This window comes from Plantactinospora sp. CNZ321 (genome assembly GCF_004217235.1).
In genome coordinates this window covers 5,412,592-5,470,262 of sequence record NZ_SHKQ01000001.1, presented here as the reverse complement: position 1 = coordinate 5,470,262, position 57,671 = coordinate 5,412,592, and the positions used below count along the sequence as shown (strand labels likewise).

At 70.4% G+C, this 57,671-nt stretch carries 44 protein-coding genes (2 of these 44 only partly in view); 30 read left to right on the top strand and 14 right to left on the bottom strand.

Annotated elements, in window-relative coordinates:
- Both EV371_RS33925 and EV371_RS23635 read left to right on the top strand, forming a co-directional pair.
- Window positions 1-1,067, top strand: partial view of a hypothetical protein gene (locus EV371_RS33925; protein ID WP_207230587.1) — the 3' portion only. Its footprint begins 169 nt before the window's first position; only the last 1,067 of its 1,236 coding nucleotides appear in the window; its start codon lies off the left edge, out of view; it ends in the stop codon at window positions 1,065-1,067.
- Complete coding sequence (locus tag EV371_RS23635) at window positions 1,064-2,455, top strand: multicopper oxidase domain-containing protein (RefSeq protein WP_207230586.1); 1,392 nt, start codon at window positions 1,064-1,066, stop codon at window positions 2,453-2,455. Before EV371_RS33925 ends, EV371_RS23635 begins: the two co-directional genes overlap by 4 nt.
- A gap of 89 nt (window positions 2,456-2,544) precedes the next feature.
- Here EV371_RS23635 and EV371_RS23630 read toward each other — a convergent pair whose 3' ends face one another.
- Complete coding sequence (locus EV371_RS23630; RefSeq protein ID WP_130463987.1) at window positions 2,545-3,690, bottom strand: helix-turn-helix domain-containing protein; 1,146 nt, start codon at window positions 3,688-3,690, stop codon at window positions 2,545-2,547.
- Between the two features lie 305 nt (window positions 3,691-3,995).
- Here EV371_RS23630 and EV371_RS23625 point away from each other — a divergent pair, with 305 nt between their 5' ends.
- Window positions 3,996-7,133: an FAD-binding and (Fe-S)-binding domain-containing protein gene (locus tag EV371_RS23625; protein WP_130466169.1), complete on the top strand. Its 3,138-nt coding sequence runs from the start codon at window positions 3,996-3,998 to the stop codon at window positions 7,131-7,133.
- A 136-nt stretch (window positions 7,134-7,269) separates the two neighbouring features.
- Here the strand turns inward: EV371_RS23625 and EV371_RS23620 are convergent, their stop codons facing one another.
- Complete coding sequence (locus EV371_RS23620) at window positions 7,270-8,733, bottom strand: glycoside hydrolase family 62 protein (protein WP_486484764.1); 1,464 nt, start codon at window positions 8,731-8,733, stop codon at window positions 7,270-7,272.
- A 726-nt stretch (window positions 8,734-9,459) separates the two neighbouring features.
- Here EV371_RS23620 and EV371_RS23615 point away from each other — a divergent pair.
- The 6 genes from EV371_RS23615 (at window position 9,460) to EV371_RS23590 (ending at window position 18,125) form a co-directional block, all read left to right on the top strand.
- Complete coding sequence (locus tag EV371_RS23615) at window positions 9,460-11,082, top strand: sigma-70 family RNA polymerase sigma factor (protein WP_130463986.1); 1,623 nt, start codon at window positions 9,460-9,462, stop codon at window positions 11,080-11,082.
- A gap of 520 nt (window positions 11,083-11,602) precedes the next feature.
- Window positions 11,603-13,729 carry a family 43 glycosylhydrolase gene (locus tag EV371_RS23610; protein WP_165436820.1) on the top strand — a complete coding sequence of 709 codons (2,127 nt, stop codon included), beginning with the start codon at window positions 11,603-11,605 and terminating at the stop codon, window positions 13,727-13,729.
- A gap of 225 nt (window positions 13,730-13,954) precedes the next feature.
- The gene (locus tag EV371_RS23605; RefSeq protein ID WP_130463985.1) at window positions 13,955-15,061 is read left to right on the top strand and encodes a cellulose binding domain-containing protein; all 1,107 of its coding nucleotides are present in this window, start codon (window positions 13,955-13,957) and stop codon (window positions 15,059-15,061) included.
- 169 nt (window positions 15,062-15,230) lie between these two features.
- On the top strand, window positions 15,231-16,163 hold the full coding sequence (locus tag EV371_RS23600; RefSeq protein WP_130463984.1) for an ABC transporter ATP-binding protein: 933 nt from the start codon (window positions 15,231-15,233) through the stop codon (window positions 16,161-16,163).
- Between the two features lie 8 nt (window positions 16,164-16,171).
- Window positions 16,172-16,996 carry an ABC transporter permease gene (locus tag EV371_RS23595; RefSeq protein WP_130463983.1) on the top strand — a complete coding sequence of 275 codons (825 nt, stop codon included), beginning with the start codon at window positions 16,172-16,174 and terminating at the stop codon, window positions 16,994-16,996.
- 472 nt (window positions 16,997-17,468) lie between these two features.
- Window positions 17,469-18,125 (top strand): hypothetical protein, encoded by a 657-nt coding sequence (locus tag EV371_RS23590; RefSeq protein ID WP_130463982.1) that lies wholly within the window; start codon window positions 17,469-17,471, stop codon window positions 18,123-18,125.
- A gap of 114 nt (window positions 18,126-18,239) precedes the next feature.
- Here EV371_RS23590 and EV371_RS23585 read toward each other — a convergent pair whose 3' ends face one another.
- The 3 genes from EV371_RS23585 to EV371_RS23575 all read right to left on the bottom strand — a co-directional run bounded on the left by EV371_RS23585 (window position 18,240) and on the right by EV371_RS23575 (window position 21,046).
- Complete coding sequence (locus EV371_RS23585; RefSeq protein ID WP_130463981.1) at window positions 18,240-19,019, bottom strand: ATP-binding cassette domain-containing protein; 780 nt, start codon at window positions 19,017-19,019, stop codon at window positions 18,240-18,242.
- Between the two features lie 26 nt (window positions 19,020-19,045).
- Entirely contained in the window at window positions 19,046-19,834 is a 789-nt protein-coding gene (locus tag EV371_RS23580; protein WP_130463980.1) for an ABC transporter permease subunit, read from the bottom strand.
- Between the two features lie 198 nt (window positions 19,835-20,032).
- Window positions 20,033-21,046 (bottom strand): ABC transporter substrate-binding protein, encoded by a 1,014-nt coding sequence (locus tag EV371_RS23575; protein ID WP_130463979.1) that lies wholly within the window; start codon window positions 21,044-21,046, stop codon window positions 20,033-20,035.
- Window positions 21,047-21,413: 367 nt separating this feature from the next.
- On the opposite strand from EV371_RS23575, the gene EV371_RS23570 reads away from it, so the two are divergent.
- From EV371_RS23570 to EV371_RS23555, 5 genes are all read left to right on the top strand, one after another.
- A complete protein-coding gene (locus tag EV371_RS23570) occupies window positions 21,414-22,265 on the top strand; it encodes a GntR family transcriptional regulator (RefSeq protein ID WP_486484763.1) in 852 nt (283 codons plus the stop codon).
- Window positions 22,266-22,301: 36 nt separating this feature from the next.
- On the top strand, window positions 22,302-23,234 hold the full coding sequence (locus EV371_RS23565) for a DUF6282 family protein (protein ID WP_130463978.1): 933 nt from the start codon (window positions 22,302-22,304) through the stop codon (window positions 23,232-23,234).
- A 222-nt stretch (window positions 23,235-23,456) separates the two neighbouring features.
- Window positions 23,457-23,687 (top strand): LLM class flavin-dependent oxidoreductase, encoded by a 231-nt coding sequence (locus EV371_RS33920; protein WP_207230584.1) that lies wholly within the window; start codon window positions 23,457-23,459, stop codon window positions 23,685-23,687.
- Window positions 23,675-25,141 (top strand): FAD-binding oxidoreductase, encoded by a 1,467-nt coding sequence (locus EV371_RS23560; RefSeq protein ID WP_207230583.1) that lies wholly within the window; start codon window positions 23,675-23,677, stop codon window positions 25,139-25,141. The genes EV371_RS33920 and EV371_RS23560 overlap by 13 nt, the downstream gene beginning before the upstream one ends.
- Window positions 25,138-26,037 carry an LLM class flavin-dependent oxidoreductase gene (locus tag EV371_RS23555; RefSeq protein ID WP_130463976.1) on the top strand — a complete coding sequence of 300 codons (900 nt, stop codon included), beginning with the start codon at window positions 25,138-25,140 and terminating at the stop codon, window positions 26,035-26,037. Before EV371_RS23560 ends, EV371_RS23555 begins: the two co-directional genes overlap by 4 nt.
- 270 nt (window positions 26,038-26,307) lie before the next feature.
- Here the strand turns inward: EV371_RS23555 and EV371_RS23550 are convergent, their stop codons facing one another.
- A complete protein-coding gene (locus EV371_RS23550; protein ID WP_349340999.1) occupies window positions 26,308-29,190 on the bottom strand; it encodes an AfsR/SARP family transcriptional regulator in 2,883 nt (960 codons plus the stop codon).
- A gap of 361 nt (window positions 29,191-29,551) precedes the next feature.
- Between EV371_RS23550 and EV371_RS23545 the strand changes: the two genes are divergently transcribed.
- From EV371_RS23545 to EV371_RS23525, 5 genes are all read left to right on the top strand, one after another.
- Window positions 29,552-30,919, top strand: coding sequence for a hypothetical protein (locus EV371_RS23545; RefSeq protein ID WP_130463974.1), 1,368 nt, complete (start codon window positions 29,552-29,554; stop codon window positions 30,917-30,919).
- 1 nt (window position 30,920) lies between these two features.
- Complete coding sequence (locus EV371_RS23540; RefSeq protein WP_130463973.1) at window positions 30,921-31,586, top strand: hypothetical protein; 666 nt, start codon at window positions 30,921-30,923, stop codon at window positions 31,584-31,586.
- The gene (locus EV371_RS23535) at window positions 31,586-32,440 is read left to right on the top strand and encodes a hypothetical protein (RefSeq protein ID WP_130463972.1); all 855 of its coding nucleotides are present in this window, start codon (window positions 31,586-31,588) and stop codon (window positions 32,438-32,440) included. The genes EV371_RS23540 and EV371_RS23535 overlap by 1 nt, the downstream gene beginning before the upstream one ends.
- A 143-nt stretch (window positions 32,441-32,583) precedes the next feature.
- Entirely contained in the window at window positions 32,584-33,162 is a 579-nt protein-coding gene (locus tag EV371_RS23530) for a hypothetical protein (protein WP_130463971.1), read from the top strand.
- A complete protein-coding gene (locus tag EV371_RS23525; RefSeq protein WP_130463970.1) occupies window positions 33,156-33,746 on the top strand; it encodes a hypothetical protein in 591 nt (196 codons plus the stop codon). The genes EV371_RS23530 and EV371_RS23525 overlap by 7 nt, the downstream gene beginning before the upstream one ends.
- A 273-nt stretch (window positions 33,747-34,019) precedes the next feature.
- Here EV371_RS23525 and EV371_RS23520 read toward each other — a convergent pair whose 3' ends face one another.
- Window positions 34,020-34,706, bottom strand: coding sequence for an alpha/beta fold hydrolase (locus EV371_RS23520; RefSeq protein WP_130463969.1), 687 nt, complete (start codon window positions 34,704-34,706; stop codon window positions 34,020-34,022).
- Between the two features lie 132 nt (window positions 34,707-34,838).
- Between EV371_RS23520 and EV371_RS23515 the strand changes: the two genes are divergently transcribed.
- Both EV371_RS23515 and EV371_RS23510 read left to right on the top strand, forming a co-directional pair.
- The gene (locus EV371_RS23515) at window positions 34,839-35,795 is read left to right on the top strand and encodes a WYL domain-containing protein (protein ID WP_130463968.1); all 957 of its coding nucleotides are present in this window, start codon (window positions 34,839-34,841) and stop codon (window positions 35,793-35,795) included.
- Between the two features lie 270 nt (window positions 35,796-36,065).
- The gene (locus EV371_RS23510) at window positions 36,066-36,467 is read left to right on the top strand and encodes a DUF805 domain-containing protein (RefSeq protein WP_130463967.1); all 402 of its coding nucleotides are present in this window, start codon (window positions 36,066-36,068) and stop codon (window positions 36,465-36,467) included.
- Window positions 36,468-36,590: 123 nt separating this feature from the next.
- On the opposite strand, the gene EV371_RS23505 is transcribed toward EV371_RS23510, so the two are convergent.
- The gene (locus tag EV371_RS23505; protein ID WP_130463966.1) at window positions 36,591-37,118 is read right to left on the bottom strand and encodes a GNAT family N-acetyltransferase; all 528 of its coding nucleotides are present in this window, start codon (window positions 37,116-37,118) and stop codon (window positions 36,591-36,593) included.
- A 205-nt stretch (window positions 37,119-37,323) separates the two neighbouring features.
- The gene (locus EV371_RS23500) at window positions 37,324-37,908 is read right to left on the bottom strand and encodes a hypothetical protein (protein ID WP_130463965.1); all 585 of its coding nucleotides are present in this window, start codon (window positions 37,906-37,908) and stop codon (window positions 37,324-37,326) included.
- Between the two features lie 414 nt (window positions 37,909-38,322).
- Between EV371_RS23500 and EV371_RS23495 the strand changes: the two genes are divergently transcribed.
- The 5 genes from EV371_RS23495 (at window position 38,323) to EV371_RS23470 (ending at window position 43,514) form a co-directional block, all read left to right on the top strand.
- Window positions 38,323-39,183: an alpha/beta fold hydrolase gene (locus tag EV371_RS23495; RefSeq protein ID WP_130463964.1), complete on the top strand. Its 861-nt coding sequence runs from the start codon at window positions 38,323-38,325 to the stop codon at window positions 39,181-39,183.
- A gap of 592 nt (window positions 39,184-39,775) precedes the next feature.
- On the top strand, window positions 39,776-42,154 hold the full coding sequence (locus tag EV371_RS23485) for a sensor histidine kinase (RefSeq protein ID WP_349339619.1): 2,379 nt from the start codon (window positions 39,776-39,778) through the stop codon (window positions 42,152-42,154).
- Window positions 42,151-42,588 carry a roadblock/LC7 domain-containing protein gene (locus EV371_RS23480; RefSeq protein WP_349339620.1) on the top strand — a complete coding sequence of 146 codons (438 nt, stop codon included), beginning with the start codon at window positions 42,151-42,153 and terminating at the stop codon, window positions 42,586-42,588. Before EV371_RS23485 ends, EV371_RS23480 begins: the two co-directional genes overlap by 4 nt.
- Complete coding sequence (locus tag EV371_RS23475) at window positions 42,578-42,943, top strand: DUF742 domain-containing protein (RefSeq protein ID WP_130463963.1); 366 nt, start codon at window positions 42,578-42,580, stop codon at window positions 42,941-42,943. The genes EV371_RS23480 and EV371_RS23475 overlap by 11 nt, the downstream gene beginning before the upstream one ends.
- 16 nt (window positions 42,944-42,959) lie before the next feature.
- Window positions 42,960-43,514, top strand: coding sequence for an ATP/GTP-binding protein (locus EV371_RS23470; protein ID WP_130463962.1), 555 nt, complete (start codon window positions 42,960-42,962; stop codon window positions 43,512-43,514).
- 181 nt (window positions 43,515-43,695) lie between these two features.
- On the opposite strand, the gene EV371_RS23465 is transcribed toward EV371_RS23470, so the two are convergent.
- The 3 genes from EV371_RS23465 to EV371_RS23450 form a co-directional block, all read right to left on the bottom strand.
- On the bottom strand, window positions 43,696-44,478 hold the full coding sequence (locus tag EV371_RS23465; RefSeq protein WP_207230582.1) for a hypothetical protein: 783 nt from the start codon (window positions 44,476-44,478) through the stop codon (window positions 43,696-43,698).
- A gap of 47 nt (window positions 44,479-44,525) precedes the next feature.
- Window positions 44,526-46,247: a hypothetical protein gene (locus EV371_RS33915; protein WP_207230581.1), complete on the bottom strand. Its 1,722-nt coding sequence runs from the start codon at window positions 46,245-46,247 to the stop codon at window positions 44,526-44,528.
- 687 nt (window positions 46,248-46,934) lie between these two features.
- A complete protein-coding gene (locus EV371_RS23450) occupies window positions 46,935-48,500 on the bottom strand; it encodes a pectate lyase family protein (protein WP_130463960.1) in 1,566 nt (521 codons plus the stop codon).
- 1,074 nt (window positions 48,501-49,574) lie between these two features.
- Between EV371_RS23450 and EV371_RS23445 the strand changes: the two genes are divergently transcribed.
- From EV371_RS23445 to EV371_RS23430, 4 genes are all read left to right on the top strand, one after another.
- On the top strand, window positions 49,575-50,876 hold the full coding sequence (locus EV371_RS23445) for an extracellular solute-binding protein (RefSeq protein WP_130463959.1): 1,302 nt from the start codon (window positions 49,575-49,577) through the stop codon (window positions 50,874-50,876).
- Between the two features lie 120 nt (window positions 50,877-50,996).
- Window positions 50,997-51,944, top strand: a complete 948-nt coding sequence (locus EV371_RS23440; RefSeq protein ID WP_130463958.1) for a carbohydrate ABC transporter permease — start codon at window positions 50,997-50,999, stop codon at window positions 51,942-51,944.
- Between the two features lie 3 nt (window positions 51,945-51,947).
- Window positions 51,948-52,862, top strand: a complete 915-nt coding sequence (locus tag EV371_RS23435; RefSeq protein WP_486484762.1) for a carbohydrate ABC transporter permease — start codon at window positions 51,948-51,950, stop codon at window positions 52,860-52,862.
- Complete coding sequence (locus EV371_RS23430) at window positions 52,859-54,856, top strand: beta-L-arabinofuranosidase domain-containing protein (RefSeq protein ID WP_165436819.1); 1,998 nt, start codon at window positions 52,859-52,861, stop codon at window positions 54,854-54,856. The genes EV371_RS23435 and EV371_RS23430 overlap by 4 nt, the downstream gene beginning before the upstream one ends.
- Here EV371_RS23430 and EV371_RS23425 read toward each other — a convergent pair.
- A complete protein-coding gene (locus tag EV371_RS23425) occupies window positions 54,811-56,910 on the bottom strand; it encodes a cellulase family glycosylhydrolase (protein ID WP_349339625.1) in 2,100 nt (699 codons plus the stop codon). The genes EV371_RS23430 and EV371_RS23425 overlap by 46 nt on opposite strands.
- Window positions 56,911-57,200: 290 nt before the next feature.
- Window positions 57,201-57,671, bottom strand: the 3' portion of a protein-coding gene (locus EV371_RS23420; RefSeq protein ID WP_130463957.1) for a fibronectin type III domain-containing protein. The gene runs 225 nt beyond the window's last position; the window shows 471 of its 696 coding nt (coding positions 226-696); its start codon lies beyond the right edge, outside the window; it ends in the stop codon at window positions 57,201-57,203.

The following is a 57,671-nucleotide window of genomic DNA, read 5'->3' as shown; positions in this document are numbered from 1 at the left end:
TGCTCCTCGGTGCGGTCACCAACGCGATCATGGTCTGGAGCGCCCACTTCACCACCGCCGTGCTGCGCTGCCCCGTGCCGGGGCGCCGATCCGGGGCGGCCGTCCGGCTCGCCGTGCTCAACCTCGGTGTCCTCGGTGTGCTGGTCGCCGGGACCACCGACCGGCCGTGGCCGGGCGTCACCGGTGCCGTACTCGTCTTCGGCGCCGCCGTCGCGCACCTGGGCTGGCTGGCCGCACGGCTACGCGCCGCACTGCCGGCCCGCTTCGACATCACCGTGCACTACTACCTCGCCGCCACGGCCGCCCTGCTGACCGGGGTTCCGGTCGGTGCGTGGATGCTCGTCGCCGACGACGACTTCCGGCCGCGACTGCTGTTGTTCCACGCCCACGTCAACCTGCTCGGCTGGGTGGCGCTTACCGTACTCGGCACGCTGCTCACCCTCTGGCCGACGGTCCTGCGTACCCGGATGGCCGACGGCGCCACCATCGCCGCCCGCCGGGCACTGCCGGTCGCGGTGGCCGGACTCGCGCTGCTCGGCCTCGCCGTGCTCGCCTGGTGGCCGCCGCTGGCGGCGGGCGGGCTGGCCCTGGTGGCCACCGCGGCCCTGATCACCGCGCGCCCCGCGGTGGTCGCCGCCCGGCGCCGGTCACCGGCCTCGTTTCCCGCCTGGTCCATCGCGGCCGCCGGCGGCTGGCTGCTCGTCGCCCTCGCCGTCGACGCGTGGAGCATGCTGACCGCCGCCGACCCGGCAGCGGCGGCCGACCGGTTCGGCGCCGTCCTGACCCCACTGCTGGTCGGCTTCGTCGCCCAGACCCTGCTCGGCGCGCTGGCGTACCTGCTGCCGATGGCCCTCGGCGGCGGTCCCGGACCGGTACGGCAGCGCACCGAGCGCCTGGACCGGCGATGGGCGCAGCGGGTGACCATGGCGAACGCCGCGCTGGTCGTATTCATCCTGCCCGCACCGCCGTACGTGCGGATCACCACCTCACTGCTGGTCCTCGCCGCGCTGCTGCAGTTCCTCGTCCCCGCCGTCCGTATCCTGCTCACCGCTCGGAGACGACCGTGACGCCACCCGCCGATGCCGCACCGTCGACCGCGCCCGTCCGCCCGCTGGGTGGGGTCGCCGCCGGTCTCGCGCTCGTCCTGATCGCCGTGCTGGTCGGGGTCGCCGCCCAGCGGGTCACCGCACCGGATGGCACTCTCGCCGTCGGGACGACCGGTGTGGTACCGACCGGGCGGACCAGCACCGTGGCCGTGACCGCCGACGGGATGCGCTTCCACCCGGACCGGATCACCGTGCCGGCGGGCGATCGGCTGATCATCGAGCTGACCAACCGGGACCGCCGCCGGCACGACCTCGTGCTGGCCACCGGTGCCAGGTCCCCGATCCTGGCGAGCGACGACGTCGTCCGGCTGGATGCCGGTGTCGTCGGCGGCACCGTCGAGGGCTGGTGCTCGCTGCCGGGCCACCGCCAGGCCGGGATGACACTGACCGTCACCACCACCGGGCCGGGCGGAGGCACCGCTCACGAGCACGCCGGTCCGGCCGGCACCGATCCGCCGGCCGGGGCAGCCCCGCGAATCGACGCGATGGCCGAGCCCGACGCCGGCTTCACCGCCCGCGACGCCACCGCACCGGTGCGGCCCACCGGCCGGTTGCACCGGCGGGAACTGCGGGTGCAGGAGGTGCAGCGCGAGGTCGCTCCCGGCGTACGGCAGAAACTGTGGACCTTCAACGGCACCGCGCCCGGCCCCGTGCTCCGGGGAAGCGTCGGCGACACCTTCGAGATCACCCTGATCAACGACGGCAGCGTCGACCATGGCATCGACTTCCACGCCAGCGCACTCGCCCCGGACCGGCCGATGCGTCCGATCGATCCCGGGCAGCGGCTGACCTACCGGTTCACCGCCACCAAGGCCGGGATCTGGATGTACCACTGCTCGACCATGCCGATGCTGCACCACATCGGCAACGGCATGTACGGCGCGGTGATCATCGATCCGCCGGACCTGCCGGCGGTGGATCGCGAGTACGTCCTGGTCCAGTCCGAGCTGTATCTCGGTCCGGACGCCGAACCCGGCGACCTGGCGAAGATGCAGGCGGAGCGACCCGACGCCGTGGTCTTCAACGGCTACGTCGCGCAGTACGCCCACCGGCCGCTGGTCGCCCGGCCGGGCGACCGTGTCCGGATCTGGCTGCTCAACGCCGGACCCAACCGTCCCAGTGCGTTCCACGTCGTCGGCGCCCAGTTCGACACCGTCTACCGGGAAGGACGATGGCAGTTGCGGGCCACCGACCCCGGCGGCGCGCAGCAGCTCGACCTGCTCCCGGCAGCCGGAGGGTTCGTCGAGACCGTCCTGCGCGAACCCGGCCACTATCCGTTCGTCAGCCACATCATGGTCGACGCCGAACGCGGCGCCCGCGGCGTCATCCAGGTCGAGGGGAGCCCGTGATGACGGCCATCCGGCGCACCAGCGCGGAGGCGTCCCCGTCGTGGCGTACCGGCACGTCCGAGCGGTGCGCATGACCGCAGTGACGTCTGTCAGTCCGCGTAGTGGTCCACGACCAGCGTCCGCGCTACCGTCGCGCTCAGCAGCCGGACACCGACCGTCGAGCCGGGGTCGACGCCGGTGACCTCGCGCACGCGGCGCAGTCGGTAGTCCAGCGTGCGCGGGTGGATGTGCAGCGCGGCGGCGGCGTTCGCGCGGTTCATGTCGTTGGCGTAGTAGGCGCGCAGCGTCGCCACCAGGTCCGGGCCGGTGGCCAGCGCCTTGGCGTAGCCGCGTAGCCATCCGTCGACCGCCGCCGTGCGGGCCAGCGCCATCTCCACGAACAGGTCCGCGATCTCCGGCAGCCGGTCCGGGCGGTCCTGCGGCGGCGCCACCCGGCTCACCTCGCGGGCCCACGCCAGCGTCTCGGCCAGCCCGCCCACCGCGCCCTGTGCCGCACCGATGCCGCAGGGCTGCCCGATCAGCGCGGTCAGGTGGCGTATCCGCGCAAGGATCGTGGCCTTCGGGGCACCGCCGGGGGTGAGCACGGCGACCTCGTCGGCGCCGAGCCAGGTCGCCGGGATCCGTTCCGGCGCGAGCGACGCGACCACCTCGGCCCGGGTCTCCGGAGCCACCGGCCGCGCCATTTTCAAGATCGAGATATGGTACTGCCCGCCGAGGCGCAGATCGGCGACGAAGGGCTCCACCGGTTCGTCGGCGAGCAGGGCGCGGGCCAGGATCTCCAGCCGAGTGGAGAGCAATCGTGCGGTACCCACACCCCGGGTGTAACCGCTCAGGTAGGCGCTGCGCGCCCGGACGCCCTGGCCGCCGAGCCAGCCGACGATGCGGAGCAGGTCGGTGACGTCCTCGGGGCGGGCCAGGTCGTGCACCTCGCGGACCATCATCGCGGTGTGCAGACCGAGCACCTGCTGCTGCGAGGGAACGGAGAGGCCGACCTCGGCCCGCTGCCGGCCCACCGCGGCGATGCCGGCCAGGTCGTTCTCGCCCAGCGGCAGCTCGGCCGCGGCCAGGTCGAGCGACCGGCGCCGGATGAGAACCGCGAAGTCGTACATCCCGATGCGGTCGTCGACCCCGGGCGCCATCGCCTGGTACTCGCTGACCTCGTTGGTGTACGTCTCGACCGCGTGCCGCGCGTTGACCTCGACCCGCTCGCGCAGGGCGTTGAACAGTGCAGTCATCGGTGCGGTTCCTCCCCGTCGCAGACGCTCCGGAGCAGTGGCGGTTGTGGATGGGCCGCTACGCCGTCGACGGTAACAGACCAGGCCGGCCCGGGGCGTGGGCGGCGATCGCGACCGGGTGCGGTCACAGCTGTCCCACCCGCGCGTCGGACTGTTTCCGGTATGTCCATTATTCCGATAAAAACTCGTTATCGTCGGTTGGGCGGCGTTCGGAAGGCGGACGAAGGCCGGAGGAGGGCGAACGATGGCGCGTGGACGAGCCGATCGACGAGCGCGGTCATGATCGCGCGAAGCGGGGTGCCGAGATGAGCCAGGTGCGGTTGCCCGAGCCGCTGACCCGGGCTCCCGGACCGGCCGAGGGAATCGACCTGTCCGAGCTCGCCGCCGAGCTGCGCGCCGTCGTCGACGGCGAGGTCCGGTTCGATGCCGGCTCGCGGGCGGCTTACTCCACCGATGCGTCCAACTACCGGCAGGTGCCGCTCGGGGTGGTGCTGCCGCGCACCGTAGCGGCGGCCGTGGCGACGGTGGACGTCTGCCGGCGGTACGGCGCCCCGGTCCTGTCCCGCGGCGGCGGCACCAGCCTGATCGGCGAATGCACCAACGTGGCCGTGGTGCTGGACTGGTCGAAGTACTGCCACCGGGTGCTGGAGGTCGACCGGGAACGGCGGACCTGCCTGGTCGAGCCGGGCATCGTCCGGGACACCCTCAACGAGCGGCTCGCGCCGTACGGGTTGGAGTTCGGCCCCATGCCGGCGACGCACGACCACTGCACCATCGGCGGCATGCTCGGCAACAACTCCTGCGGCGCGAGCGCCCAGCGCACCGGCAAGGTCGTCGACAACGTCGTCGAGCTGGAGGTGCTGCTCTACGACGGCACCCGGATGTGGGTGGGGGAGACCAGCGACGAGCAGTACGCCGAGATCCAGCGCGGCGGCGGTCGGCGGGCCGAGATCTACGCGCAGCTCCGGGCGCTGCGCGACGAGTACGCCGAGGACATCCGGGGCCGCTTTCCGAAGATTCCCCGTAGGGTCTCGGGCTACAACCTGGACAGCCTGCTGCCGGAGAACGGCTTCCACGTCGGTCAGGCGCTGGTCGGTGCGGAGGGGACGCTGGTCACGATCCTGCGCGCCCGGTTGCGCCTGCTGCCCACGGTCAGGGCCCGGTCCCTGGTCGTGCTCGGTTATCGGGATCTCGCCACCGCCGCCGACGACGTGCCGAGGGTGCTGACGTACGACCCGATCGCCCTGGAGGGGATCGACGACAAGCTCATCGACTTCGAGAAGCGCAAGCACCTGCATCCGGCCGCCCTGCACATGCTTCCGCCGGGCGGCGGCTGGCTGCTGGTGCAGTTCGGCGCGGACACCGTGCGGGAGGCCGAGGAGGTCGCGCAGCGGTTCGGCGCGGCGATGGCTGGCCCGGACGGGCCGAGCGTGTTCCGCTTCGAGAAGGAGGCCGACGAGGTCCAGCTCTGGGCGGTCCGGGAGGCCGGCCTCGGCGCCACCGCCTGGGTGCCCGGCATGGCCGACACCTATCCGGGCTGGGAGGACTCGGCGGTCCCGCCCGAGCGGCTCGGCGGTTACCTGCGCGACCTGGAGCGGCTCTACCAGGAGTTCGGGTTCGAGCAGGCGTCCCGGTACGGGCACTTCGGGCAGGGGTGTGTACACAGCCGGATCCCCTTCGAACCACGTACCGCCGACGGCGTACGGCAGTTCCGAGCCTTCGTGGAACGGGCCGCCGACCTGGTCGTCTCGTACGGCGGCTCGTTCTCCGGCGAGCACGGGGACGGGCAGGCCACCGGCGAACTGCTGCCCCGGATGTTCGGTGACCGGGTCGTCCGCGCATTCGGGCAGTTCAAGGCGATCTTCGACCCGACCGACCGGATGAATCCCGGCAATGTGACGCCCGCGTACCCGATGGACAGCCAGCTGCGGCTCGGGGTGGACTACAACCACGGTCCCGTCGACACGGTGTTCCGCTATCCGGAGGACGCCGGCAGCTTTCCCCGGGCGGTGCTGCGCTGCGTCGGGGTGGGCAAGTGTCGCCGCGAGCACGGCGGGGTGATGTGCCCGTCGTACATGGTGACCCGGGAGGAGGAGCACTCGACCCGGGGGAGGGCCCGGCTGCTCTTCGAGATGCTCGACGGGACCGCCCGGGGCGGCACCATCGGCGACGGCTGGCGCTCGACGGCGGTCCGGGACGCGCTCGACCTCTGTCTGGCCTGCAAGGGCTGCAAGTCCGACTGTCCGGTCAACGTGGACATGGCCACCTACAAGGCCGAGTTCCTGTCCCACCACTACGCCGGGCGGCTGCGCCCCCGGTCGCACTACTCGATGGGCTGGCTGCCGGCCCTGGCCGCGCTCGCGTCGCGGGCGCCCGGTCTGGTCAACAGCCTTGCCCACACGCCCGGCCTGGCCCGGCTGGCCAAGTCGGCGGCGGGGGTGGACCAGCGCCGGGAGCTTCCCCTCTTCGCCGAGCAGACCCTGCATCGCTGGTTCGCCGACCGGACTCCGGGCGGGGACGGGTCGCGGGGCGACGTGCTGCTCTGGCCGGACACCTTCACCAACCGGTTCCACCCGTCGGTGGGCCGGGCCGCCGTCGAGGTGCTGGAAGCCGCCGGCTGGCGGGTACACCTGCCGGCCGGGACGGTCTGCTGCGGCCTCACCTGGATCTCCACCGGCCAGTTGCGCACGGCCGGTCGGGTGTTGCGTCGTACGGTGTCCGCGCTGCGGCCGTACCTGCGGGCCGGCATGCTCGTGGTGGGCCTGGAACCCTCCTGCACGGCGGTGTTCCGCGCCGACGCCTTCGACCTGTTCCCCGACGACGAGGACGTGCGCCGGCTCAAGCGGCAGACCGTCACGTTGGCCGAGCTGCTGCACCAGCACACTCCCGGCTGGCGGCCACCCCGGCTCTCCCGGACCGCGCTGGTCCAGACCCACTGCCACCAGCACGCCGTCCTCGGCATGGCCGCCGAACAGGAGCTGCTGCGCCAGGCCGGGGTGGACGCGCAGTTCCTCGACTCCGGCTGCTGCGGGCTGGCCGGCAACTTCGGCTTCGAGCGGGGGCACTACGAGGTCTCCGAGGCCTGCGCCGAACGGGTGCTGCTGCCGGCGGTACGCGCCGCCGAGCCCGGTGACATCGTCCTCGCCGACGGATTCAGCTGCCGTACCCAGATCGCGCAGGGCGCGGCGAACGGGCGCGTCGCGATGCACCTGGCCGAGCTGCTCCGCGCCGGACTCCGCGGTGACCACGGCGATGCGTTGCCGGAACGCCGGTGGGCGCAGCGTCCGGAGCAACCCGCCTCGCCACTGCCGGCGCTGGCCGGCGCGGCGACCGGGATCGCGGCGACCGGCATGCTCATCGGCGCGCTGGCCGCCCTGGCCGGTGCCCGTGCCCAGGGGGGCGGGTCCTGGACGTCCAGGGCCGGGAGCGTACGTCGGCGGTGAGCGGGATACCTCGCGGTGCCGGTGCGGACCGACCGGCGGCCCCGCCCCACGGTGGCGGGACCGCCGGTGTCGCCCGCTGCCGGCCGTTCGCCCAACGGCTGGGACGGCCGGGCCCGACCACCGCGGGGGACGGGCGTCAGCAGGTGGAGTTGGTCTGGGTGAGTAGGCCGAGGCGCCACGGGAGGCTGTTGTAGTCGCCTCCGGCGTTGGGGTCCATGCCCTGGTAGGCGTAGCGCATGTCGCAGGGGCTGATGGTGAGGGTCTGGTCGACCTGGTCGCGGATCATCTCGCCGTGGCTGATGTCGCGGGTCCAGGCACCGGCGGGGAAGGTGACGTTGTTCGCGCGGGCGAAGGGGTTGCTCTCGGTGTCGGCCAGCGCCTGCCAGGGGCCGGCGATGGCGGACGCGGTCCAGGAGCGGAACCAGCGGCGGCCGTCGCTGCCGATCGCCTCGTGGATCATCAGGTACTGGTTCTGTCCGGCCACCTTGTAGACGTTCGCCGCCTCGAAGAGCCGGTTGCGGTCGGCGTCCTGCATGGCGATGACCGGCTGACTCATGCCCTCCGGGAAGTTCGCCACCGAGGTCTGCGACCGGTAGAGGTGGCCGTTGTCGTCCGAGGAGAACAGGTGACAGTTGGCGCTGTCGCAGATGACCCACATGTCGACCCAGTAACCGTTACCGATGTTGTCCCGGATGATCTGTGGCATTCCGCTGTAGAAGTGTTTCGGCGCGGTCCAGCCGTTCGGGTTGCTGATGTCCGGGTTGGTGGAGTACGACGCGTTGCCGGTCTGGTAGACCAGGTACCACAGCCGGTGCGGGGCGAAGTAGAACACCTGCGGCGCGGCCCGGTATCCGGTGCCGAGCGGCGCCTGGTCGAGGTAGTGGAACGTGGCGTTGTTCGCCTGGGACCAGTCGGTGAAGTTGAGGTAGACCAGGTTGTAGCCGGCCGACTGCGCGGTGCTCGCGAAGACGTGGTAACGGCCGTTGTGGTAGACGACCGAGGGGTCCTTGATGCCGGCGATGTTGCGGCCGTCGTTCTTTGGCCCGATCAGCGCGCCGCTGGAGTTCCACCGGAAGCTGGTCGGCAGGCTGCCGGTGGGCGGAGTCGTCGGTGGGATGGTCGGCGGAGTCGTGGGTGGGGTGGTCGGCGGAGTCGTGGGTGGGGTGGTCGGCGGATTGGTGACGCCGCCCGTGCAGGTGGTGCCGTTGAGGGCGAAGGACGAGGGGACCGGGTTGCTGCCGGTCCACGACCCGTTGAAGCCGAACGACACGCTCGCGTTGGTGCCGATGGAGCCGTTGTAACCGACGTTTCTCGCGGTGACCTGGGCACCGCTCTGGGAGACCGAGGCGTTCCACGCCTGGGTGATCCGCTGGCCCGCACCGTACGTCCAGGTGAGGGTCCAGCCGTTGATCGGGTCACCCAGGTTGGTCACCGCGACGTTGGCCCCGAATCCGCCCGGCCACTGGGACGATATCGAGTAGTTCACCGAGCAGCCGGCCGTGGCGGCGTACGCGGGGAGGACCGCCGCCGCCCCGCCGGCCGCGACCATCCCGATGATCGGTACGAGCAGCCCTACTCGTCGTTTCGCTGTTTCACGCACTGATGACTCCTTACAGTCGCGCCGCCGAACCGGCCGCGTGGCGGCGGGATGTGGCGGCTGACGTGCCCACGTCGGCTCCGCCGGTCGGCCCGTACCGTGCAACCGAGGGTGGCCACCGGTGCGACCACCGGCGGTGGGTGCGGAGCGACAGGGTGTTGGTGGGTCGGCGATCGCGCTGGCCGCCACAGGGCCGGTCGGCAGGGGATGGTGCCCCGGCTCGACGGGGGCTCCGCGCGTTGCGCTGGCGCCCACCCCGGGTGCGGTTCGCACCCGTGCCCGTGGGTGGACGCCAGAGTGAACGCTAACATATCTCCCTGTCGATCGCTTCGCAAGAGTGGGCTTTTCGGTGATCGTGCAATGGGCCGGGTCAGCCACGGCGGTTCATTGAACCTTTTTCAACCTCCCCGTGCGGTCCGACGGACCGCACGGTCGGACGCGGTGCATGAGCGCCGCGCGGTCCAGGTTGAAAAAGGTTCATTACGTCGCTCCGTCACGTTCTCCACCAGCGTGGTGCGACGCGCGGTCGAAACGGCGGTAGGCCGCGGCAATCGGGATCGCCGGTGTGACCATTCCCGGGTGCCTGACCGCAACGCCGGTCGGACGAGGCCGCCGGAGAATTCACGGCTCCTTCTTGACGCGGCCCCCGGCGTCCAGCACAGTCAACGACCACACCATGGGCGCCACAGCTCCGCACCCACCACCCGGTACCCGTGACAGCGATGGGACATGCCAGCTACCCGTACGAACGAGACGAACCTGGTCGTCGCCGCGCAGGCCGGTGACCGGCAGGCGCTTGACGAACTCACCGCGGCGTACCTGCCGGTCGTCTACACGGTGGTGCGCAGGGCGCTGAGCGGTCACCCGGACGTCGACGACATCGTGCAGGAGACGATGCTCCGTGCCCTGCGCGAGCTCGGGACGTTGCGGACACCGGACAGCTTCCGGCACTGGCTGGTGGCGATCGCGCTGCGCCAGGTCAGTACGCACACGCAGCGGTGGCAGGTCGCCGCCGACCGTGCCGTGGCCCTGGACGAGGTGGTCGGGGAGCCGGACGCCGGGGCCGAGGTCGAGGATCTGACGCTGTTGCGGCTGGGCCTGTCCGAGCAGCGCCGGCAGCTGGTGCGGGCCGGTCGTTGGCTCGACCCGGACGACCGGGCGCTGCTCTCGCTCTGGTGGTTGGAGACCGCAGGCCAGCTGAGCAGGACGGACCTGGCAGCGTCACTCGGCGTCGGGGTGGCGCACGCGGGCGTACGGGTCCAGCGGATGCGCAACCAGCTGGAGCTCAGCCGGACCTTGGTGGCCGCGCTGGACGCGAGACCCGGGTGTGTCCGCCTGGCGCCGGTGCTGGCCGGCTGGGACGGGCGGCCGAGTCCCCTGTGGCGCAAACGCATCACCCGGCACGTCCGCTCCTGCCCGGTCTGCCTCCGGCACGGCGAGGGACTGGTGGCGCCGGAGCGCCTGCTCGTCGGTCTCGCGCTGCTCCCCGTGCCCGCGGCGCTGGTCGCGGCGCTGATCGGCAAGGGCGCGGCGGCGGGCGGCGCCCTCGGAACCGTCTCCGCGGTGGCCGCCTCCGGCGCCGGTGGGCTCGGCGGTTCCGGGGCCGTCGGCGCGGGCGTCAAGGCCGGGCTGCTCGGGCAGCTCGGCCAGCTGATCGGGGCGCATCCGATCGTGACCGCGGTCGCCGCCGGCACGGTCGTCGCCGGCGCCACGGTCACCACGGCGACCTGGCCGACGCCGGAACCGCCGCCACCGGTGGGCATCGCCGTGCCGACGCCGACACCTACCGCGAGGCTGTCGTCGGCGTCGGCCGCGGCCGTCGTCCCGTCGAGATCGACACCCCGGGCGACCGCACCCGCTCCGAGCCGGCCGGCCCCGACCGGCGCCACCCCGTCGCGCGCCGGGACGGTTACCCCGCGCGGGAGCGTGTCGATGGAGTCGGTCAACCAGGTGGGGCTGTTCGTCACCACCACGACCGACGACCTCGGAGTACTGGCCCGGGCCGGCGGGGAAGGCGACGCGGCCGGTCGGCGGCGGGCGACCTTCGAGGCCGTCCCCGGTCTGGCGGACGCGACCTGTGTCTCCTTCCGGGCGGAGGACGGACGTTACCTGCGCCATCTGTCCTGGCGGGTGCGGTTGAGCGCGGACACGGGTACCGAGCTGTTCCGCGGGGACGCGACGTTCTGTGCACGCGGGGGTGTGGCGCCGGGGTCGGTGTCGCTGGAGTCGTCCAACTATCCCGGCTGGTTCCTGCGGCACCGGAACTTCGAGTTGTGGGTGGACCAGTCGACCGACGATCCGGTGTTCCGGGCCGACATGTCGTTCCGGGTCCGGCCTCCGCTGGCCGGGTAGCGTTTCGCCGTACATCGGCGCGTCGCCGGAACAGGCGGTGGCGCCAGGTGCGAGGTCCCGCTGCCGCGTTGCCCCGGGTCGCCCCGTCCCCTGTGGTCGGTGGCGGCCGACCGTGGGCGGCCCCGGCCGGCCGCGCGACCCTCCGGCGCCTGCGTCGATAACAGAAAAACCTGTGAGACTTCTTCCGGTGGCCGGTTCCGGCCCGTTCGGCGGAAAGGTGTTATCCGTCGTCCTCGTCGAAAGTCGGACCGGAGCGGTTTCATTGTTCGGTCCGAAGGTGGTTCCGCTACGCATTGACAACCCTCTTGAAGAGCCGGAAACCGTCTGGCAATATGCCGTACATCTGGCGCGGCGGTTTAATCCATGTCTCCGTTTGGTGCGTCAGGTCTTGTAGCCAGTCATGTTAACGCTAACATCACTGCCCGTGTCGCGAGCCGTGCTGCGAGCCGCAGCCGGGCCACCACCCGCCAACCCGCGCCCCGCCCCCGGGCTCGGGTGGTCCGACCGAAGGAGAGACACCATGGATGTCCTGGCGCAGGCGCCACCACTGGCGCCGGTACCGCCGCCGGCTCGGCGCGGTGCGGCGCGCGACCGGTGGCGACGCTGGCGGTCCGGATTCGCCGCGGCCGTGGCGATGGCGCTCGTCGGCACGGCCGCCGTCGCGTTCGGCACGGCCCCGGCGTCGGCCGCGACGGTGGACACGAGTGCCTGGTACGTGCTGGTGAACCGGAACAGTGGCAAGGCGCTGGACGTGTACAACCTGGCGACGAACGACGGTGCCCGGATCACCCAGTGGACGCGCGGGGACGGTGCGTGGCAGCAGTGGCAGTTCGTCGACTCGGGCGGCGGGTACTACCGGGTGAAGTCGCGGCACTCGGGCAAGGTCCTGGACGTCTACAACTGGTCGACGTCCAACGGGGCGGGGATCGTGCAGTGGAGCGACCACAACGGGGCCAACCAGCAGTTCCGGTTGCTCGACTCGTCCGGTGGCTACGTCCGGCTGATCAACCGCCACAGCGGGAAGGCGGTGGAGGTGCAGGACGCATCGACGGCGGACGGGGCGAACGTGGTGCAGTACGACGACTGGGGTGGGAACAACCAGCAGTGGCAACTCGTCCGCGTCGACGGCGGCGGTACCCCGCCCACCACCCCGCCGGGCGGCACGTTCAGCAATCCCGTGGTGTGGCAGGACTTCGCCGACGTCGACATCATCCGGGTCGGCGAAACCTACTACCTGTCCGCCTCGACCATGCACTACTCGCCGGGTGCGCCGATCCTGCGCTCGTACGACCTGGTGAACTGGGAGTTCGCCGGGCACTCGGTTCCCCGACTGGACTTCGGGTCCAAGTACGACCTGTCCGGCGGTCGGGCCTACGTGGACGGAATCTGGGCGTCCACCCTCAACTACCGGCAGAGCAACCAGACGTACTACTGGGCCGGTTGCATCGACTTCGCCCAGACCCACATCTACACCGCGTCCGCCGTCGACGGCACCTGGACCCGGCACGCCACCATTCCCAACTGCTACTACGACGCCGGCCTGCTGATCGACGACAACGACACCATGTACGTGGCGTACGGCAACGGAACCATCAGCGTCGCCCAGCTCTCCGCCGACGGGCGCAGCCAGGTCCGCAACCAGCAGGTGTTCAGTACGCCATCGAACATCGGCACCCTGGAGGGCGCCCGCTTCTACAAGCGCAACGGCAGCTACTACATCTGGCTCACCCGCCCGGCCAACGGCCAGTACGTCCTCAAGGCGAGCAACCCGTTCGGCCCGTACGAGATCCGTCAGGTCCTGCTCGACCTGCCGGGGCCGATCGCCGGTGGCGGCGTGCCGCACCAGGGCGGGCTCGTGCAGACCCCGAACGGCCAGTGGTACTACATGGCGTTCACCGACGCGTACCCCGGCGGCCGGATGCCGACGCTGGCCCCGATCACCTGGACCGGTGACGGCTGGCCGGTCCTGCAGACGGTCAACGGCGCCTGGGGGACGACGTACCCCAACCCGTTGCCGCTGCGGCCGGGCAAGCCGCTCACCGGCGCGGACACCTTCGCCGGCACCACCCTCGGGCCGCAGTGGGAGTGGAACCACAATCCCGACAACAGCAGGTGGTCGGTGAACAACGGCCTGCGGCTGCAGACCGCCACGGTGACCGGTGATCTCTACAGCGCCCGGAACACCCTCACCCACCGGATCCAGGGGCCGACCTCGACCGCGACGGTGGAACTCGACTACTCCACGATGCGCGACGGTGACCGTACCGGCCTGGCCATGCTCCGCCAGTCGTCCGCCTGGATCGGGGTGCGCCGGGACAACGGCGCGACCCGGGTGGTGATGACCAACAACCTGACGATGGACGGCAACTGGAACACCACCGGTACCGGTACCGAGGTCGCCAGCGCGGCCGTCTCCGGCGGCCGGATCTGGCTGCGGGCCAACGCGGACATCCGACCCGGCAGCGGCCGACAGGCCCGCTTCTCCTACAGCACGGACGGGGTCACCTTCACCAGCCTCGGTCCGGCCTTCACCCTGAACAACGCCTGGCAGTTCTTCATGGGGTACCGGTTCGGGATATTCAACTACGCCACCCAGGCACTCGGCGGCGCGGTGACGGTCCGCAGGTTCGACCTCTCCACGCCCTGACGCACCTCGGACGAGCGGCGCGCCGGGGAGCCTCGCCCCGGCGCTGACCGCGGTCGCCCGGTCCGGGCTCGGCGGGAGGGGTTCCGCGGCCCGCGTCGCATCGGCAGACATCGACGGCTGTCGTAATCGGCGCGCGGGTGGCAGGATGGGGATTAGTTGGGCTATCCAACTAAGTCTCGCAGCTCCGTCGCCGGTCCGGGCGACCCGAGACGACCAGGAGGCGACATGAGATCCATCCACCTGCGCGGGCAGGCGCGACGACTGCGCGCCTGCCTCGCGGCGGCCGCCACCCTGCTGTTGGGCGTCGGCCTGACAGCGGTGTTGACCGCTCCCGCCAGCGCCGCCGCCGGCTGCCGCGTGACCTACACCGTCAACCAGTGGCCGGGTGGCTTCAGCGCCAACGTGGCGCTGACCAACCTCGGCGACCCGCTCGACGGGTGGACGCTGGCCTGGAACTTCTCGAACGGCCAGACCGTCACCCAGGGCTGGGGTGGCCAGTTCAGCCAGAGCGGCACCCGGGTGACGGTGACCAACGCGACATGGAACGCCGGGCTGGCTACCAACGCCACCGTCACTCCCGGCTTCAACGGCACCTGGAACGGGACGAACTCCCCGCCCACCTCGTTCACCCTGAACGGGGTGGCCTGCACCGGAGCGCCGGCCACCGGGCAACCACCCACCAGCGCCGCCCCCACCTCCACCCCCTCGCAGCCCGGGGGTGCCGCCTGGACCTCCTCCGACCAGTGGGGGACCTGGACCAACGGTGGATACACGCTCTACAACAACATCTGGGGTAGTGGCGCCGGAACCCAGACGATCTGGGCCAACTCATACAGCAACTGGGGCGTCAACGCCAACCACCCGAACACCGGTGGGGTGAAGTCCTACCCGAACGCCACCCGGAACGTCAACCGGAACCTCAGCGCGATCGGCAGCCTCACCAGCAGCTTCAACGTCACGGTGCCGGGCGGCGGGGCGTACGCGAGCACGTACGACATCTGGGCCAACAACCACGCGTACGAGATCATGCTGTGGATGAACAAGACCGGCCCGGTCGGCCCGCTGGGTTCGCTCCAGACCACCGCGTCGGTCGGCGGGCACACCTGGCAGATCTACCGCGGCTCCAACGGCGCCAACGAGGTCTTCTCGTTCATCCGCACCAGCAACACCAGCTCGGGGACCGTCGACATCCGCGCCGTGCTCAACTGGATCCGCACCGCCGGCTGGTACGGCGACGTCCTGATCGGCGACGTCCAGTTCGGGTACGAGATCACCTCGTCGGCGGGTGGCCTGAACTTCACCACGAACAACTTCTCGGTGTCGTACAGCTGATTCCGCCGGCCGGCCGGGCCGCCGTTCCCGGGAGGGGCGACGGCCCGGCCGGCCGTGACGCGGCATGCCCCTCCGGTGGGAACACACGGGTCGGGCATGCGAACGGCACGGTCAGGACATGACGCGACGGGGGTGGGAACTGTCGCCCGCCGGCGACAGCCTGGTCCGCATGGATGATGTTGTGATCGAAGTGGACGGGCTGCGTCGCGGCTACGGGGAGTTCGAGGCGGTGCGCGGCATCGGTCTGCGGATCCGCCGGGGCGAGCTGTTCGCGCTGCTGGGCACCAACGGTGCCGGGAAGACCACCACCATCGAGGTCCTGGAGGGGCTGCAACCGGCCACCGCCGGCCGGGTCCGGGTGCTCGGGATGGACCCCCTCCTGGACCGGAGCTCGGTGCGTCCCCGGACGGGGGTGATGCTCCAGCACGGCGGATTCACGGGTGCGCTCACCGTCCGGGAGACGGTGGAGGTCTGGCGGTCCCTCACCGTCCGGCCGCAGACCACCGCGGAGGTGCTGGACCTGGTCGACCTCGGCGGCCAGCGCAACGTCGCGGTCGAGCAGCTCTCCGGCGGCGAGAGCCGGCGGCTGGAGCTGGCGTTGGCCGTGCTCGGCCGCCCAGAGGTGCTCTTCCTCGACGAACCCACCACCGGCATGGACCCGGCCTCCCGCCGCCGCACCTGGGACGTCGTCCGCCAGCTCCAGAAGGGCGGCACGACCGTGCTGCTCACCACGCACTACCTGGAGGAGGCGGAGCTCCTCGCCGACCGGGTGGCGATCATGCGGGGTGGCAGCATCGTCGCCACCGGGACGCCGGAGGACGTCGTGCGAACCCTGCCCGCGCGGATCAGCTTCCGGCCGCCGGCCACGGACGCGCTGCCCGACCTGCCGCACGCCGCCTGCCTGGTCGACGGCGACCGGGTCACCTACGAGTCGCGCCAGCTCCAGACCGACCTCACCCGGCTGCTCGCATGGGCAGACGCGGGCGGCATCCGGATCGCCTCCCTGTCGGCCCGACCCGCCACCCTGGAGGATGTCTTCCTGGACATCGCCGCCGACCACGACCCGACCGACCGGCACGCGGATCCGGAGGCCGCCCGATGAGCGGGACGATGACGACGCCGAGCTCCCACACCACCGCCACCTCGGGCGACCGCGCGACCAGGCCGTTCTGGCAGATGGCCGCGATGCTCAGGATGGAGCTGCTTGCGCTACGCCGTAGCTGGACGTCCACCGCGATGTCCGTGGTGACCCCGATGATGATCGCCCTGCTGCTGGTCAGCGAGTACCGCGACCAGACGGTGCCCGGCGTGCGCCGGGTCGTCAGCGTCACCACCCTGATCATGGTCTTCCTGGTGCACCACCACCTGACCACCGTGTACGCCGCACGCCGCCAGGAACTGGTGCTCAAACGGCTGCGCACCGGGCTCGCCTCGGACCGCACGATCCTGTTCGGCACGGCCGGCAGCACCGTGGCGATCTTCCTCGCCCAGTTCGTCGCGCTGGCCGTCTACGCGGTTCTGGTCCTCGACCTGCCGATGCCCAGGAACCCCCTGGTCATGGGGGTGGCGCTGCTTTTCGGCTGCTCGATAATGGCGGCGTTCTCGGCCGCGCTCTCCGCGATCACCCGCAGCTCCGAGGCGGCCATGCTCACCACCCTGCCAACCGTGGTGATCTTCCTGGCCACGCCGGGCGCGCTGCTGCCGCTCGGCGCGTTGCCGGAGTCGCTGGAGCGGGTGCTCTGGTTCCTGCCCAACGGCCCGTTCACCGAGGTCATGCGCGTCGGTTGGCTCGGCCGTACCGACGAGGGCCAGCCCCTGAACTTCGCCGGCGTCTTCGTCGAGACGCTGCCCTCCTTCGGGGTGCTGCTGGTCTGGCTTCTGGTGTCGCTGCTCATGGCGAACCGGTACTTCCGGTGGGAACCCCGGCACGGCTGATCGGGGCAGCGAGCGCGTCACCCGGCCTCGGGGACGTGAACATGGACCGGGCGCAGGTCGGGTGGGATCCCGGCCTGCGCCGCGGCCGCGGACGCCGGTACCGCGCCGGACTGCCGGCTCACGCCGCGCGACGGTACGCCGGGCGCGGCCTCCGTCGACCGGGCAGCTACCCCTCCATCGATGCCCTGACCGGCGTCGAGCGCCGCTGTGCCGGCCTGGGTGGACGGTCTCGCGGGCACCGCCGCCGTACCTCCGGCGGTGGTGTGACCGGCCGTCGGCCTCGTGTGTGACACTCACTCGCGTGACGTCGCCTCCACCGCCGGGTCCGCCCGGCTATCCGGGTGTGCCCTCACCACAACCCGGCATGCCCGGACCCCCGGCTGGCTTGCCCGGACCCCCGGCTGGCATGCCCGGAATCCCCGGGATGCCCGGGCCACCGCCGTCCGGGATGCCCGGGCCACCGCCGTCTGGGATGCCCGGACCACCGGGGCCGCCCGCGCCGCCGCCCGGAATCGCCGCGCCGCCGGTGCGCGCGAAGAGCAACGGGCCGCTCATCATCGGACTGATCGGTGGGCTCCTGGCCCTGTGTCTGCTCGGGGTCTGTGGGGTCGCGGTGGCGGCCGTGGTGATCAACAAGGGGGAGGACAGCCCGCAGGCCACCGCCGGAGGTGTAACTCCGCCGCCCGAGGAGGTCCGCACGACCGCTCCGGCTCCGCCTCCGTCCCCGACACCGCCTCCGCCACCGGTCGCCATCGGGCAGTGCGTCGCCGTCGACGCGGCCGGTAACCTCCTCGGAATCGGCAACTGCAACGGCAGCAGCGGCACCTACCGGGTGGTATCCGTCGATTATGGCCGGAATCCCTGTGCCGACCCCGGCGGTCCGTACATCACCGAGGACGGGTATCGGCTCTGTCTGGAGCACCACCTGGTGCGCTACTTCTGTTACAAGTTCCCGAAGGGTGACGGCTGGGTCGTCCACGCGCCGAAGTGCAAGGCGAAAGGCACCGTCCACGTCATCGACATCGTCCCGGGCGCGTCCAACGGCAACAAATGCACCCGGGACCTCCGGTGGAACCGCTGGTACCGGTTCACCCACCCGACGGTCGTCTACTGCGTCATGCAGTACTGAACCCCACTTGCTCGGCGCGGGGTCGCGTCGGCGGTGCTCCCGCTGTTCGGGTACGCGTGGGTGGTCCGGCTGACCCGGCGACGGCCGGCGTGCCGAGTCCGGCCGTCGCCGAGCTCAGCTGGTGGCCGAGGTTGCCGGCATGTGCTCGTTGAGCAGGAGTTGGTGCAGCTCGGCGGAGGCGGCGGCGACATCCTCCAGGTGCGCGTTGTGCCCGAACGAACGCGGACGCGGGATGGCGACGTTGACCAGTTTGCGCAGCCGGCCGGGACGGGCACTGAGCACCGCCACCCGGTCGGCGAGCAGCACCGCCTCCTGGATGGAGTGGGTCACGAAGACGACCGTGGTGCCGAGTTCCATGTGGATGCGCTGCAGCTCGACGGCCAACTCCTCGCGGGTCAGCGCGTCCAGCGCGGAGAACGGCTCATCCATCAGCAGCACCTTGGGGCGTTGGATGAGGGCCCGGCAGAGCGAGACCCGTTGCTGCATTCCGCCGGAGAGCTCGTGTGGGAGTCGGTCGGCGAAGGCGCTGAGCCCGGTCATCTCCAGCAGCCGGTCGGCGTGCTCGCGGTGCTGGGCCCGCGGCCAGCGGAAGATCTCCACCGGCAGCAGCACGTTGTTCCGGACGCTGCGCCAGGGCAGCAGCGCCGGGCGCTGGAACACCATGGCGACGTCCCGGCGGGGCCGTTCGACCGGGTCACCGGCGACCAGTACCTCGCCCCGGCTCGGCCGGATCAGCCCGGCGATGATCCGCAGCAGGGTGGACTTGCCGCAACCGGAGCGCCCGATCACCGCCAGGAACTCGCCGTTGCCGACGTCGAGGTTGATGTCGCGCAGTGCCTCCACCGTCCCGGATTTTCCCTGGAAGGTCCGGGAGAGCCCGGTCATCTTGATCATTGTGTCCTCCTTGCGAGGTGTCACGGTCACGACGAGATCGCCCGGGCCCACGGCACGAGGACCCGCTCCAGTCCCGTCACCAGGTAGAACAGCGAAGCGCCCATGATGGCGAGCAGGGTCAGCGCGGCGAAGGCGAGCGGCGTGTCCGCGGACTGGCTGGAGCTGACGACCACCGAGCCGAGCCCACGGTCGGGATTGGTGAGCTCGCCGATGACCGCCCCGATGATGGCCAGCGAGGACGCCACCTTCAGACCGACGAAGACCTGTGGCAGCGCCCAGGTCAGCCGGACCTTCAGGAAGGTCTGCCACCACGAGGAGGAGAGCGAGTTGGCCAGTTCGCGCAGGTCGTTGGGGACGGACGTCAGCCCGGCCATGGTGGAGACCAGGACCGGGAAGAAGCAGAGCAGCACGACCATGACGATCTTGGCGTGGATGTTCAGCCCGATCCAGACGATGAGCAGGGGAGCGAGCGCCGCCTTCGGCACCGCGTTGACCGCGGCGATCAGCGGCATGGTCATCCGCTCGATCGTGCGCGAAGCGGCGAACAGGACCGCGACGGCCGCACCGGCGGTCGAGCCGATGGCGAAGCCGGCGACCGTCTCGATCAGGGTGACTCCGGCCTGTTCGGCCAGGTGACCGGAGAGCCGCTGGAACGCCTCCACCACGTCCGGCGGTGCGGGTAGCCAGAACGGTTCGATGCTGAAGGCGATGGTGATCAGCCACCAGATCGCGAGCGCCAACAGCGTACCCAGTGCGGGGAGCCCGGCGTTGACCCACACACGTCGCAGCCCGGCGTCGGTCGTCTTGTCAGTCATGGTGAATCCCGTAGGGTCCTTTCGGGCGGCGAGGAACGCGGTGATCGCGGTGATCGAGATGCCGGACGGTGTCCCGGCGGTGCGACGAAGAAGGGACGGCAGCCGGTCCGACCACCGTCCCCGTTCGTCAGGAACGCCCGACCGCCGGCGAGGGCTACTCGGCAGCGGTCGGGTCTTGCCGGTCGTCGAGCCGCCTCGTCAGGCCTTCGGCACGATGTCGAGGTCGACGACACTCGCCGGGCTGAGGCCGGAGGGCATCAGGCCGGAGCTCTGCAGGATGGCGATGGTGCGGGCCACCCGACCCTCGTCCATCGCACCGATCGGGGCACCACCGGCCGGTACGACGTACGGGGTCATCGCCTTGATCTCACCGACCCCGGAGGCGACCGGGTACGTCGGCTCCGCCTTGTTCAGGATCGTCGCCGCCTCCTCCGGGTTGTCGATGGTGTACTGCAGGCCCTTGAGCAGAGCACCGGTGAACCGGCGGACCAGGTCCGAGTCCTTTTCGATCAGGCCGGGAGTGGTGATGATGGCGTTGCCGAACAGGTCCCGCAGGTAGTCGCTGTACGGCAGGATGACGACCTCCTTCTTGGAGGCCGCCGCCAGCGCGTCCCGACTGAGCAGGAAGGTGCCGAGCGCGTCCACCCTCCGGCTCGCCATCAGACCGTTGAGTGCGGTGGCCTGCACGCCCTCGATCTTGACGGTGGCCGGGTCGAGACCGGCCAGTTTGGCGTACGCCGGGAAGAGCAGCTCGGTGACCGAGCCCTTGCCGGTGGCCATGGTCTTGCCGGCCAGGTCCTTCGGGCCGGTGATGTCGGTGTCCTTGGTGGTCATCACCGAGATCAGCGTCTGCTGGTGCACCGCGGCGACCGCCCGCCAGTCGGTGAACTCGCCCTTGCCGGCCTGGATCACCGCACCGGTGAAGTCGAGCGAGGCGAACTGGACCTCTCCCGACTTGAGCGCCGTGAGGTTCGGCGCGTTACCCGCGCCCTTCTTGATATCGACCTCGATGCCGGCCTCGGCGAAGTAGCCCTTCTCCTTCGCCACCCAGACGAAGGAGTCCCGTCCCACGGCGCCGAACGCCGTGATGTAGGCGACCTTGTCGGTCCCCTCGGCGGACGCGTCGTCGTCCCCGTCGCCGCCGCTGCAACCGCTCACGACCAGCGCCGTGGCGAGCAGCGCTGCCGCCAGGACCCGAGAGCGTCTGAACATGTGTGCCTCCAGCTTTCGCTTGTGGATGGGCGGTCCGCAACGCACCTGCGCGGAGGATGCGGCCCTTCGCCTGAACGACACCAACCGCGCCGACCCTCGCCCGGTCGAGAATCGTAGATGACCTAGGTTCGACTTGTCACCGACGAAATCGGGCCAGTTTCTGAGGCTCAGAAGGCTCCACACCCGCTGTCGAAGCAGCCTTCTCCCAGGTCAGAGCCTTGTTGACAAGGGAAGTTCTGGCAGCAATCCTGTCAACAAGATTGTTGATAATCTAGGAGACAATGTTGCGGGCTGGCGGGCTGGAGCGGGGGACGGCGGGCGCCGGTGAGGGTTCTTACCCGGACACCTCGGGGCATACCGTCCCGAGGTGTCCGGAGTCGGTGTGGGGCCGCACGGCTACCGTCCGATGTGGATGGCTGCCGGTCGGGCACCGGCGGCTGCTCGGGAGGTGTCGCTCGACCTCGGTGACCGTGTCGTGAGTGGCGCCGTACGACCCCCGGCAACGGCGGGCCGCCGAGCGGCGGGCACGCCGCGCCCATCATCGGCCCGCTCGGCGGACGAGGCGTACCAGGAACTGCGCGGGGCCATCCACCGGGGCGAGTTGATGCCCAACGAGCGGCTGATCGAGGTCGAGTTGGCGAACCGGCTACAGGTCAGCCGGGCGACCGTCCGGACGATACTGGTCCGGCTGGCCCAGGACGGGCTGGTCGTGCTCACCCCGAACCGGGGCGCGCACGTGCGACTGGTCACCGAGGAGGAGGCGGTCGAGATCCTCCAGGTCCGGGCTGTGCTGGAGGCGCTCACGGCGCGTCAGGCCGCGCTGAACGCCACCGCCCGGGAGATCAGTACGATCCGCCGAGTGCTCGCCAGGATGGCCCGGAAGCTGGAGCAGGACGACCTGCTCGGCTACTCCGAGGGGAACGCCAAGCTGCACGCCGCGATCATCGCGGCGTCCCGGCACGAGACCGCGGCCCGGCTCATCACCGGGCTCCGGGCCCAGCTCGTCCGCTTCCAGTACCGCACCATCCTGGTGCCCAGCCGACCGGCACAGTCACTGGGCGAGCACGTCGCGGTCGTCGAGGCGATCGCCGCCCGGGACCCGGACGCCGCCGAGGCCGCGATGCGGCGACACCTCGGGCACGTCGAGTCCACTCTGGCCAACACCGCCACGGCGGTCCGGCGGCGCTCCGGCCCGTCCGACGGCACCCGTACGGCCTGAATCGGCCATGCCCATCCCTCTGCCACAAGGAGTGACATGTCAGAGCATCCCGTACCGTCCGCCCGCGCCCGCGCCCTCGTACAGGGCGCCTACGACACCCACGTACACGTCGCACCCGACGTCATGCCGCGCCGCATCGACGACCTCGACCTCGCCCACCGATTCGCCGAGGTCGGCCTCGCCGGCCTCGTCCTCAAATCCCACTACGTCCCCACCGCCGAACGCGCCGCCGTCGTCCGCAAAGCCGCACCCGGCACCGACGTCCTCGGCGCCATCACCCTCAACGGCTCCATCGGCGGCATGAACCCCACCGCCGTCGAAATCGCCGCCCGCCAAGGCGCCCGCATCGTCTGGATGCCCACCGTCGACGCCGCCAACCAACGCCGCACCACCACCACCGATCTCCCCGGCGCCACCCCCGCGATGTGGGGAGCCCTCCAGGCCGACCTACACACCCACGGGATCATCCCCAACCCCGTCGACATCCTCGACCCCGACGGGAACCTCCTCCCCAACACCCACCACGTCCTCAAAGTCATCGCCCGCCACGACCTCGTCCTCGCCACCGGTCACCTCTCCGGCCCCGAAATCCTCACCCTCATCCACGCCGCCAACCACCACGGCATCCGCCGCACCGTCGTCACCCACCCCGAATTCACCTCCCAACGCCTCACCACCGACCAACAACACGAACTCGCCGAAGCCGGTGCCCTCCTCGAACGCTGCTTCACCACCCCCCACACCGGCAAAGTCTCCTGGCACGACCTCATCACCAACATCCGCACCGTCGGCGTCACCCACTCCGTCCTCTCCAGCGACCTCGGACAACCCTTCAACCCACCCGTCGAAGACGGCCTCGCCCTCTTCGCCGACCACCTCCTCGACGCCGGCTTCACCGAACAAGAAATCCACACCATGGCAGTCGAAAACACCCGCAAACTCGCCGCGGCCGCCGAGATGGCGGCATGACCGGCCGCCGGGCGCCGCTGCGCTAGGCGGCGCGGCGATCCGTGGACCGGGGGAGCCCGGTCTGCGGATCGCCCCGCGCCGGTCACCCACCGGGCGCGGTCGGCGGTCATCGTCGCCCCCGCGCCGGCCCAGGGAACCTGGGAATATCTCGCCGGCATCCAAGGTTCGGCCAAATATCTGCTATGGAGATTATCTTGAATCAAGACGTTTAGTGGAGATCGGATGGCCATCGAGCTGGGTATCGCGCTGGACCTGCACCGGGCGAGGAGCGACCCCGAAGCATTCGTCGCGCTCGTCCGCCGAGCCGAGGCGGGCAGTCTGGACCTCGTCGTCCTGAACGACGGTGGCACCCCGGAGGGGCCTCCCGGGCTGGACCCGTGGACGACCGCGGTCTGGCTCGCCGGCCGGACCAAACACATCCAGATCGGCGTGGTCTGCCCGTGGATCGCCTGACCGCCCTGTCCGGACCGGATCGCAGCCGCCGGCGCCGCCGTTCGGCGGCCGCCCAGGCGCGGCGCCGGGCCGGAATCGACTACGACGGGGTACCGGAGTCACTGGCGGACGCGGCGATCGAGCCGGGCGACCCGACGTACCGGAGCAGCGCCTCGACCTACCTGCGGGGTGGGTCCCCCGGGCTGGTGCTCCGGCCCCGCACGCCGACGGAGGTCTCCGACGCGCTCGCCTTCGCCCGCCGCCACCGGCATCTTCCGTTCGGGGTACGCAGCGGCGGGCACGGCATCAGCGGCCGCTCGACCAACGACGGCGGTCTGGTCGTCGACGTCGGCGGGCTGAACCGGATCGAGGTGCTCGATCGGGAGCGACGCCTGGTCCGGATCGGCCCGGGAGCTACCTGGAAGCAGGTCGCGGCCGCGCTGGACCCGTACAGTTGGGCACTGGGATCCGGCGACTACGGCGGTGTCGGGGTCGGCGGGCTGGCCACCGCGGGCGGGATCGGACTCCTCTCCCGCCGGTACGGCCTCACCATCGACCACCTGCGTGCGGTCGACCTCGTGCTCGCCGACGGCACGCAGGTGCGGGCGGGCAAGGAGGAGAACCCTGACCTGTTCTGGGCGGTACGCGGAGCGGGCGCGAACTTCGGCGTGGCCACGGCCTTCGAGTTCGAGGTCGACGAGTTGCGCGAGATCGGCTGGGCGCACCTCGTCCTGGTCAGTTCCGACATGGCGCAGACCCTGCGCCGCTTCGGCGAGCTGGCGAGCACGGCGCCCCGGGACACCACGGTCTTCTTCGTCACCGGGCGACCGCGCCAGGGCCAGTCGGCCGTCCAGCTCTTCTCGGTGGTCGACGCGCAGGACCCGGAGGTCATCGTCGACCGGCTCACCCCGTTCACCGAGCTGGGTCTGCTCGCACGGGAGCGGGTCGTGCTCACCCGATACTCCGACGTCATGGCCCAGGCCGCCGACGTCGGCCCGCACGGGCACCGCGGAATGGGCGAACCGGCCTCCCGATCGGCCTTCCTGCCGGTACTCGGCGACGAGTTCGCCGACGACGCCGCACGGCTGCTCCGCAGCGGCCTGGTCCACTTCTTCGAACTGCGCAGCATGGGCGGTGCCATCGCCGACACACCAGCGGACGAGACGGCCTTCGCGCACCGCACGCCGGCCTTCCAGGTCACGGCGATGGGTGCGGACCAGGCTGCTCTCGACGTGGCCTGGGACCGCCTCGCCCACCACTTCGACGGCCTCTATCTCAGCTTCGACACCGACCTGCGCCCCGAACGGCTGCACGACGCCTTCCCACCGCGGGTACTGGACCGGCTGCGGGACCTGAAACGACGCTACGACCCGGACAACCTGTTCCGCGACAACTTCAATATCGACCCGAGTCTCGACACCCAGGCCGGGACGCCCTGCACCGCCGGGCCGACGGACGAGGAGGCAATGCCATGACCGACTACGGACACGACCTACTGTTCGGCACCTTCGTGACCCCCAGTGCGCAGAACGCCCAGCACGTGATCGACCTGGCGGTTACCGCGGACCGGTCCGGGCTGGACCTGGTCACGTTCCAGGACCATCCCTACCAGCCGGCATTCCTGGACACCTGGACACTGCTCTCCTACGTCGCCGCGCGCACCGAACGGGTACGGCTGAGCGGCAACGTGCTCAGCCTCCCGCTGCGCCCACCGGCCGTACTCGCCCGGGCCGCGGCCTCGCTCGACATCCTCAGCGGCGGACGCTTCGCGCTCGGCCTCGGCGCGGGAGCCTTCTGGGAAGGGATAGCCGCGATGGGCGCGCGTCGGCTCAGCCCGGGGCAGGCGGTCGTCGCGCTCGGCGAGGCGATCGCGATCATCCGCGACCTGTGGGACACCGACGCCCGCGGCGGGGTGCGGCACGACGGCCGCTTCTACACCACCACCGGTGCGAAGCGCGGACCACGGCCGGCGCAGGACATCGAAATCTGGATCGGCGCCTACAAGCCCCGGATGCTGGCCCTCACCGGCGCCCTGGGCGACGGCTGGCTGCCCACGATCGAGTACCTGCCCCGAGGCGTCGACTCGTTGCCCGAGCTCAACGCCCGGATCGACGAGGCCGCGGCCGGAGCCGGCCGCTCCCCGGCCGAGGTACGGCGGTTGATGAACTTCATGAACGTGGAGTTCTCCTCGACCGGCCGTGGCCTGCTGGACGGCCCGCCCGCCCGCTGGGCGGAGCAACTCGCCGAGCTCACCCTCACGCACGGGGTCAGCGCCTTCATCATCGGCCGCGACGACCACACCATCACCGAGCGGTTCGCCGCGGAGGTGGCACCGGCGGTGCGTGAACTCGTCGGGCGGGAACGCGGCTGACCCGCGGCATCCCCGCCTCGTCGACGAACCCGGGCACCGCTGACGTGGCGGTGGCCGGGGCCCTGCCCGCTCCCGCGTCGGCCCGACGGCGGCAGTGGCGGTCCGAGCCGGCCGCAGTGGCGGTCCGAGTCGGCCGCAGTGGCGGTTCCGAGCCGGTGGCCGTGGCGGTGAGCCGACGGCAGCGGCGGTGAGCCGACGGCAGCGGCGATCGGCCGACGGCAGCGGCGATCAGCCGGAGGCCGGGCCGTGGCCCGCCTCGGCGAACGGCGGCTACGCGGCGGACAGCGTGTCGCCGGTCACCGGCTCGCCACCGGAATCGCCACCACCGACCCCTCCGGATCGGTCCCCGACCTCCCCGGAGCGGAGCTGGGCGCGGATCTGCTCGGCGTCCGGGTGACCGATCTCAACGAGGATCTCCAGCGCCTGCCGCCTGGCCTCGCCGGCCGCCTCGCGGTCGCCGCCGGCATCGTGGGCGTCACCGAGACAGCGCAGTGTGTCCGCGACGTTGTACCGGTCGCCGAGCGCGGCGAAGAGGTCGCGAGCCACCTGGTAACAGGCGACGGCGTGCCGTTGCAGGCCGAGGCGCTGATGGGCGTACCCCAGGCTGTGCAGGGTGTTCGCCTCACCGCGCCGGTCGGCGATGGTCCGCTGGAGAAGCAGTGCCTCCCGGCAGTGTGACAGCGCCTCCCGGTAGTTCCCGAGCTGCGCCTCGTACCACCCGACGCCGTTGAGCGCCCGGGCCTGCCCGGGCCGGTTGAGCGCGACCCGGTTCAGTTCCAGCGCCTGCTCGGCGTGGTCCCGCGCCTCGGCGTACCGGGTCTGCCGGGCGAGCACCCTGGCGAGCCCGAGATGGACGAACGCCTGCCCGACCCGGTCGTCCAGCTCGCCGAAGAGGTCGAGCGCCAGCCGGTAGTGGGCCTCGGCCCGGGTGAGCGGACCCAGTTGGGCGTACGCGCCGCCGAGCCCGCGCTGCGCATAGGCCTGTGCCCGCTGGTCGCCGAGTCGTCGGGCGGCCTCCAGCGCGGTGAGCTGGGTGACCGCCATGTCGTGGTAGCGGCCGCCGTAGTCGAGGTGGTCCACGAGAATCCACGCCAGCTGCCACGCGTGCGCGTCGAACCCGCCACCGGCCGCACTCGTGATCGTGGCGAGCAGTACGGAGTGTTCCGCGGCGAGCCAGTGCCGGGCACCGGCGGGGTCGGCGAGGGCCTCTGGTTCCACTCCGGCCTCGGCCGGCTCGACGGTGAGCACATCCCGGTGCGGATCCAGCAGCCGGCAGGCCTCCCAGGCGGTGTGCAGATAGTGGTCGAGCACCCGGCGTACGGCGGCCCGCCGGTCCGGCTCGGCGTCCAGCTCGGCCGCCAGCTCCACGGCGTACGCCCGGAGCAGGTCGTGGCAGGCGTACCTGCCGGGCGTCTGCTCGACGACCAGGTGGGCGCGGGCCAGCTCGGCCAGCAGGAGACGTACCCGGTGCGGCGGCAGCCCGGCGAGGCTCGCCGCAGCCGGTGCGGTGGTCTCCGGACCGGGGTGCAGCCCCAGCAGCCGGAAGAGCCTGGCCGCGGCGGGACTCAGGGTGAGATACGACCAGGAGAGCACCGCCCGCACGTCGGTGGCGGCGTCGCCGATGGCGAAGACGTCCAGCCCGGCCCGGACGTCCCGCAGTTCACGGGCGAGCGCGCCGAGCGGGAACGCGGGATGGGTGTCGGCGCGGGCACCCGCGACGGCGAGGGCGAGGGGTAGCCGCGCGCACGACGCGATGATCTCGTCCACGGCCTGGGGCTCGCCGTCCAGCCGGGCGGCACCGAGGCGACGGGCCAGCATCTCGCGCGCGTCGTCGACGGTCAGCAGGTCCAGGGTCACCGGGTGCGCACCCTCGGCCGCGACCAGCCCGGTCAGGCGGTTCCGGCTGGTCACCAGGACGAGGCTGCCGGGGGTGCCCGGTAGCAGTGGACGGACCTGCTCGATGTCCCGGGCGTTGTCCAGCATGACCAGCATCCGCCGGCCCGCCAGCAGGCTGCGGTAGAGACCGATCTGTGCCTCCAGGCCGGCGGGGACCCGATCGGGAGGCACGGCCAGGGCGTCGAGGAATCCGCGTACCGCCTCGGCGAGGCTGGTCAACGCCCCGGTCGGGTCGAAGCCTCGCAGGTTCACGTACAGCTGCCCGTCCGGGAACCGCTCGGCGACCCGGTGCGCCCAGTGCACCGCCAGGGCGGTCTTGCCGACTCCGGCGGTGCCGGACACCACACAGACCGGCACCGCGGTGGCGTCTCCACCGGTGCCGGAGAGGATGGCGTCGAGCCGGGCCAGCTCGGTCGCCCGGGCGGCGAACCCCCGTACGTCCGACGGCAGTTGCCTGGGCACGGTGGCCGGTCCGGCGGGCGGCCCGGCACGTGACGCGGGCGGTGCCGTCGCCACCGCCTCCCGGCGCAGGATCCGCTGGTGGAGGTTCTGTAGTTCACGGCCCGGCTCGGTGCCGAGTTCGTCGCGGAGCACCCGGCGGGCATCCTGGAAGGCCTTCAGCGCTTCCGCCGGGCGTCCCGCGCCGCACAGCGCGAGCATCAGCCGGATCCACAGGTTCTCCCGGAGCGGATGCTGGAGGACCAGGCGACGCAGCTCGCCGATCAGGCCGTCGTGTTCACCCAGCGCCAACCGGGCGGTGGCGTGTTGCTCGACGGCGCTGAGGTGCCGCTCCTCCAGTTGGGCAACCTCTGCCCAGAGGCGCGAGCCGACCGGCAGCCCGTCCAGCGGAGTGCCGCGCCACAGCGCCAGCGCCTCCTGGTAGCACTCCGCGGCCCGCCCGAACTCGCCGTCGTCCTGGGCCTGCCGGGCCCGGGTGACCAGATGGGAGAAGGTCTCGATGTCCAACTCGCCGGGAAGCACCCGGAAGAGGTAGCCGCCGGCGTCGGTGACGAGCCGGGAGGCGTCCGCGCCGGCCTGCTGCAACCGCTGCCGTAACCCGGCGACGTACGTCCGAATGTTGGACTCCGGGCTGACGGGTGGGGTTTCCCACACCACCTCGGTCAGGTACTGACCGGTCACCACCTCGTTCGCTCGCAGTAACAGGGCCGCGAGTACGGCGCGTTGACGCGGCCCGCCCAGCGGGACGCTCACTCCTGCGTGCCGCACGTCCAGCGGCCCCAGCACTCGAAGTTCCACCCCGCTCCTCACTCACGTCGACCGGTCCGACGTCCGGAGAGACGAGCCCGTACGGCGTCAGACAGCCACACTCTCGGAACAGAACAACATGCAGCGCCAATATAGGGGACGAATCGGCGGGTGCGCCATGACGCCTGGGCGGGATCTGGGCGCAACCTGGGCGCTTCGTTTCGGATGGTTCTACCCGCGCTCGGCTCGGCACGTGCGGCGCGCCCGGTCCCGTCATGACCGGAGCGCACGCTCCGACGCCCCGGGCCAGGAGCGGCCGGGGCAGAGACCCGGCGGCGACCAGGAAGCTCGGGTGCGCTCACAGCCGGGCTGGCCGATAAGTGCTGTTCCGGAACTTGGGGGGTACGGCAACGTGCCGGAGGTGTTACCGAACGACGTGACCAGCGGGATCCAGTGGTCCAGGCGGTCGGTCCTGTTGGCCGGTGGACTGCTGCTGGCCGGATGCGGTGGCCCGGAGAAGCCGGTCATCCAGAGCGGGGACTACGAGGGCTCGGCCTCGAAGTTGAGCAAGATAAGGCCGATCCTCGAACGCCGGGCGAAGGCCCTGACCGAGCGGAACGAGAAGGCGTACCTCGCCGACATCGACCCGGCCAACAAGGACCTGATCGGGCAGGAGCGGCTGGTCTTCGCCAACCTGCGCCAGTTCGAGTTCGCCGAGATCAGGTATGTGCTGGAAGGCATGCACGAGCGACCGGCCGAGGAAGGCTCGTGGTTCCGGCCGGTGACCCGGATCACCAAGCTCACCGCCGACGCCGGCCCCGGCGACATCGCCCCGGCCGAGTCGTTCCACTACCGGCTGATCAAGAAGGGCGACAAGTACCTGATCGGCGACATCGTGCGGGTCACCACGGAGAACCGGGAGGAACTGGGGGAGCCGGGTCCGCGTGCCGACGCACCGTGGCACACCGACAAGCTCAACGTACTGAAGGTCGGCGACGCGGTCTGGCTGGTCGGTGACGAGAGCGTCACCGACCTGAAGGAGTACGCCGCCGTCACCAACCGGGAACTGGCCACGGTCAAGAAGCTCTGGGGTGACCGGGATGCCTTCCCCGGCAACGTCCTCTTCTTCACCCGGGACCCGAAGAACGTCGACCAGTGGTTCGGCCTGGGTAGCACCGGCCCGACCAGCGAGCAGGCGCTGGGGTACCAGATCCCGCAGCTCGGGGTCGGAAAGAACGGCCGGATCTACGCCGACCAGTTCGCCGCCTCCCGGATCGTGGTCAACCTCGGGTCGATCGAGGCCGGCAGGAACCCGACCTGGACCACCGTGCGACACGAGTTGACCCACGCGGTCACCGCCCGGGTGTCCCTGGCCGGCTACAACGAGCTCCTGCAACCGGCCAGGTGGGTAGTCGAGGGGTTCGCCCGGTACAGCGAGACCATCGACCAGCCGGCCCGGACGGCCGCGATCCGCGGCGATGTCGCCCGAGGGGTACGGGCCGGCAAGTTCCGCGGCACCACGCCGCGGAGCGAGGCCTTCTACAACAAGGATGTCATCTTCAACTACGCCCTGGGCTCGACGGTTTTCAGCCTCGCGGAGCGGTTGAAGGGACGGGACGCGGCGGCGGAGTTGTACGCGCGCCTCGTACAGCGCATCGACTCGGCCGACCATTCGATCCTGGAACTGCCGATCTTTGAGAGCATCTCCGAAGAGGTACTCGACATGTCCGCCGGATCGTTCCTGAGCCGGTGGAAGAACTCTGTCCGGAACGGAGGCTGAGATGTCCGTGCCCCCTTCGGAGCCGCGTACTCCGCCCCCGGCCCGGCCCGGACCGCTGCCCGCCGGCCCGGCGATGCCGCCCGGGTCGCCGGGTAGCCCGCCGGTGCCGCCGGGCGGTGCCCCGGCGCCGGGGACGAGCGTGAGCAACCGCCGTCGCTGGCTTCTGGTTCCGGTGGCCGGCGTGGTCATGCTGCTGCTCGCCGGTGTCGGAGCGTTCTTCGGCGCCCGGAGCTACCAGGGCAGCCAGGCGTCCCAGTCCTGCGACATCTACCGCTGCATCCCCCGGCTTGAGGCCGCGACCGTGGTCAAGGCACTCCAGGACCAGGGGCACACCTGCTCGAAGGACTACAACCACCAGACCTGCGAGCTGATGGTCGGCTTCGTACGTTTCAGGGTCACGCTCCAGGTCGCCGACGAGCTCATCCACGCGATAAGGGTCGACATCCACCGGGGCACCCCGGTCGCCGAGACCGGTCTGGCGTACCTGAACTGGTTCGCCACGCTGCCCTACGCCCGGGACGCGGAGACGTCCGCCCGGATCGAGGAGTGGCTGGCCGAGCAGGTTAACGGCCAGAAGGACACCCAGGCCATCATCGGTGACTACGAGTACCGGTTGACCAATCCCGAGACGTACTCCGTCGAGCTCAACATCAAGGGCAACTTCTGATGACGGTTCAACCTCCCGGACAGCGTTACTCGCCGGACGGCCGGTTCTGGTGGGACGGCACCGCCTGGCGACCGGTGGAAGCCGCGCCACCCACCGGGCCGGCGGGGCAGCCCGGCCACGGCCCCTTCCAACCACCGTCCGGCGTTCCCGATCGGCCCGGCGTTCCCGATCGGTCCGGCGTTCCCGGTTCGTCCGGCGCGCCCGGCCCCTCCGGTTTCCCCGCTTCCGGTTCTCCGGGCACGGCCTTCCCACCACCCCGGGGCGCGGTCCCCGGTCGCCCGTCCAAGGCCGGCTTCCTGCTGGCGCTGGTCGGCACGCTGGTGGCGGCGGCGGTGCTGGGCGGACTGATCGGCGGTGTCACCGGAATGGTGACCACCGAGCCTCCGGGCAACGACTCCGCGCCCCCGTTCGCCGCCGAGTTCCCGACGGGGGAACGGCGGTACATGACCGGGGTGACCCTCGCGCTGGTCGTCGAGGACTGGTTGAAGAAGGCCAACTCGTGGGTCTGTACCGACAAGCCGGATGCGGAGCCCTTCAGCCGCGCCACGAAAGCGCTGGAGTGCACCCCGCCGGACGACGAGGGGGACATGCGCGTCACCGTCGAGTACGACGCCGACGACAAGGTCAGGGTGGTGACCAGCACGTGCCGTCTGGGCCTGAAGACCAAGGCGTGTACGACGCTCGCCGCCACCCTGGCCGACACGGTGCTCACGCCACAGGGCGACCAACTGCGGAAGCAGGCATCGGAGTGGGCGACGAAGAATGCCGACAGTGAGCGGGTGACGACCATCGGCGGCATCCGGCTGGAGGCCTCGCTCAGTCCACACGGCATGACCGCCTCCCCGGGAGTCTGAGGTACCGCCAGCGCCCGCTTTCCTGCGGAGGCTGTGGCCGTTGACACCGAGGCTTACGGTCTGGCTCGTACCCTCCACAGCCGAGGATGCGCGGCCCGATCGCCGCCTGTCCGATCGGCACAGGATCCTGCAGAGGAGACCCGTTGAATACCACTTCCGAGCGACGCGGGCGCCGACTGGCGAGGACCCTCGCCGCTGTCACCGCCGTGTTCACCGCCTCAGCACTTGCCGTCTGGCCCGCCTCGCCCGCCTCGGCAGACCCGGCGAACCTCAACGATTGCCGCGCCGACGCCCGGCCAAGCTATGTAGACGTCAATCCGTGGCAGGCCAGGGGCAACTACATCGACGCGTGGCGGGCGCCCTACGGCATCCAGAGCCTGGATGCGCTACGCATCACCGCGACGGGCACGACACGCATCGACTACTGGGGAGCCAACAAGAACGTCCAGGGTGATTCTGCCCTTGCGCCGAACGGGTGGCCGCTGCCCGGCGAGCGGCAGTACATGCTGATCGGCCGGGTCAGCACCGGTTATGTCTGGCATGACGCCCGGGGGCGCTACTACGAGCCGAACCAGTGGTTCCCGGTGGGCGGCAACAGCGGCTGCCTCGGCATCGTCGTCTTCGCCGGGTCGGTGGCGCCGGCGCTGCAGCTCGGCATCAACGACCCGAACATCAGCGACAACGGCGGTGGTCCGTACGTCACCGTCCGCCAGTGGTGGTGAGGGCAATAGCAGCGACCAACACCGGGCTGCTGCGGTGGGCCCGGCGGGCCCTTGCCGCGGTGACCGTGGTGCTCACCGGGTCGGCGATGGTCGTGCTGCCGGCCGGGCCGGCAGCAGCGGCGTTGCCGGACCTGAGCAGTTGCGTCAACAGAGTCCGTCCGAGCTATGTGGACGCGGAGCCGTGGCAGGCCAGGGGCAACTACACCGACGCGTGGCGGGCGCCCTACGGCCTCTACCACGGGGACGTGCTCCGGATCCGGGCGAGTGGCACCACCCGGATCGACTACTGGGGCGCGACCCGGGGCGTATGGGGTGACCTGGAACTGGCACCTGAGGGTTGGCCCATGCCCAGCGGATACAAGTACATGTTGGTGGCCCGGATCACCGAGGGCATGATCTGGCACGACCATCGGAACCGCTACTTCCAGAAGAACCAGTGGTTTCCGGTAGGCGGGGACAGCGAGTGTCTCGGTGTCGTCCTGCCTGACCCGACCAAGCGGCCGAAACTCGAACTCGGCATCAACGACACGAACATCAGCGACAACGGCGGCGGTCCGTACGTCACCGTCCAGCAGTGGTGGTAGCCGGCAGATCCTTCGGGTACGTCCGCGGCTGACCACCCGGTCGTCGCGCAGGCGGTTGACCACGGAACGTCGCCATGCGGTGCGGGCGTGACGAGCCAGCGCAGGATCGACACCCTACGCGGAATGGCCCCGGTGTTCCGGAGGCGACCGGCCGTACCCGGCGGGGGCTGGGGCTCCGGTGCCGGGCACGGGCGTCGCGTCCGTACCCGGCACCCCGTCGATCAGAGCCGCCCTGGCGCCAGCCGGCGCGGGTGGCCCGCGTGGAGGCGCCGGTCAGGATCCGGCGGCGGCCGAGGCGAGCAGCCGGGCGAACTCGGTCGGCCGACTGAACATGGGCCAGTGGCCCGACTCGATGTCGACCAGTTCCAGGCGCTTGGCCCTGGCGAGCTCGGGCGCGTCCCCGGCGGCGATCCACTCCCGCGCCTGGTCCGGGGTGAACTCGGGACAGACGAGTACGACCGGGACGTCGAAGCGTCGTTCGTCGGCCAGCCGTACCCTGCCCCTGGCCACCCCATCGGGGACCGGGATCGCGGCCGACGCGATTGCTCGCCGGGCCTCCTCGTCGAGGTCGGCGGAGTCCGGTCCTTCGAACGGGCCCCAGCCGGGGAAGGGCATGACGCCGTCGGTCAGCTCGAAGAACTCGGCGTAGGTGCTTCCGTCCACGGCGGGGAAGCCACCGACGAGGACGACCTTGCCCACCTTTTCCGGTCGCGCGTCCGCGGCAATCCAGGCCAGGCTGCAGGCGGCGGAGTGTCCCACCACGACCGGCTTGCCGGGCGCCGAGTCGACGGCGGCGAGCACCGTCTCCACCTGGTCGTCGAGGGTGGCGGCGGTGGATCCGGCACCCTGGCCCGGCAGGGTGAGCGGCACGGGGCGGTGGCCGTGCGCCCTGAGTGGGGGCACAACCTCGTTCCAGGCGGATCCGTCGAGCCAGAGGCCGGCGACGAGCAGTATGTCCATGATCATTTCCCTCTCTCCAGCCCGGTCGCGGCGGACGCGTCCTCGTCCGGGTCGCTGTTATGGGCATGACGCTAGGCCCAGTTCCGGACGATCTACTACCGGTTCATCCCGGCGGCGCCTAGCCTGGCCGGAGTGCCGACCGAACTGAGCCCCACCGCACGAGCCCTACGCACGCTCGAAATCCTTCAGGCCCGCCCCGGCACGACCGCCGCCGAACTCGCCGAGCGCCTGGGAGTCACGGAACGAGCCGCACGGCGGTACGTCGGGATCCTCCGCGAGGCCGGCATTCCGGTGGAGTCCGTCCGAGGCCCCTACGGCGGCTACCGGCTTCGCCGGGGGACGCGGCTGCCCCCGGTCGTGTTCACCGAGGCGGAGGCGCTGGGCCTGGTCATGGCGGTACTCGACGGTCAGCCGGCCGCCACCGACGCCGACGATCTCGTCGGTTCCGCCCTGGGCAAGGTCATCCAGGTACTCCCGGAGCGTGTCGGCCGGCAGGCGGCCGCACTGCGCAGGTACGCCTCGGCCGCGCCCGACCGCTATTCGTCCCGGCCGGATCCCACCATCACCGGCGCCCTCGTCGCCGCCGTCGCGGCGCGACGGCGGGTGTCGGTCAGCTACCGGAGCGAGTCGGGCGCCGAGTGGGACGCCGAGGTGGACCCGTGGGCGGTGGTCGTCCGGTACGGCCGCTGGTACCTGCTGTGCCACTCGCACCGTGCGGAGGCGATCCGCACCTACCGGCTCGACCGGGTCCGCGCGGTCCAGCAGACCGGGCACCCCTTCGAGCCGCCCGACGGGCTGGACCCGGTGGCGGCCCTGGAGGAGAACCTGGGCAGCGGCTGGGAGTTCCCCACCCGCGTCGTCTTCGAGGCTCCGGCGGCCGAGGTGGCGCCGTGGATCCGGCCCCCCATGGGCCGGCTCGAACCGTCGGGAGACGAGTGCGTACTCCTCGGCAGCACGAGCAACCCGTCCATGTACGCCCAGGAGTGGCTGCCGAGCGTGCCGTTCGGGTTCCGGGTCGAGGGTGGACCCGAACTCCGGGCCGCGGTCGCCGCCCTCGCGGTGCGTTTCGGCGCCGCCGTCCGGCCCTGAGCCGTCGGCGTTCCGATGGATTCCCCCGCTGTGGCGACCTCGGTGGCGCTGAAGATGCGGCCCTCAAAGCGGGGATACAGGCGCCCAACCGTCGCGCTGGTAACCGGCTCCGCAGGGGCATCCCATCCCATTCTGTCCTGTCGTGCCGACGGGCGGATAGCGCTGGCGATCGCGGTTTCTTCGCGACCGGTTGGATTTGGGCGGTGCGGTTGCCGCTGCCGCGTACCCTGATGCCGCGCCTGGCCGCACTTTCGAGACGCTGGAGTCGTCATGTCATTTACCGCTGCCGTTCGTTCGGTGCTTTCCCAGTATGTCGGGTTCGGCGGGCGGGCTCGCCGCTCCGAGTACTGGTGGTTCTTCCTTTTCTCGATCCTCGTCGGCATCGCGACCTCGATCCTCGATTCCGCGCTGGGTACCGACTTCGAAGGGTCGAGTGGGTCTGGCGGCCTGCTGAACCTGCTCGCCAGCCTGGCGCTCCTCCTGCCGTCGCTGGCGGTCGCCGTGCGGCGCCTGCACGACACCGACCGTTCCGGCTGGTGGATCCTGATCGGGCTGATCCCGCTTGTCGGTGCGGTTGTCCTGCTGGTGTTCTTCGTGCAGGACGGCACGCCCGGCCCGAACCGCTTCGGTCCCAGCCCGAAGTACGACGCCGTACCCGGCTGGGCCGCCTGACGATGGTGTCCGCGTATCGGTATCCGTGATCGCTTCTGGCGCCGCCCGGTGCGACACCCAACTGGGAGGCGTCGCGCTCCGTGGCCTGCCTCCTGCGTCGGCCGAGGGCCGGATCTGTCGAGATCAGTGAGCCCGCTTCTTGGCGCTCGACATATCGGATGGCGCGGTCGCCGGGGGTTCATCGAGGCGCAGGATGGTTTCCTCGACCTCTGTGTTGCGTCCGTTGGCGAAGGAAATCTCCGTGCCCGTGATCACAAACCCTGCCCTCTGCAGTACTTTCAGCGACCCCGCGTTGTCACTCGCCGCGCGAGCGAACAAGGGCCGGACATGGACGGATTCCAGGAGGAGGGCCAGAGCCCGGGAAGCGATGCCCTGCCCCCAGAACGATCTGTCGATCCAGTAGGTGACCTCGGTGTCGCCGTCGATTACGAAGCTGGCGATACTACCGACCAGCCGTCCATCGAGCGTGATGACGCGGTTGGTTGCGTCGGGTGAGGTCCGGACCTTCGCCATGTGCGCATCGAAAGCGGCGCGATCGTCGGGATCCTTGGCGGTGAAGGCTGCCATCCGGACGGACTCGGGATCCCGCAGCTGCTCGTACAACGCGTCAAGGTCGGAGTCATCGACCGGTCGCAGCGCCACCTCAGCCACAAGCGTCCCCCACCTCAGCCACAAGCGTCCCCAAACCTGGTCCAGCCTCGATCAACAAGGGCGAACCTACCAATAGCGTCCGACAGTCGGTGGATAGGCGGGCGATGCTTGACCTGCGGGCAACCCGGTGGCGAAGCCGGCACGGACGCCCACAGGCGTGTAGGGCCGGTGCCCGAGCGGGCGCCGACCCCAACGCGTACCGTGATCAGCAGGTGATCGCGGCCGCCGGCCCGGCGAAGGTGCTGTCGATCGTCGCCGGCGAGCCGGTCTTGAAGTTCACGATCACCCGCATCAAGGCGTAGAGGGTGCCGGTGGCGCAGGTGCGCTCGATCTGGAAGCCGCCGCCGAAGCGCCCCAGGTCGAACTGGTCGATGGTGTTGCCCAGCGGCGTGGACTCGTTGCCACGGAAGATCCCGATGATGCCGTAGATGCTGTTCACCTCCTGGTCGCAATGGACCGAGTAGTCCACGGCTACCGAGGCCGCCTCGGCCCTGACCGGAGGGCTGATGCTGACCGTGCATGTCGTGGCCGCCACGAGCGCGCCAGGAGCGGTGCCGCCCGACTGCGACAGCAGGTGCACCGCCGCACCGGCCCCGGACGGCGTCAGGCTCTTGGCCGTCAGACCCCCGGCCGCCAGATCGGCCGCGGTGAGGCTGCCGGTCCTCGGGTCGGATTCCGACGTCGGCACGATCGCGAAGGCAGGACCGGCCGCGAACGCCGTCACGGCGACCACCGCACCGAGTGCTACTACGAGCTGCCGGAGGAGCCCTGTGGAACGACTGGTGTTCATAGCGTGTACCTCCACCGCTGTGGTGCCCTTTCGCCTCTGAGCCGGCCACCGTCACACTGGCCGAGGACGAAACGGGCGATGATGCGCCGAGGCTAAGCAGGCCAACTGGAGGGCGAATGGACGCGCACTGAACGCTCCCGTCTAGCATGCCGACTCCCCGAGCGCGCCGGAGCATCCGAGTCTGCTCATCGAGCCTCCTCGCCCTCCCGAACACCGCCGTAGGGCTCCTGGAGGTTGCGCCACCGAAGGCCGGTCCGCGCATCTTCCGAGATCAGGCGCACGGATCTGCCGTCGGGCGTGGGCACCGCCATGCTCTCTGCGAGCTACGCGCCGTGACGACCCAGCATGCTTGCGGCACGCCGTCATGCCGACGAGTGGATGTTGCAGGCATGCGGGCTCGGGTACCTTCCGCGCATGTTCGAAGGTTTCACAGACCGGTGGATTGACGTCGGAGAGGTGGAGCTACGTGTCCGGTACGCCGGACAGGGGCCCCCGGTCCTGCTCGTTCACGGGCATCCGCGTACCGGATCGACGTGGTACCGGGTCGCGCCGCGACTAGTGGATCATGGATTCACGGTGGTCTGCCCGGACATGCGCGGCTACGGACAGTCCGGAAAGGCGCAGATCCGCCCCGACCACTCCCAACAGTCCAAGCGCGCGGTGGCAGGGGACATGCTCCGGCTGATGAACGCGCTTGGCCATCCGACGTTCGCCGCGGTCGGGCACGACCGCGGTTGCTATGTGGCGTTACGCCTGGCGCTGGATCATCCCGACGCGGTCGGCCGGCTGGTGGTCATGGACGGTGTACCCATCAGCGAGGCCCTCGCCCGTTGCGACGCGCGGTTCGCTCAGGACTGGTACCACTGGTTCTTCTTCGCCCAACCGGACAAGCCGGAACGTGCCATCATGGCCGATCCCGACGCCTGGTACGACAGTGTGGAGCCCGAACGTATGGGAGCCGAAAATTGTCGGGAGCTGCGGGAGGCTATCCACGATCATGCGACCGTGCGGGCGATGTTGGAGGACTACCGCGCCGGTCTTGGGGTGGATCGGGAGCATGAGGAGGCCGACCGGCGTGCTGGCCGCATCGTCCGTTGTCCGACGTTGTTCCTGTGGTCGACCCGTGACGACATGGAAGATCTCTATGGTGACCCCCTCGCCGTTTGGCGGCCCTGGGTCGCGGATCTGCGCGGGGAACCAATCCTGTCCGGACACCATGTCGCCGAGGAAAATCCTGACGACCTGACAGACGTACTGCACCGCTTCCTCGCATGACCGATGGCGCTATCGACGCAGCCATGCTTGTCCGGCAGCGCGGTCAGTGCGGGGATTCTCAACCTCGCCGCCCTTGCGGCGGCGACCGCCGGGAGTGGCCCGGTGGCGGCACGTGGAGCCGACCGTAAGACCCGCGTACGCGGGCAGGTGGCTGTGAAGCGTGAACCCGGCACGACGCCAGTCGATCAGACCGGTACTTGGTCTCGGTGGCTGCCGCCGCCGGGATGACGGGTGGCGTGTAGCCTCCCAATCCGGTGAAGCCGACCCGGCCATCCACTGTGGATGCCGTGGTCGGCGGCGCCGGATCTGTCGGGGTGGCATCGGTGCGGCGGGCGGGGAGTAACAGGTAATTCGCTACACTGCCGGCGGCTAGTGCGAGACCGGACAGATTGGTAGTGTTGCACACACATCGGTACCGGCCGGCTGTGCCTCAGCCGCTGGCTCCTCCACGCTGCCCACGATTGGATCGAAGTTGGCGGACAAGCAAGCCGACGGCATGAGCAGGCAACCCGATCCGGATGTGCGGGGTCAGTCGACGGCAAACCGTCGGCGTGGGCGGCAGCAGTCGATCAGGCGACGCGTCATCCGATTGGTGCTCATTCCCAGTGTCGTCGCCGTCGTCATCTGGCTCGTCGCCTCCGGATACCTTGTCTTCCAGGGATTCTACAACCGCGAGGTCGCCAACAGCGTCCGTGACGTATCGATCCCGGCGGTGCCCGCGCTGGCCTCGCTTCAGCAGGAGCGCCGGCTGAGCGTCGTCTATCTGGCCCAGCCTGCGCGCGACCTGCAGCCGCTGGCCGACCAGCGGCAGCAGACCGACCAGCGACTGGCCGAGCTGCGCAGCGCCGCGAGCGATGCGCTGTCCGCAGCCCCGCAGTCCATCACCACCCGTTGGCAGGCGTTGACGGACCAGCTCGACCAGCTGCCCGACGTGCGTGCGACGATCGACTCCAGGACGGCCGGCGGCCCCCGGGTCTACGACTTCTACAACGGGCTCCTGGCGGCCGCGACCACGCTCTTCGACACGCAGGCCCGGGTGGTGCCGGACGCCGCGGCGAGTCTCGGCGGTGTCACCGCGACGGAGGCGTTCCGGGTCAGCGACCAGATGTCGCGGGCCGGCTCCACGATTGACGCCGCGTTCAGTGCCCGCGCGCTCAACCGACAGAGCCACCTGGAGTTCGTGGCCCTGGTCGGTGCCTACCGTGCCGCCCTCACCAACATCGCACCGCACCTCGAACCGGCTGCCCGGGCGCACTACGAGAGCATCACGGCCAGCGGTCCCTGGAAGGAGCTCGTTGCTGCGGAGAACGCGCTGATCGCGGCCGGTGCATGGGAGGACGGCGTCCCCGGTGGACTGCCGGTCAACCGGACCCGCTGGGAGGGAGTCACCCGGCAGGTCTCCGACGAGCTGATCAGCCTGGCGGTGCTACAGGCCGACGGGGTCTCCGCCGAGGCCCTCCGCACCGGCAACAACCAGCTGCTGACAGCGTCGCTCGGCAGCCTGCTCGCACTGTCGATCGCGATCGCCGCCATTCTGTGGGCGCTGCGCCAGTCGCACATCCTGGTGGACCAGGCCCTCTCCGTCCGGCTGGCCAAGCTGGGGCAGGACGCCGCCGCGATCGTGGACGAGCGGCTCCCGCTGATGATGGCGCGGCTTCGACGCCGGGAACAGGTCGACCTGGCCGTCGAACTGCCCAGTCACGACTACGGCAGTGACGAGATCGGCCAGGTGGCGGCGGTCATCAACAGGTCCCTGAAGGCGGCCGCGGCCGCCGCGATCGACGAGGCGAAGACCCGGGCCGCCAGTATCGCGATGCTGATGGGGGTGGCCCGTCGCCCGCAACGTCCGTTGCAGCGCGGCCTGAAGGTGATCGAGGAGTTGCAGGACCGGGTCGGCGACGAGAAGCTGCTGACCGAGCTCTTCGACATCAACCACCAGCTCACTCAGACCCGGCGCTTCCTGGAGAACCTGGTCATCCTCGCCGGTGGTCAGATCGGCCGCCGGTTCCAGAACCCCGTCCCGGTACGCCGGGTGCTGCTGGCCGCGTTCGCCGAGGCGCAGCAGTACCAGCGGATCACCCTGCGCGGTGCGCCCGACGTGGCGCTGGCCGGCCGTGCGGTCGCCGGTACCATCCACCTGTTGGCCGAGGTGCTGGACAACGCGCTCGCCTTCTCCCCGCCGAAGACGACCGTCTGGGTGACCTGCAACGAGGTCAAGCACGGCGTCGCGGTCGAGATCGAGGACGGCGGCGTGGGGATGAACGCCGACGCGCTGGAGAGCGCGAACGAACTGCTGGCCAAGGCGCCCACCCCGGACGTGGCAGCACTGAAGGACGGTGCGCAGGTGGGTCTGCACGTTGTCGCCGAGCTCGCCAAGCGGGAGGGCATCCAGGTGAGCCTTCGTACCTCCGCCTACGGCGGCCTGCTCGCCATCGTGCTGCTGCCCGATCGCCTGATCACCGCCGAACCCGTCGGTTCCGGCGCGGACCGGACCGATCCCGATCTTCAACTGCCGGCCATGGCCGGCGCGGTTCCGGCCCGGCCCGGCGTCGGTCAACGAGCGCCGCGCCCCCGGGGCGCCGGCTCCGGCATGCCCACGAACGGGTCGACACAGGCACGCCGCGACCCTCGAACGGCCGACAACCGACAAACCGACCGGGCGGGCGAAATGATGAGCGAGCGCCACGCCAACGGCAACGCCGGCACGCCGAGGACCGCCGCTCCCCGCGCGGCCGACCCCGGTGCAGCCCGTCCGCCCCTGCCGAGCCGGCAACCGCAACAGCACATCGCGCCCGAGCTGCGGGACGACACCAAGGCGTCGGGTAGTGCGGCTCCGATGGCCGGCACGGCGAGGTCTCCGGAGGAGGCCCGGGACCGGTTCACCAGGTACCAGCAGGCGTGGGCCGCCGGCAAGGCGGGCGGCAACAACGACGCGTCAACCAGAGACAACAACCAAGGCGGGAAAGCGTGACCAACTCGATCTCCGGGAACGACCTCACCTGGATGCTGGACGAGCTCGTAGAGGTTCCCAACGTTGTCTACGCCGTTGTCCTGTCAACCGACGGGCTGGTCGTCCAGAAGTCCACATCGCTGACCCAGGACTCGGCGGAACTCCTGGCCGCCGGTTCATCCTCGTTGCACAGCGTCGCCGCCGGGCTGGGCCGGCGGTTCGACAGCGGGCAGGTTCAGCAGGTCATCATTGAGTACGACGGCCGAACCCTCTTCGTGGCGGCCGCCGGTCAGAACGCGCGGCTGGCCGTACTCTGTGAGCAAACCGTCGACATGGGAACGGTCGCGTACGAGATGAGCCGGCTGGTGACCCGGATCGGCGAGCACCTCGGTGCCGAGGTACGCGGGACCGCGACGGCCGCCAACGGCCAGCAGGGCAGGGGTTATGGCGTATGACGTGTGGGACGGCGATGACGAGGCGCAGGCCGGGCGGCTAGTGCCGCTGTACATCCTCGTGAACGGGCGGACGAGCCCGCGCAACACGAACCTCGACCTGGCCACCCAGGTGATCGCCCTGCCTGTCGATCCGAGTCGGCTGGAGCAGGAGTACCGGGAGATCCTCGACCGCTGCGCACGCTGGATATCGATTGCCGAGATCGGCGCCTACCTGCACCGACCACTCACCATCACCAAAGTCATGGTGGACGTGATGCTTGAGCAGGGCTACCTGCGCGTCGGCGCGCCAGCACAGCAGAAGATCGCGGATCGGCGGCTGCTGGAAACGGTTCTCGCTGGTCTCGAGAGACTCTAGGCAAAGGGACTCGAACGTGGAGCGCAAGTCGGTCAAGGTCGTCGTGGCGGGCGGCTTCGGTACGGGCAAGACGACTCTGGTCGGCTCGGTCAGCGAGATTCCGCCGCTGACCACCGAGGAGGTGTTGACGCAGGCGAGCGTCGGTGTGGACGACATCACCGGGGTGGAGGGCAAGACGCGTACGACGGTCGCGCTCGACTTCGGACGGATCACCATCAGCGACGACGTGGTGCTCTATCTGTTCGGCACCCCGGGGCAGGACCGGTTCTGGTTCATCTGGGACGAACTTGCGCAGGGCGCGGTCGGCGCGGTCGTGCTGATCGACACCCGGCGGCTGGACACGAGCTTTCCCGCCGTCGACTACTTCGAGCGACGGGGCATCCCGTTCGTCGCCGCCGTGAACCGGTTCTTCGGCGAGTGTCTCTACACAGAGGAGGAGATCCGGGCCGCGCTGAAGCTCGACGAGGCGGTGCCGTTGCTCTGGTGCGACGCCCGGGACCGGGAGTCCAGCAAGCGGGCGCTGATCGGACTGGTCCGGCACGCGCTCGCCCGGATGCCGGTCCCCAACTGACGCAGCCGGTCGAGTCGCTTCGAGCGGATCGACCGGCCGTTGGCGGTCGGGCATCCACCGCGTGCCGGGTGCGGGTCGGGGGGCCTGGGCGGCCAGTTTCCGGTGACGAAGTCATGTGGGCGTCACCCGGCGACTTCCCGGCGGTGTGCGACGGACCTGGGCCGACGGCCCCGGATCGGGCTCACACACCAAGTTGCCCGGACCACCGGGCGAAGGCGGCCACCAGGTCGGCCGGTGCGCCGGCCTCCTGAAGACGCCGTGCCTGGCCCTCGGCGTACCGCCGGTAGAGGTGGCGCAGACCCGTCACCAGGAGCGGGCGGGCCTCCGCCGGGTCCAGCGGCGCTCCTGCCCGCACCCTGGCGGCAAGCCGGACCAGGGATGTCGCCGGGACGTCGGGCTGAGCCAGATACCAGGTGATGGCGTGGTCGTTGGTGGCGGCCCGCCCCATGGTCACCGCGCTGCTGTAGAGGAGGCGGACCGGGAACAGTACCGCCTTCGTGAACCACACCGGGTCGTCGAGAAGCCGGCGGGGTCGATGGATCTCGGCGATTACCTCGTTGGTGGCCAGGACGTCGACGGCGAACCGCGCGCTGTCGACGAGCAACTCGCCCGCGGTGGGGATGGCGACCTGCCGGGCCACGTCGGAGCCGAGCAGGAGTAGACCGTGACTGGCCAGGTCGAGGCGGTCGATGGCGGGGAACCGTCCGTCGTCGAGGCCATGGCGGAGCGCGGCCAGGGAGCCCCAGAACACCGAGAGCCTGCGGTGCAGTTCAGCACGCTCACGCAGGCCCTGGCTCGTCTCGGCGATGGTGTCGGCGTCGCCGGCACGGGTGTCGGTGAGGATCACCGCCAGGTCGATGTCGCTGACGGCGGGGGCATAGCCGCCATGTGCGAGGCTGCCCAACGCGTAGGCGGCGACGAACCGGTTGGCCAACACCGTCTGGTAGGTGTGTGCAGCCTCCAACGCTGCCGCCCGCGCCGCAGCGGCCGGATCGGACCCTGCGACAGCGCTCACGTGGCGGTGTCGCGAAGGGCGCACTCGGCGATGCGGTCGGAGACCAGCGTGATCACCTGCCAGGCACGGTCGAGTACGGCGACGATCTCGCCCACGGTCCAGTCGGTGCGCTGCCGGAGGATCTGGTAGCCCATCTCGAGGTGCTCGACATCGGCCTCGTCATGCAGCGAGAAGTACGGGTCGTTGGGGAAGGCACGGACACCGGCCTTGCTGAGGGCGAGGCTGCCGGCCTCCAGGGCCAGGTGCGCGAGGATCGCGCGCTGCACCCCCGGAAGGGTGGCGAACTGATCGACGAACCAGGACGCGCCGGCTTCGATGACCGGATCCCAGACCACCCGCTGGTCCTCGGCCCGGGTCCGAGCCAGGATTTCGTCGTGGCCAATCTCCTCCTTCTGGTGTTCGAGGGCGATCGCCCGCAGGGCCGGGTCGGACTCGTACGTGACGCGGGCGCTGATCATGCGCTGGAACGCGTTCGACCACGGTTGCAGGTAGGTCAGGACGCTCTTCTTGGTGATGTCCGGCGTCGTCTCGTCCGTCAACAGCCGGATGAGCTTCGACGCCTCGTACTCCTCCTGCCGCGCGGCGTTGTAGTCGGCGACGCGCTGCACGTCGGGATGGGTCAACACAGGTTTCCTCTCCACGAGGTCGGCGGGTGGGACCGGCAGGGGCGTGGGTTGCGGATAGACGGGGAAGCGGAAGTAGGTGGTGAGGTCGGCCTGCCGGCGCGCGGCTCGGTAGCTGATCAGTTCCAGCAGGCCCTGGCTCTCCGCCAGGCCCGTGGGGGCCAGGGCGGCGGTGACGGCGTACAGCGGTCCCGGATCCATCCCCTGACGGCGTAGCAGGTCCGCGGCGCGGCCCACTGCCTCCTGGTCACCGGAGGCCAGGCTCGACATCCGCAGGTACGTCGCGGACTCGGCGGCCCGGCGTAGCCCGGACCGGAACGCGAGGCAGGTCAGGGCCTCCCTGCCGGCGTCGGCCCGCTCCCCGGTCAGTGTCCGGTACGCGATCAGCGCCTGGTCGGCGTTGTGGTCCAGCGCCACCGACGCCATGCGGTTCAGTTCGTGGATGTCGGCTCCATGGTTCCGGTAGTAGATCTTCGCCCGGGACTCCACCGAGTCGGTCAGGTCGAGACCGAGGAACTCGACCTCGCGCCGGTCGCTCCGGCCGTCCTCGTCCACCCGCCGACGGGCGTCGTCCCACGCCTGCGCCATGCCCAGCCGCTCCATTGCCCGCGCCAGTGCGGTGAACCGCTGTTCGGCAGGCCAGGTGTACAGACCGAAGTACGCCTTGTGAACGACTCGGTCGGGCGGGCGCCATGCCAGTGAGTACCACAACGGTGCTGTCGCGAAGATCTCGTGCACCTGGCGGAAGCGCCGCGCCGTCACGGTCGGGCCATCCGCGTCGGACAGGCAGTCGAAGAGCATCCGAATCTCTGGCCGCCCCTCCGACCAGTTAAGTGACATCTCGGCCGGGAACCCGTCGGCGGCGACGAACGATGGTTGGCGGGGCACCGCGCCGATTCGATCGCTGGCCCAGCTGGGGAGTATCTCGCGCAACTCCTGTGTGGTGCGCGCGGCCTCTTCGGTCGGCACGGCGAGCGCATCGCACGCGCCGATCCACAGTCCACACAGGAACTCGTCGAACCGCAGATCTGGCACGCGGCAGCCCTCGGACCACGGGACGGTCACCGTCCGGTCCGGCCGATGATCCGACTTCATGCGGCATAGGGTGACCCAGTAAACCCTGGGTGTCAATGTGAAGAAGACGCTTTCAAGCATGTAGCAGGGCAGCTCCCCGAGCATAAGACCCGGCCGAGGCGTCGCCCATTATCGCGCAGCGTAACATTGGCGAGTCCCTATACTTCTCTGCGTGGCGGTGAACCTTTCTGTGAGGTGCGCACATGCCGCATCCGGTTGCTGGTGGTAAGGATTGCCGGTATGGGGTCGATCACCGAGAGCGAACAACATCGCCGGAGATCGGAAGGTGAGCAGGGCCGTACTGAGGCGGTCCCGGGCGCCGGCGCGCGGATGTCGAGGCGGCCGTGCCCGCCGAGCGGTGGCCGAGGGTGGGCATCCCGAGAATCGGTGTGCGTGCGAAGGTCGTTTCGAGGGCCATGCCAGTGGGTCGCATGATGCGGAGATAGGCGATGTTCTGTCGAGTGAGACAATTGTCACAATGGGATCCGCAGGCCCGTGCGGTGACGGCGTAAAGGGGATTGTCTGTCGATTCCAACCCCCGTTGTCCGGTCGGAATCGCTTACGGCTCGCAAGTCGTGGTCGGCCGGCAGGCACAGCGGCGGGACCGTCATGTCCGACGGCCCCGCCGCTGTGCCGGTCGATCGGTGACCGGCGGCGCCCGCGCCGGGTGGATGTCGCTGTCGGTGAACCCGGCAGCGCTACCGCGCGTTACCCGGCGTAGGTCTCGAACTCCGCGATGGCCGGCGTGCCCGAGGAACCGGTGATCTCAAAAGTGATCTTGCGTAGTGAGGTCGCCGGGAAGGTGATGACGCCCGCTCCGTTGCCGGAGGTCAGGACGGCGCCGGTGTCGTGGTTGAGCACCCGCCAGGAACCGATGGCGCCCGTCGCACCTGACGCCTCACGGATGTTGATCCTGGACACCGTGGTGGCCGAGCCCCACTTGATCGAGATCGAACCGGTCGAGCCGACCGGCGACCAGTGGGTGCCCATGTCGCCGTCCCGCACGTTGCCGTAGCTCGTCCCGCTGGCCTTGCTGGAGCCGTCGGAGCCGGCGCCGATGCTGAGGTTGGTTCCGCTGGGCTGCGTCGGCGTCGGGGCGGTCGGGGTCGGCGTGGGGCGCGTCGGCGTCGGCGTCGGCTGGGTCGGCGTCGGGGTGGGCCCCTGGGGCGCGCAGTTGCCGTCCGACACCCGCAGGCCCGTGTTGGCGCCTGCCGTCTGGCGGACGATGTCCGGCACGCAACCGGCCCCGTCCAGGCGGTAGGAGTACGGGATGCTGACGGTGGTGTTGGACTGCGGGTTCGGGCCGGCCGGGTTGGTGTCGCCGCCCGGGCTGGACCAGGTCACGTTGTCGAAGATGTTGCCGCTGACCTGCCAGTAGCCGGCCTCGTCGGTGTAGAAGGTGCCGAGCACGTCCTTCGAGTTCCGGAAGTAGTTGTTGTCCACCTTGGCGCGCGCCCCGGCCCGGGAGTTGATCCCGGACTCGTGGAGGTCCACGTAGTGGTTGTTGTAGATGTGCGCGATGCCGCCACGGAGCAGCGGAGTACGGGAGTCGATGTTCTCGTACAGGTTGTGGTGGAACGTGATGAAGCCGTTCGAGCGGTCGCTCTCGCTGGACCCGATGAGGCCGCCGCGGCCGGAGTTGCGCAGGATGCTGTACGACAGCGTGACGTACTGGGTGTTGTCCTTCATGTCGAAGAGCCCGTCGAAGCCCTCCGACTCGCCTCCCGACGCCTCCAGGGTGACGTGATCCACCCAGACGTTGCGCACGTCGCTCTCCATGCCGATGGCGTCACCACCGTTGGACGTGGGCGAGCCCGACTTCTTGACGTTCCGGATGGTCACGTTCTGGATGATGATGTTGCTGGAGTCCCGGATGTGGATGCCGAGCTGGTCGAAGAGGGCCCCGCCGCCGACCCCGACGATCGTGACGTTGCTGATCTCCTTGAGCTCGATCTTGTCGGCGGCGGTGTTGCAGCTGTCGCCGGAGACCTTGCTGGTGTTCCCGTGGTTGATGGTCCCCGAGACCTCGATGACGATCGGGGTACTGCTGCTGGCCCGACCGCACAGGGCCGCGTGGATCGCGGTTCCCGTGCTGGCCCGCACCGTCTGCCCACCGGCACCGCCGGTGGTCCCACCGTTCTGGGTCGCGTAGCCGGTGGCACTGCCGGACGCCGCCGATGCCTGGGGCGTCGGCAGCGCGACGCCGAGCGCGGCCATGACGGCCGTGCTGGCCAGTGCCGCCTGGAGTCGTACCGGGACTGGTCGTCGTCTCATCTTCGCCTCACCTTCGTCTCCAACTGCTGGGTGTTGCCAGGTACATCCCGGATGCGGCCCGCCGGGCCCTCCCGGCTGCCGCCCCGCCGCCCGTCGCCGGTCAGCCGAGATGGGCGGGCTCTTGCGTACGCGCGGATCGGGGCACGCTCCCGCGGCGGCCCGGACTTTCGCCGGCGGCGCGCCCGCCGCCAGCTCACTGACGCCGGCGGGTGGGACGTCGACGTCAAGGCGCATGGAAAGCGCTTTCCAGTGCAAGGATAGGGAATCGTCTATCGATCTGGCAAGATCGTGCCCGGATTGCGGTGGAGTACGCCAGGGTTCCTTCCGAGCGAGCGCGAGTGCCGGCCGGGCAGGCCGGTCGGCATGGTCTTCGCCGTGCGATCCAAGTCGGGACCACCGGCTCGGAGCCGGACCGAAAAGGCTTTCAGGGTGGTCCCTGCGATACGGGCTCCCGACCGGCGCGGAACCGGTCGAGGTACGGCGGGAGTCGCGCGTGACGTTGGCGCGCTGGCGGGCGGGTCGGGAGAGAGCGTCGGGCTGTCGATCCCGGTCGATGATCCGTGGACCGGCCAGAAATCTACTGTTGACACGGCCGTAGTCGGCAACCAGAATCCTCCGAAAAGGTTTTCGGAACCTGGCGGAGGCCGGTGACCGCAGGCCCGGCCGGTCGGGGTGGAACGGGGGTGACGCAGGTGGGCATCGTGCTACGACGAGGAGGTACCCGAACAGGTCGCCGCACAGTCCCGCGAGGTGTGCCGGCAGCTCGTCGATGGCCTGCCGGCGTCGCCTGGCTGTACCCGTTCTCCCCGGCGAGGATGTGGATCGCCGGCCTCTCCGGGACGTCGCCGTGACCGACGGCGACAAAGGTCGGCGCCGAGGCGATGCTGGACGTCTCCATCGCCGAGCTGTCCGATGTCGACGGCTCGTGGTCGACGTCGCGACCGACCACCGCTCGTTCGCCACCGCCTGTGCTGGAAAAGCGGCAACCCACCGGCTGGCGCAGCGGCTGTGGCCGCCCGGTTCACCGCACCACGGGGAGAACGCTCACATCTGAAGACGAACCCGAGGAGAATCATGAAGAGAAGATCGGGCGGGCGGACCGCCCTGCGATCGCTGGCCGGAATCCTCGCGACGGCGCTGATCCTCAGCTCCGCGGCCTGCGGTGACGACGGGCCGGGCGGCCAGGGTGACGTGGCCGAGGCCGGGCCCACCGGAGTCGACGACGGCAGCGAGCTGACGCTCTGGACCCGGGCCCCGCTGGAGAAGCAGGCGAAGCTTCTCGTCGAGGCGTACAACGCCGGTCACCAGAACCGGGTCAAGCTGACCGTCGTACCCAACGACGACTACGTGGCGAAGGTGGGCGCGGCGGCCGGTTCCGGCGGCCTGCCGGACCTCTTCGCCGCCGACATCGTCTACGTGCCGAACTGGGTCAACCAGGGACTGTTCCAGGATCTGACCAGCAACATCGACGGCCTCGACTTCAAGGACTCCATCAACAAGGGCCACCTCTCGGCCGGTACCCGGGACGGCAGGTCGTACGTGCTGCCCTTCGTACTCGACCTGTCGATGCTCTTCTGGAACAAGCAGCTGTTCAAGGACGCCGGGCTGGACCCGGAGAAGGCACCGGCGAGCCTGGTGGAGTACGCCGCGGCGGCGAAGGCGGTCCAGGCCACGAAGAAGCCCGGCGTCTACGGTACGGCCGCCGGGCTGAACTGCGGCGGATGCCTCGTCTTCACCTGGTTCCCGTCCATCTGGGCCGCCGGTGGCGAGGTGCTCAGCGACGACGGCACCGAGTCGAAGCTGGCCGACGAGGTCGCGCAGCAGGTGTACCGCACCTGGGCAGACCTGTGGAAGTCCGGCGCCGTCCTGCCGGCCTCGGCCAGCGAGACCGGCCCCACCTGGACGGCGGCGTTCACCGAGGGCAAGGTCGGGCTGATGTTCTACCCGGCGACACTGCTGTCGTCCACCCCGTTCGACGTCGGCGTCGCCGGCATCCCAGGCCCGGACGGCGGAGCCTCGACCTTTGTCGGCGGCGACGGCATCGGCGTGTCGAAGGACTCGAAGAAGGCCGCGCAGGCCTGGAACTTCCTCAGCTGGATGATGTCCGAGGAGGCCCAGGTGGAGGTGCTGGCCAAGAACAAGGATGTGGTGTCCCGCTCCGACCTGGCGAACAACAGGTACGCCACCCAGGACCCCCGACTCGTCACCATCAACCAGGTTGCCGGCAAGGGCGACACCCCGGTCGCGCTCAACTTCCAGCAGGCCTTCAACGCGCCCGGCAGCCCCTGGCTGACCCTGGTGCGCAACCAGGTACTCAACGGCGGCGGTGACCTCCAGAAGGACAACGGCGAGATCACGACGGTACTCCAACAGTAGGCAGCGCCGCCGAGGGCGTACGCCGGGCCGCCGTCCCCGCGCGGACCGGTGTACGCCGGCCACACGGCGCTGCCAGCGCGCCGCCGATCCGGCCCGTCGCCGATCGATCGAGGAGTTGAGATGAACGTCAGCGCACCGGCAGGCCCACCCAGTGCGGCGATCCGCGGTCGGCTCCGTCCCGGTCGGCTCCGTCCCGGTCGGCTCCGGTCCGGCCGGCGACAGGCCCTGCTCGGCTGGATCTACGCCACCCCGACCGCGGCGTTCGTGGTGGCGCTCTTCGTGGTGCCGCTGCTGCTCGTGGTCAGGATGTCGCTGTCCCGATGGCCGCTGCTCGGCGGCGACCAGGGGCTCAACGCGCCGGAGAACTTCAGCAAGGCGGTCGAGCATCGATTCTTCACCGACTCGGTGGTGTTCACCCTCAAGTACACGGTGATCACGACCGTGTTGCTGCTGCTCCTCGGTCTGGGGATGGCCCTGCTGGTCCAGGAGTCCAGCCGGTGGAACAACCTGCTCCGGGCGTCGTTCCTGGTGCCCAGCGCGCTCGGACTTGCCTCGGCGTCGTTGCTGTTCTACGTGCTCTACTCGCCGTACGCGAGTCCGCTGGCCCCGGTGGTGGAGCGCCTCGGCATCACGTTCCTCGGCTCGCCGAACGCCGCGCTCTTCTCGACGGTGTTCCTCATCGTCTGGCGCTACGCCGGCTTCTACATGGTGCTGATGCTGGTCGGGCTGCAGAGCATCCCGGCCGACGTCTTCGAGGCGGCGCGCTCGGACGGCGCCACCCGCTGGCAGACCTTCCGCAGCGTCACCCTGCCGCTGCTCCGTCCGACGCTGGCGTTGACCACCGTGCTCTGCGTGACCGGCTCGCTGCTCGCCTTCGAGCAGTTCTACATCCTCACCAAGGGCGGCCCAGACAACAGCACCATCACGGTGGTCCAGCTCATCTACATGATCGCCTTCCAGGGGCAGAACGACCTCGGCGTCGCGGCGGCGCTCTCGGTCATCGTGCTGGCGGCCCTGGTCCTCATCAACGCGCTGCAACTGCGCGCCTTCCGGTCCGAGGAGAACTGAGCCATGACCGTGGACTCCAGCCGTACCAGGGCCGCCGTCGCCGGCCCGCCCCGCCCACCGGGGAGGGCGCCGACCAGACCGGGGCCGCGCGGCCTCACCATCGCCGGCGTCGCGTACCGGACGCCCTACTGGGTCTTCACCGGAGCCGTGGCGGTGGTCTTCCTCTTCCCGCTGGTGTGGACCGCCGTCGCCTCGGTCTCCCCGCAGGCGGGCACCAACCAGGCCTCCGGGTGGGGCTTCGGCAACTACACCACCCTCGCCGACTACCAGGCCGGCGTCTGGCGCTACCTCGCCAACTCGGCGTTCGTCTCCCTGCTGACCGTCGCGCTCACGTTGCTGATCTCGCTTCTCGGCGGGTACGCCTTCGCGCGGTTCCGCTTCCCGGGCCGGAACATCCTGTTCCTGCTCACCCTGGCCATCCTGATGGTTCCCTACGCCACCCTGCTCATCCCGCTCTACGTCCTGCTCAACCAGGTCGGACTGCAGAACTCGCTGGTCGGTGTCGCCCTGGTGCTCACCATGTTCCAGCTGCCGTTCTCCACCTTCCTGATGCGCATCTCCTTCGAGGCGGTGCCGCGGGAACTCGACGAGGCGGCGAAGGTCGACGGCTGCTCGTCGTTGAGCGCGCTGTGCCGGGTGCTGGTACCCGCGGTCAAGCCCGGCCTGATCACCGTGGGACTCTTCGCGTTCCTCGCGGCCTGGAACGACTTCATGGCGCCGCTGATCCTGATCAACGACTCCGAGCGGATGACGCTGCCGCTCGCCGTGGCCAACCTGCGCGGCCAGGTCCAGGGCGTCGTCGACTACGGCGCGACGGAGGCCGGGGTCGTCGTCCTCGCGCTGCCGTGCGTCGTGCTGTTCCTGCTGCTCCAACGACACTACGTGCGCGGATTCATGTCCGGCGCGCTGAAGGGATGACCATGGCACCCAGCGCCTCCACGGCGGCACCCGTCCTGCCGAGCCGCGGGCGGCTCCGGCCGCTCGGACTGGACGAGGTCCGTATCACCGGCGGTTTCTGGGCCGAACGGCAGTCCGTCAACGCGACGGCCAGCCTCGGGCACATCGCGCACTGGCTCGAACGGGCGGGCTGGATCCGCAACTTCGACCTGGTGGCCGCCGGCGATGTGGCCGGGAAGCGCCGCGGCCGCGAGTTCTCCGACTCGGAGGTCTACAAGTTTCTGGAGGCGATGGCCTGGGAGATCGGCCGCGGCGGCGACCCGGAACTGGAGGCGAGGTACCGTGCCGTCGTGCACCGGGTGGCCCGGGCGCAGGACGCAGACGGCTATCTCAACACCATGTTCGGGCACGCCGGCCAGCCACCGCGCTGGTCCGACCTGCGATGGGGGCACGAACTCTACTGCGTGGGCCATCTCCTGCAGGCGGCCGTCGCGCGGGCCCGTACCCGGCCGGACGCGGACGACGGGCTGGTGGCGATCGCCCGGCGGGCCGCCGACAACGTCTGCGAGACCTTCGGACCGGACGGCGTCGACGGGCTCTGCGGGCATCCGGAGATCGAGCCCGCGCTGGTGGAGTTCGCCCGGGTCACCGGGGAGGACCGCTACCTCGACCAGGCGGCGCTCTTCGTCGAGCGGCGCGGCCACGGCCGGCTCGGCGACGTGGAGTGGGGCCGGGAGTACTTCCAGGACGATATCCCGGTACGCCAGGCGACGGTGCTGCGCGGGCACGCGGTCCGGGCGAACTACCTCGCCGCCGGCGCCGTCGACGTGGCTGCCGAGACGGACGACCCCGGCCTGCTGAAGGCGGTACGCGACCAGTGGCGCACGGCGGTGGCCCGGCGCACCTACCTCACCGGTGGGCAGGGCTCCCGGCACCAGGACGAGGCGTTCGGCGAGGACTGGGTACTGCCGCCCGACCGGGCGTACTCGGAGACCTGCGCCGGGGTCGCGTCCGTGATGCTGGCCTGGCGGCTGCTGCTCGCCTGCGGCGACTCCGGGTACGCCGATCTCATCGAGCGGACGCTGTTCAACGTGGTGTCGACCTCACCGGCGGCCGACGGGAGGAGCTTCTTCTACACCAACACCCTGCACCGGCGGGAGCCCGGCACCGTGCCGGACGCCGACCGGCCCAGCATCCGGGCCGCCGCCGCCCAGCGGGCGCCGTGGTACGAGGTGTCGTGCTGCCCGACCAACGTGGCGCGCACCCTGGCCAGCCTGACGGCCTACGTCGCCACCGGCGACGACGAGGGCCTGCAGATCCACCAGTACGTGCCCGGGACGATCACGGACCGCCGGGTGGACGGACCCGGGCGGCGGATCACCGTGGCCACCGGCTATCCCGTCGACGGGGAGATCCGGGTACGGATCGACGGCGCCGACGACCGCCCGTGGATGCTCGCGTTGCGGGTGCCGGGCTGGGCGGAACAGGGTGCGACCCTGACCGTCGACGGGCAGACCCGGCCGGTACGCCCCGGCTACGCCACCGAACGCCGGGTGTGGCGGGCCGGCGACGAGGTGGTGTTGAGCCTGCCCATGGCGCCCCGGTTGACGTACCCGGACCCGCGCATCGACGCGGTGCGCGGCTGCGTCGCCGTGGAGCGTGGCCCGCTGGTGTACGCGGTGGAGTCGGTGGACGTGCCGGGCGGCGAAAGCGTCGACGACCTTCGGGTCGACCCGAGCAGGCCGCCCACGATGGCCGGCGACCGGGTCGTGCTGCACTGCGTGCGGATCGACCCGTCGGACCGGGACTGGCCATACCACGGGACGGCGGACGAGGCGGAGCGGGATCCGGTCGAGGTTCCGCTGGTCGCGTACCACGCCTGGGCGAACCGTGGGCCCTCCACCATGCGGGTCTGGATCCCGACGAGCGGAGAGTTGCCCGGACGGGGGGACAACCGGCAGCTGCCGGGTCACGAGGTCGTGCCGGTGACGTTTCCGCCCGACTCGGTGACGTGATAGGTGACGGTCGTGCCGCTCCAGAAGTGGAAGGTGAGGGTGACCCGCTGCCCGTCGTTCACCTCGGCGAAGAACTCGGGCTTGAGCGTGATGGAGTTCGCGTCGTAGTTCGGGGCGAAGGCGACGTCGAACTCCTTGAACGAGGTCCAGTTGTGCGGGCCCGCGTTGCTGCCGTCGGCGTACTTCGCCTCCATGGTGGCGAGCTGGTCGCCCCGGAACTGGGTGGGTATCGCGAACGAGCCGGTCGGCCCGGTCGTGTTGGCCAGCACCGGTGGGTCGTAGCTGATGATGCTGATCCGCCACGGCACGCCCTGGGAGAACCGCGCCTGGATGTTCGCGTTGACGCCGTACGCCCGGGAGCCGACCAGCCGGGTGACGGCGGCGGCGGTGAGTGTCAGCGTGGTGCCGGAGACCGTGTAGTCGGCGCCGTTCGCCAGCTCGGTGTTGCCGTGGCGCAGCCCCTGGAAGGTGCCGCCGTTCAGGTTGAGCGTCAGGCTCTTGCCGCTGATCGCGCCGGTACGCGGCACGTACACCTGGTCGCTCGACGCGGTGCCGGAGCGGGTGGTCCAGCTCGACCTGATCTGCGCGAAGAGCTCCGGGTCGCTCCACCGGAACGAGGTGCGGCCGAAGTGCTGCCCGTTGTCCCACAGTTGGGTGGTGATCCGACGGTTGCGCGCGTAGTAGCCGAGGTACTCGAAGAACTTCAGCTTCTCGCCCTGCTGCACCGTGCCGGTGTGCCGGTCGAAGCCCAGCAGTCCGTACTCGCCGATGATCACCGGGATGCCCCGGGAGACGAACGCGTCGTGGACCCGGTCGAAGACGCCGGTCAGGTCCTGCTGCACGGTGGCGTCGAAGCGGGTGCCGCCGGCGACGTTCACGCTGAACGGCCAGTACCCGTAGAAGTGCACGGTCGCGATCAGGTTGGGGTCGTTCAGCGTGTCGAAGGTGCCGACCAGCTCGTCCACCCGGGCCTGGTCGGCCGAGGTGTGCAGGGTCGGCAGCACCAGCAGCCGGGTGGCGTTGCCACCGCCGGACTGCCGGACGATCCGGTGGAACGACGCGTTCAGCTCGTGCAGCAGTTCGGCGTTCTGGGCGTCGCCGGAGCTGCCGGTGAACTGCGGCTCGTTGACGCTCTCGAAGGTCAGCCGGGGTGAGGCGTCCCGGAACGCGGCGGCGATCTGCGTCCAGAGCGCGTTGTAGCGGTTCAGGACGTTCGCGCGGTCGGTCGGCATCGTGTTGATCCACTGCCACGAGTCGTGGTGAATGTTGATCATCACGTAGAAGCCGTCGTCGAGCGCCCAACCGACCACCTCGCGGATCCGGTTCAACCAGGCCGCGTCGATGGTGTAGTTCGGCGCCGCGCCGTGGTGGTTGCTCCAGGTGACCGGGATCCGGATGCTGTTGAAGCCCTGGGCCCGGACGTTGTCCAGCAGCGCCTGGGTGACCCGGGGGTTGCCCCAGGCGGTCTCGTCGGTACCGACCGCGTCGAAGGAGTTCCCGAGGTTCCAGCCCGGCTGCATCGCGGCCACCGCCGCCATCGCGTTGCCGGCCGGCGGCGGCGTGGTCGGCGGCCGGGTGCTCGGCGGCGCGCTGGTCGGCGGTCGGGTGCCGGGGGTACCCCCGACGTCGCCGGTGCAGGCGACGCCGTTGAGCGTGAACGAGGTGGGCGCGGTGTTCGTGCCGGTCCACGAGCCGTTGAAACCGAACGACACGGTGGCGTTGGTCGCGATCGTGCCGTTGTGGCCGGCATTGGTCGCGGTCACCTGGCTGCCCGAGGAGGTGACGCTCGCGTTCCACGCCTGGGTGACCCGCTGCCCGGACGGGAACGTCCAGACCAGGCGCCAGCCGCTGACCGGGTCACCGAGGTTGGTGATGCCGACGTTGGCGGTGAAGCCACCCGGCCACTGCGCCGAGGTCGAGTACGCCACCCGGCAGCCGGCGGCCGCCTGGGCGCTGACCGCCACCGTCACCCCGGATACCAGCAGTGCGGCGGCGCTCGCCGCGACCAGACCGACCCGCCATCGGGCGCTTCGCGCCCTGCTCCACAGACTCACAATGGTCTCCTTGCCGGGATGTCGCGGCTGGAAGATGCGGGGTACGGGCCGCGGACGCCGCAGTGCTCGGAGAGCCGACATTAAGTTTAGATGCCAAACTTTGTCAATTGGCGTACGCCTATCCGGCTCCCGGTGTGGGTGGGGCGCCGGCACGGCGACGCTCGGCATCCGGGGTCAGGCGTCCGGACCGTCGGCGCCGGTACCCGAGGACTGGACCGTCGACCCGGAGTCGACAACGTCATGATTTGTCGGGCACCGGATGCCGGACGTGACCGGCCGGGGGCTGTCGGTCAGAGCCTCGGGCTCGGCGGCGGCAGTGAGTCCACCGCGATCCCGATCCGTGCCGGGGCGGAGAAGTTGCCCGAGCTGTCGAAGGCCCGCACCTCGAACTGGTAGCTGCCGTAGCCACTGTAGACACCGTAGGCGACGGGGTGGCCGACCAGGGTGACCCGGGAGATGCTTCCGCTCTGCCGGACCTCGTATCCGGCGACGAAGACGTTGTCCCGGGTGGGGTTCCAGGTGAGCCGGAAGTAGCCGTCCTGTGGCCTGGTGAGCCGAAGGCCGGTGGGAACCGTCGGGGGATCGCTGTCCGGCAACGAGCCCAGCTTGACGATCGCGAACGGGGAGGAGTTGCCGGCGGCGTCGACCGCCCGGATCCCGAAGGTGAAGATCATCGGCGGTGGGACCGGCATCGTGTGGCTCGTGCCGGTGGTGGTGGCGATCCTGCTGCCGTTGGAGAAGATCTCGTACCCGGTCACGCC

Coding starts and splice junctions, on each gene's coding strand:
- EV371_RS23630 (WP_130463987.1), bottom strand. CDS start 3,690: ATGACTGCACTGTTCAACGCCCTGCGCGAGCGGGTCGAGGTCAACGCG.
- EV371_RS23625 (WP_130466169.1), top strand. CDS start 3,996: ATGAGCCAGGTGCGGTTGCCCGAGCCGCTGACCCGGGCTCCCGGACCG.
- EV371_RS23615 (WP_130463986.1), top strand. CDS start 9,460: ATGCCAGCTACCCGTACGAACGAGACGAACCTGGTCGTCGCCGCGCAG.
- EV371_RS23610 (WP_165436820.1), top strand. CDS start 11,603: ATGGATGTCCTGGCGCAGGCGCCACCACTGGCGCCGGTACCGCCGCCG.
- EV371_RS23605 (WP_130463985.1), top strand. CDS start 13,955: ATGAGATCCATCCACCTGCGCGGGCAGGCGCGACGACTGCGCGCCTGC.
- EV371_RS23600 (WP_130463984.1), top strand. CDS start 15,231: ATGGATGATGTTGTGATCGAAGTGGACGGGCTGCGTCGCGGCTACGGG.
- EV371_RS23595 (WP_130463983.1), top strand. CDS start 16,172: ATGACGACGCCGAGCTCCCACACCACCGCCACCTCGGGCGACCGCGCG.
- EV371_RS23590 (WP_130463982.1), top strand. CDS start 17,469: ATGCCCGGACCACCGGGGCCGCCCGCGCCGCCGCCCGGAATCGCCGCG.
- EV371_RS23585 (WP_130463981.1), bottom strand. CDS start 19,019: ATGATCAAGATGACCGGGCTCTCCCGGACCTTCCAGGGAAAATCCGGG.
- EV371_RS23580 (WP_130463980.1), bottom strand. CDS start 19,834: ATGACTGACAAGACGACCGACGCCGGGCTGCGACGTGTGTGGGTCAAC.
- EV371_RS23575 (WP_130463979.1), bottom strand. CDS start 21,046: ATGTTCAGACGCTCTCGGGTCCTGGCGGCAGCGCTGCTCGCCACGGCG.
- EV371_RS23565 (WP_130463978.1), top strand. CDS start 22,302: ATGTCAGAGCATCCCGTACCGTCCGCCCGCGCCCGCGCCCTCGTACAG.
- EV371_RS33920 (WP_207230584.1), top strand. CDS start 23,457: ATGGCCATCGAGCTGGGTATCGCGCTGGACCTGCACCGGGCGAGGAGC.
- EV371_RS23555 (WP_130463976.1), top strand. CDS start 25,138: ATGACCGACTACGGACACGACCTACTGTTCGGCACCTTCGTGACCCCC.
- EV371_RS23540 (WP_130463973.1), top strand. CDS start 30,921: ATGTCCGTGCCCCCTTCGGAGCCGCGTACTCCGCCCCCGGCCCGGCCC.
- EV371_RS23535 (WP_130463972.1), top strand. CDS start 31,586: ATGACGGTTCAACCTCCCGGACAGCGTTACTCGCCGGACGGCCGGTTC.
- EV371_RS23520 (WP_130463969.1), bottom strand. CDS start 34,706: ATGGACATACTGCTCGTCGCCGGCCTCTGGCTCGACGGATCCGCCTGG.
- EV371_RS23510 (WP_130463967.1), top strand. CDS start 36,066: ATGTCATTTACCGCTGCCGTTCGTTCGGTGCTTTCCCAGTATGTCGGG.
- EV371_RS23500 (WP_130463965.1), bottom strand. CDS start 37,908: ATGAACACCAGTCGTTCCACAGGGCTCCTCCGGCAGCTCGTAGTAGCA.
- EV371_RS23495 (WP_130463964.1), top strand. CDS start 38,323: ATGTTCGAAGGTTTCACAGACCGGTGGATTGACGTCGGAGAGGTGGAG.
- EV371_RS23475 (WP_130463963.1), top strand. CDS start 42,578: ATGGCGTATGACGTGTGGGACGGCGATGACGAGGCGCAGGCCGGGCGG.
- EV371_RS33915 (WP_207230581.1), bottom strand. CDS start 46,247: ATGAAGTCGGATCATCGGCCGGACCGGACGGTGACCGTCCCGTGGTCC.
- EV371_RS23450 (WP_130463960.1), bottom strand. CDS start 48,500: ATGAGACGACGACCAGTCCCGGTACGACTCCAGGCGGCACTGGCCAGC.
- EV371_RS23445 (WP_130463959.1), top strand. CDS start 49,575: ATGAAGAGAAGATCGGGCGGGCGGACCGCCCTGCGATCGCTGGCCGGA.
- EV371_RS23440 (WP_130463958.1), top strand. CDS start 50,997: ATGAACGTCAGCGCACCGGCAGGCCCACCCAGTGCGGCGATCCGCGGT.
- EV371_RS23435 (WP_486484762.1), top strand. CDS start 51,948: ATGACCGTGGACTCCAGCCGTACCAGGGCCGCCGTCGCCGGCCCGCCC.
- EV371_RS23430 (WP_165436819.1), top strand. CDS start 52,859: ATGACCATGGCACCCAGCGCCTCCACGGCGGCACCCGTCCTGCCGAGC.